Below are 55,952 nucleotides of genomic sequence, written 5' to 3'. Positions count from 1 at the left end.
CGGGCGCCCAGATGGTGCGCTCGAGGCCACCGCTCTCGGGGTCGGCGGCGGCCGCCTGGCTCGGGGTGGGGCCGAGGTCGCGCAGCAGCACGATGGCCGGCGCGCCCAGGAGGCCGACGGCACCGAGCAGCGAGTTGCGCACCAGGGGGCGTCGGGCGATGCCCGACTCCTCGAGGCCGTCGTTGAGGGCCTTGAGGGTGACCTCGCGGTCCTCGTCGGAGGAGCGGGCGGGGTGGCGCATCTCGACCATCTCGTGGTCGGCCATGAGCTTGCGGGCCCACTGGATGATGCCGATCCCGATCAGCAGGAGCGCGCCGCCCAGCGTGGTGCCGAGCACCACGGTCGAGGCGCCGTAGTTGAGCACCGTGTCGTGGTTGTCACCGATGCCGAGGGCGATGTAGCCGACGACGAAGAGCACGGTGCACACGGCCGACAGGCCGAACAGCACCGCGACCTGGCGCTCGGCGCGCTTCTCGGCCTTGGGGTCGACGTCGGTGGGGCGCCAGGTGTGCTCCGGCAGCCCGGGGTTGGCCAGCGGCTCCTCGGGCGGGAGCGCGGGGAGGTGGTGGCCGTCGGAGCTCTGCTCGAGTCCGGCGCCGCCTCCCTGGGAGTCGTGCGTCGTGGTCACGCGCTCACCTTCTTCTTGCTCGAGCGGGTCGTGTGGGCTGCGATCCAGATGGCGAAGCCGACCAGGGCGCCGATGCCGACGACCCAGGCGAAGAGGCCCTCGGCCACAGGGCCGAGGCCGCCGAGGCCGAAGCCGCCGTACTGCGGGGACTCCTCGAGCGAGCCGAGGTAGGCGATGACGTCGCGCTTCTCGTCAGGGGTGATGTTGCCGTTGGAGAAGCTGTCCATCGCCTGCGGGCCGGTCAGCATGGCCTCGTAGATGTACTTCGGCTCGACGCCCCGCAGGGTGGGGGCGTAGCCGCCGCGGGGCATGGCCCCGCCGGCGCCCTCGAAGTTGTGGCAGGCGGTGCAGTTGGTGAGGAAGATCTGGCCACCGCGGACGATGGCGGCCTCCTGCTCCTCGGCGGTGAGGCCCTCGAGGCTGTAGTCGCTCTCGTCGGGGATGCCCGGACCGGGCGCGAGCGAGGCGACGTAGGCCGCCAGCTGGGCGGTCTCCTCGTCGCTGTAGGACTCCGGCTTGCGGGGGGCCTGCTGGCCGGGCTGGGCCATCGGCATCCGGCCGGTGCCGACCTGGAAGTCGACCGCCGCGGCGCCGACGCCCACGAGGCTCGGGCCGATCTGGTCGCCGTTGACGGTGTACTGGCCCTCGCCGTTCTGCCCGTGGCAGAAGGCGCAGCCGATGAGGAACAGCTCGCGGCCGGCCTCGACGTCGGCGGCCTGCGTGTCGGTGCTCTCCGCCTGGGCCGGCGCGAAGGCGGCGTACATGCTGCCGGTGAGCAGCAGACCCACGACCAGCATCATCAGGCCCGCGAGGCGGCCACGACGGTGCCGGGAGAGTCGTCCGGCGGAGCGGTTCAGGAAGCGCACAGTAGATCCTCTGTCGTCTGTTGAGAAAACTCTACATCTGTTGTGTAGGAATCGGTCACTTCACCAGGTAGATCGTGGCGAACAGACCGATCCAGACCACGTCGACGAAGTGCCAGTAGTAGGAGACGACGATCGCGCTGACCGCCTGCTCGTGGGTGAACCGCCTGGCCAGGTAGGTGCGACCGAGGACGAGGAGGAACGCGATCAGGCCGCCGGTCACGTGGATCCCGTGGAAGCCGGTGGTGAGGTAGAACATCGAGCCGTACGCCGAGTCCTGGATGGTGATGCCCTCCTGGACCAGGTTGGCGTACTCCACCGCCTGCCCGCCGACGAAGATCGCGCCCATCACGTAGGTGAGGAAGAACCACTCGCGCAGACCCCACTTGCGGAACTGGAGCAGGGAGCCGGCACGGCCCACCTGGCCCCGCTCCGCGGCGAAGACGCCGAGCTGGCAGGTCAGCGAGGAGAGGACCAGGATCGTGGTGTTCACCGAGGCGAACGGCACGTCGAGGACCGCCGTGTTCTCGGCCCACAGTTCCGGGCTCACCGCGCGGATCGTGAAGTACGACGCGAACAGGGCCGCGAAGAACATCAGCTCGCTCGAAAGCCAGATGATTGTCCCGACGCTGACCATGCTCGGTCGGTCATGGTGCCCGTGCAGACGGGATGCAGGGATAGTTGCTGCTGTCGCCACCTGAGCATTATGTCCTGAGCCCGGGCTGAGGCCACCCCGACCCCCTCATGAGAGTCGTCCTATCGTGGAGCGCGTGGATCCTGCCGCGCTGTCGTCGCTCCTGCCCGCCTCCAGCGGAGGTCTTCCGGCGGTGTCCGCGGGCACGGCCTGGACCTCCGACCTGACCCTGCCGCCCTTCGACCTCGGCGCCTTCTTCAGCCAGTGGTCGCTGGCCCCGGTGCCCACGATCGGCACCGTATGGGTCGTCGGGCTCTACCTGCTCGGCGTGCGCGCGATGCACCGCCGGGGGGACCACTGGCCGGTCGGCCGGACCGTCTCCTTCGTGGTGCTCGGCATGGGCACCTTCTACGTCGCGACGGCCTCGGGGCTGGCGGCCTACGACACCACGCTGCTGAGCGTTCACATGGTGCAGCACATGGCGCTGTCGATGCTCGTGCCGCTGGCGCTCGCCCTGGGGGCGCCGGTCACGCTCGCGCTGCGCACGCTCCCCGCGACCCCCCGCCGCTGGCTCCTGGCCGTGCTCCACTCGCGGGTCGGGCGGGTGCTGTCCTTCCCCCCGCTCACCTTCACCCTCTACATCGTCTCGCCGTGGGCGCTCTACTTCTCCGGGTGGTACCGCGCCTCGCTGGAGTCGGTGTGGGTCCACGAGATGATGCACGTGCACCTGGTGATGGTCGGCGCCCTCTTCTTCTGGCCCCTCATGGGCATCGACCCGGTGCCGGGACGGGTGGGCTACCCCTTCCGGGTGCTGCTCACGGTGCTGACGCTGCCCTTCCACGCCTTCCTGGGGGTCACGATCATGGGCCAGGAGACCCTGCTCGGCGGCGACTGGTACCCCCGGCTCTCCGAGGGACCGATGGGCGCCTGGCTCCCCGACCCGATGGACGACCAGCACCTCGCGGGCGGGATCCTGTGGGGCACCGGCGACCTCATCGCCCTGGTCTTCTTCGGCGTGCTCTTCACCCAGTGGGTGCGCTCGTCGATGAAGGAGGCCACGCGCGAGGACCGTCGCCTCGACCTGATGGAGGCGCGCGAGGCCCGCTCGGCGGCCGTCGCCGGCGCGGGGAGCGCCGCGACCCCGCCGCCCGGCCGCGATCCCGAGAGGTAGCATCGCGCCCGTGACCAGCCCGAAGACCGCCCTGAAGGTGCTCGTCTACAGCGACGACGTGCACACGCGCCAGCAGGTGATCCTGGCCCTCGGCCGGCGCCCCCACCCCGACCTCCCCGAGCTGGAGTACGTCGAGGTCGCCACCGAGCCGGTCGTCGTGCAGCACATGGACTCCGGGCTGATCGACCTCGCGGTGCTCGACGGCGAGGCCGTGCCCGCCGGCGGCATGGGCATCGCCAAGCAGCTCAAGGACGAGATCTACCACTGCCCGCCCGTGATCGTGCTCACCGGCCGCCCGCAGGACGCGTGGCTGGCCACCTGGTCACGGGCCGAGGCGGCCGTGCCCCACCCCATCGACCCCCTCCAGCTCGCCGAGACCGTCGTCACGCTGCTGCGCGACCGCGCGCCCGCGGCGACCTGAGCGCCGTGGTCACCTGGCCCGACGTCCTCGGCGACCTCGTCGCGCGCCGCGACCTGAGCGCGGAGCAGACCGCCTGGGCGATGGCGGAGATCCTCGAGGGCAACGCCACACCGGTGCAGATCGCGGGCTTCGCCGTGGCGCTGCGCGCCAAGGGCGAGACGATCGAGGAGATGCTCGGCCTCGTCGAGGCGATGAGCGCGCGCGCCACCCCCATCTCGGTCGAGGGTCGCCTGCTCGACATCGTCGGCACCGGCGGCGACCGCTCGATGTCGGTCAACATCTCCACGATGTCGGCGATCGTCGCCGCGGGGGCCGGCGCCCGCGTGGTCAAGCACGGCAACCGCTCGGCCTCCTCCAAGTCCGGCTCCGCCGACGTGCTGGAGGCGCTCGGGGTGCGCCTCGACCTCTCCGCGGCTCGGGTGGCGGAGCTGGCCGGCAGCGTCGGCATCACCTTCTGCTTCTCGGCCGCCTTCCACCCGGCCATGCGTCACGCCGCCGTGGCCCGTCGCGAGCTGGGCGTCGGCACCACCTTCAACTTCCTCGGCCCCCTCACCAACCCCACGCGCCCCGCGGCCCAGGCCGTCGGGTGCGCCGACGCCGCCGTCGCGCCGGTCATGGCCGGTGTGTTCGCCGCCCGCGGGGTCGACGCCTGGGTGTTCCGCGGAGACGACGGCCTCGACGAGCTCACCACCACCACCACGTCCTCGCTGTGGGTCGTGCACGCCGGGGAGGTCACCCGCACCTCGGTCGACCCGCGGGCCCACGGCCTCGCGGCGGCGACGACCGCCGACCTCGCCGGGGGCGATCCCGCCTACAACGCCGAGGTGGTGCGGCGGCTGCTCGCCGGTGAGCGCGGGCCGGTGCGCGACGCCGTGCTGCTCAACGCCGGCGCCGCCCTCGCGGTGCACGCAGCGCCGGGGGAGCCCGTCGACGAGGCCCTGGCCGCCGGCATCGCGCGTGCCGCCGAGGCCGTCGACACCGGGGCCGCCCAGGACCTGCTCGCCCGCTGGGTGGCCGCCTCCGCCTGAGGGGTCCGCCGGCGGCTCAGTCGAGGCCGAGGGAGAACGCCGACTCCAGGTCGTGGCGGGAGTAGGCGCGGAAGGCGATGTGGGTCTCCGTGGACTGCACGCCCGGGACCTTGTTGAGCCGGTCGGCCACCACGGCGGCGACCTCGTCGTGGTGGCGCACCCGGATGAGCGCGATCAGGTCGATCTGACCGGTGACCGAGTAGACCTCCGAGACGCCCTCGAGGGCGGCGATGCCCTCGGCGACCTCGGGGATCCGGGCCACGTCGGCCTTGACGAAGACGATCGCAGTCAGCATGCGGGCCAGCCTAGACCCGGCGGGCCGCGAGCCCGCGCGACCGGACCCGGGCCGGGGTGGGGGCGCCGGGGTCGGGGCGCCGGGGTGGGCGGGGCCGGGGGCCGGTGATGGGCTCAGCGCGCTGGGCGGGGCCGTGGGCCGGGGGTGGGCTCAGCGCGCCGGGCGGTGCACGGGTGCGAGGTCGCGGCGGTCCTCGAAGGGCACGAGGGTGCGGCGCGACTCGGCGACCGCGTCGTGGACGGCCAGGTGGCGGGTGGCCCCGGCCACCGGACAGACCCACTCGCCCTCGACGTCGACCAGGCGCACGCCGGGGGACTCCAGCCACCGCAGGATCTTCTCGCTCTCCTCGGCGGCGGCCGCGGGCACCGGCCCCGGCGCGGGGGCCACGGTCTCGGCGCTCGCCCGCAGCTCCGCGACGTACTGGTGGGCGTCGGCGCCGGTGGGGATCACCCCGGCGGCGGCCAGGCGCCCGCGGCGCACGACGTGCACCGCCCAGCGGCCGTCGTCCTCGCGGCGGCAGGCCACCAGCTCGGGGCAGCCGCTGAGCGCGGAGAGGCGCTGGGTGCGTGACGCGGCGCGCACGAAGGCGGCCAGGCGGTCGCGGTGCACCCCTGCCTCCTCGAACCGGTCGTCGGAGGCCAGCGCCTCCATGCGGCGGTTGATCGACTCCACGACCTCGTCGGGGCGGCGCAGCAGGGTGTCGCTGAGCCGGCGCACCATCGCGGCGTAGGTCTGCTCGTCGACGCTGCCGTCGCAGGGGGAGAGGCAGCGCCCCATCTCGGCCAGCACGCAGGCGCTGCGGGAGGGGCGCCGTGGCAGGCGGCCCGAGCACTGGCGCACCGGGAAGGTGTCGTGCAGCGCGGCCAGGGCCTTGTCGGCGGCGCGGCGCGAGCCGAAGGGGCCGAGGTAGTCGGCGTCGTCGTCGAGCACCCGGGTCACCAGCGACAGCCGCGGCCAGGTCTCGCGGGTGAGCTTGACGAAGTGCACCTTGCGCGAGTTGCGCGAGCGGCGGTTGTAGCGCGGCTCGTGCTCGGCGATGAGCCGCAGCTCGCGCACCTGGGCCTCCAGCGGCGTCGCGCACTCGATGCCGGTGACCGTGGCGGCCAGCCCGACCATCTCGCCCATGCGGGAGCGGGTCTCGGAGGCCGTGAAGTAGGACCGGACGCGGGTGCGCAGGTCCTGCGAGGTGCCGACGTAGAGCACCCGCGAGCGGTCGTCGCGGAAGAGGTAGACCCCCGGGGCGTGGGGGAGGCCCTCGGCGAGGTGGCGCTTCTTGCGCTGGGCGGTGCTCACCCGGGCGGAGAAGGTCTGCAGCTCCTCCAGGGTGTGCACGCCGAGGCCCCCCAGCCGCTCCATGAGGCCGTGCAGCACGTCGACGGTGGCGCGGGCGTCGGACAGGGCGCGGTGGTTGGGGGTCGTGGTGGCGCCGAAGAGGGCCGCCAGCGAGGAGAGCTTGCAGTTGGGAGCGTCGTCGCGCGTGATGACGCGGCGGGCCAGCCGCGCGGTGTCGAGCACCTCGAAGCGCGGCCACGGCCGCTGCTGCTGCTCGGCGAAGTGCTTGAGGAAGCCGACATCGAAGGGGGCGTTGTGGGCGACGAGCACGCAGCCCGCGGCGAACTCCAGGAAGGCCGGGAGCGCCGACTCGATCGGCGGTGCGCCCGCGACCATGCCGTTGGTGATGCCGGTGAGCACGGCGATGAACGGCGGGATCTCGCCGCGGGGGTCGACCAGGGTCTGGAACTCGCCGAGGACCTCGCCGCCACGGACCTTGACCGCGCCGATCTCGGTGATCATCGAGCCCCCCGCGGCCGAGCCCCCGGTGGTCTCGAGGTCGACCACGCAGAAGGTCAGGTCGCGCAGGGGGCGCCCGAGCTCGTCGAAGCTGCGCTGGGCCTCCCAGGGCGAGGGCGCCTCTCGCGTGCTGCTGCTCATGGTGGGCGACGCTAGAGCGGCGCACCGACAGTCCGGTGGCGACGCGCGGCATAGGCTGGCGGTCCGCAGGGGCGCGGTCCGGGTCGTGCCCCGGGTCGTGCTCCGGGGGCCGTGGGCCCACCGCGCGGTGCCCGCCCCGAGCCGCCCGCCCCGCCCCGCCCGCCCGTCCCGACCCGCCCGACTCGCCCGTCCCGACCCGCCCGACTTCCCCGCGAGGTGCCCCTCCATGTCCGACCCGGCCGCCCCCTCCGACCTCGGGGACCTCCCCGAGCCGGTGCGCGCCCGGGTGGTGGCGCTGAGCGCCGAGGTGCTGCCCGACGTGGCCGCGCTGCCGCCGTCGCTGCGACGGGTCGCGGCCTTCACGCCGTCCCGGCGCGCGCGCCTCGGTGCGACCGCCCTCACCGCAGCGCTGGGCGACCAGCGCCTGCGCGAGCGGGTGGCGGTGCAGGTCGCCGCGCGCCGGTCGTCGGCCCTCGCCGACCTGGCGGGCCTCGACGACCCGGTCGAGGCGGCCGCGCTGGCCTGGCTGGTGCGCCCCGAGGGCTGGCAGGAGCCGGTCGCCGCCGCGGTCGACCTGACCGCGGCCCGGGCCGCACAGCAGGAGGCCGAGCAGGAGTCGCGGTGGCGCCGCCGCGCGGAGGCGGCCGAGCAGGCCCTGCGCGAGCAACGCGCCCTGCACCGCCAGCAGGTCGAGGACTACAAGGCCGAGGTGGCGGGCCTGCGGCGCCGGCTGGCCGAGGCGCGCCGCGGCGACCAGGCGGTCGACGACGCGGTCCTCGACGGGCTCCGAGGCGAGCTCGACGAGCAGACCCGGGCCCGCCGGGCCGCCGAGGACGCACTGGCGGCCGAGCGGAGCGGCGTACGACGGCTGCAGGCGCAGGTCGAGCGGCTCGAGACGACCGGCCGCACCGAGCGCCGCGCGGCCCGCAGCGAGCGCGACGAGGTCAGCCTGCGCGCCCGTCTGCTGCTCGACTCGGTCATCGACGCCGCCGCGGGGCTGCGCCGCGAGCTGGCCCTGCCGCCGGTGAGCGGCAGCCCGGCCGACCGGGTCGAGGCCGAGGTGGCGGCGGAGCGCGGACCCCGCGCCCCCGGAGGCGTCGCCGACACCGTGAGCCCGGCGGTGCTCGAGCAGCTGCTCGCCCTGCCCCACGGACGGCTGCTCGTCGACGGCTACAACGTCAGCAAGGGCGTGTGGGGCGGCTCGTCGCTCGAGGCCCAGCGGATCCGGCTGCTGGCCGCCCTGGCGCCGCTGGTCGCGCGCACGGGGGCCGAGACCACGGTGGTCTTCGACGCCGCCGACTCCGAGCACCGGCCCCCCGTCAGCCCGCCCCGCGGGGTCAAGGTGCTCTTCAGCCCGCCCGGGGTGATCGCCGACGACGTGCTGCGCGACCTCGTGGCGGCCGAGCCCGCCGGCCGCACGGTGCTCGTGGTCACCGACGACCGCAGCCTGCGCGCCGACGTCACCCGCTCCGGAGCGCGCGTCGTCGGCGTCCACGCCCTCGCGGGACTGCTGGGCCGGGTCTGACGCCGGGGCCGACGCCGGGGCCGTTCCACCGCCCACCGACCCGCCGGCCCACGGACCCGGCCCCGCGACACGCGCTCCCGCCCGGTGCGGCGCAGGACTGTCGGTGGCGCCTGCGAGCGTCTCGCCCATGACGACGAGAATCGACTGCGACAGCTGCGTGGTCCGGGGCCTGGCCTGCCACGACTGCGTGGTCACCGTGCTGCTCGGGCCGCCGCCCGAGCTGACCTTCGACGACGACGAGGCGGCCGCGCTGGAGGCGCTCGCCGCCGGCGGCCTGGTGCCGCCGCTGCGGCTGGTGCGGGCGGTCGACACCCCGGGCGCCGAGTCCGCGTGAGGCGGACCCCCGGCGCCGTGTGTGACTCCTGTGGTCACTGGGACCCGAGGGGCTGACGGGGGTAAAGATTGCGTGAAGGCGCCCGACGCGCCGGGGCGATCCGGCGGGCGGGTTTTGTCCGCCGGGGTGAGGCGACTAACCTCGCGTGCTCAGGTGCCCGTGGCAGTGGACCATCCGGTTCGCGCGGGCACCACGCTGAGTCCGACGCCGCCTGGCGGCGCCGGAGCCGGGGAACCAACTCTTCTGGGGTGAATCTCCCGCGAGGCGCACCCACCGGTGCGAGGAGCGGGCGTAGGGCGAGTCGTGCCCGAATCCGTCAGCTCACCCGGTAGGCGTACGACAGCAAGGGAGACCGTCCGCTCGTGCAGCACGGCCGGAAACGACTCAGCACCGCCCTCGTCGGACTCACCCTCGTGGGTGCGATCGGGCTCATCCCCACCTCGCCGGCCCAGGCCGAGCCCGACATCGACGACGTCGAGGCACGCGTCGACCGTCTCTACCACGAGGCCGAGCAGGCCTCGGAGCGCTTCAACGACGCCCGCATCGAGCTGGCCGACCTGCAGAAGGACCTGGCGGCGCTCAACGCCGACGAGGACCGCCAGGACGCCCGACTCGACGCCGTGCGCGAGCAGGTCCGCGACTCCGTCGTGCGCCAGTACGAGGGCGAGAGCATCTCCGCCGTCGGCCAGGTCGTCGTCTCCGACGACCCCAGCGCCTTCCTGGCCCAGATGACCACGATGTCGTCCTTCGACTCCGTGCAGGACGAGCTCTTCGACAGTTACACCCTCGAGACCAAGGCCCTCGACATCCGGGCGCAGGCCGTCGCGCAGCGCGCCGCCGACGTCGCGGAGACCAAGGAGCAGCTCGCCGAGGAGAAGGCGACCATCGACGACAAGCTCGCCGAGGCCGAGTCGCTGCTCGACCGCCTCGAGACCGAGGCCCGCGAGGCCGTCGTCTCGCGCGACAGCTCGGCCCGCACGGCCGCGCCCGCGCCGACCAGCGTGCCGGCCTCGGGCCGCGCCGCCGCCGCGGTGCAGTACGCCCTCGCCCAGGTCGGCGACGCCTACGTCTACGGCGCGGCCGGTCCGTCGGCCTTCGACTGCTCGGGCCTCACCATGATGGCCTGGGCCCAGGCGGGCGTCTCCCTGCCGCACAGCTCGAGCGCCCAGTTCTCCTCCGGCCCGCAGGTCAGCTCCAGCGACCTCCAGCCCGGCGACCTGGTCTTCTACTACAGCCCGATCAGCCACGTGGGCATGTACATCGGCAACGGCATGATCGTGCACGCCGCCAACCCCGGCAGCGGTGTCACCACCGCCCCGGTGATGTCGATGCCCTACGTCGGCGCCGTCCGCCCGGGCTGAGCCCTGACCGACGCCCCGACCTCGAAGGCCGGTCGCCCACGCACGTGGGTGGCCGGCCTTTCGCTGTGCGTGCTGGTGCTCGCCGGGCTCGCGGTGTGGCGGGTCGCCGACTCGCCCTACGTCGCACCGGCCGGTCCCGACCCGGCCGCGGCGGGGCAGGCCGAGCCCGGCCTGGCCACCGCGGCGCTGCAGCGGCTGCAGCAGGCGATCGCGAGCGGCGACGCCGCGGCGGCGGCCGCCCTCGCTCCCGAGGACGACCCGGCCGCGGCGGAGCGGCTGCGGGCCGCGGTCGACAACGCCGACGCCCTAGGACTCACCGGCGTGACGCTGCGCTACGTCGTGCAGGCGAGCGCCGTCGACGCGGCCGGCACCTGGTCGGCGGCGGTCGAGGTGACCTGGCGCCTGCGCGGCTTCGACCCGGCGCCCGCCCGCACCGAGGTGGCGTTCACGCTGCGGGCCGAGCCCGACCGCGTCGCCCTCGTCTCGGCCGGGGGAGGGGGCCTGCGCACGCCCCTGTGGCTCGCCGAGCCGCTGCGGGTGGCCCGCACCCCCGACACGCTGGTGATGGTCGCCGGCGGCGCCGCCGAGCTGCGCGAGTACGCCGCCCTGGCCCGCCGCGCCGTGCCGGTGGTCGCGCGCGTGGTGCCCGCCGACCGCACCCGCCTGGTGGTCGAGGTGCCCGCCGGCGCCGACCAGCTCGATGCGCTGCTCGACGTGCCGGCCGGCACCTACGCCGGTGTCGCCGCGGTGACCGCCCCCGTCGACGGCCGTGACGAGCCGGGCGGCCCGCTGCACGTCTTTGTCAACCCCGAGGAGATGTCGGGGCTGCGCCCGACCGGCGCCCAGGTGGTGATGAGCCACGAGGCCACCCACGCGGTCACCGACGCCCCCACCAGCCGGGCGCCGCTCTGGCTGGTCGAGGGCTTCGCCGACTACGTCGCCCTGCGCGACGTCGACCTGCCCCTCTCCACGACCGCGGCGCAGGCCATCGCCCGGGTGCGGCGCGAGGGCCTGCCCGCGGCCCTGCCCGGCACCTCCGACTTCGACGTCGCGCAGACCCATCTCGGGGCGACCTACGAGAGCGCCTGGCTGGCCTGCCGGGTCGTCGCCGAGCGCGCAGGCCAGCAGGCGCTCGTGCGGCTGTACGAGGCCACCAGCCGCGGCGAGGACCTCGGCGCGACCCTGCGGCGGGTGTCGGGCCTGGGGGTCGAGCAGCTGACGCGGGAGTGGCGAGGTGACCTGCGGGCCCTCGCCGACGCCCCCGGCTGAGACCGGGACGTCGTCGGACGCGGAGCAGCCCCCGTCGACCACCGCTGTGGTCGACGGGGGCTGCTCGTCCCTCCCCTCACGGGGTCGTGCTGTGCTGGGGTGCCGGTCTCAGCAGCCGTCGGTGGCGGTGCTGGCGCTGACGGTGTCGCAGGTGTCCCCGAAGAGTCCGTCGACACCGCCGCCGAAGGCGAAGACCGCGGCGGCCACGAGGGCGGCGATGCCGGAGATCAGCAGGCCGTACTCGACCGCTGAGGCACCGATCTCGTCGTGGTCCACCGGAGTGCGTCAGTCGGTGGTGCAGCCAGCGGCGGCGGTGCCGTTGACGCTGTCGCAGGTGCTGGTGAAGATGTCCTGGATGTTGTCGCCGAACGCGAAGACCACCACGACGATGAGGGCCGCGATACCGGCGATGAGCAGGCCGTACTCCACGGCGGAGGCGCCGCGCTCGTCGTCGCGGTCGGTGCGGAGGGCGTTGAGCAGGATGCTCAGGTAGGTGATCATGATTGGGGCTCCCATGTGGTCCGTGGATCTGCGGTCGAGGTCGGGGGACCTCACACCACTGATCCTGCTAGGGATCGCCCGCCGCCGGATCGGCCCACCGCTCCGACCCGGGTAGTCCCTTCGGACTACCCCTCGGCACCGCCCGCCGCGGGCCCATGGCCCGGTCGGCGGAGCCTCAGGACCGGCCGCCCGGGGCGATGCTCGACAGCAGGCCGATCCGCATGGCGGTGACGAGGGCCTGGGCGCGGTTGGCGGCGCCGAGCTTCTGGTAGATCCGTGCGATGTGGGACTTGGCGGTCGACTCGCTGAGGTAGAGCTTGTCGCCGATGGCGGCGGCTCCCAGGCCGTCGGCGAGCAGCAGCAGCACCTCGTGCTCCCGGTCGGTGAGCCGGGTCGACTCCGCGGCCGTGCGGCGCATCATGGCCCCGACCAGACCGGTGCAGACGAAGGACCGCGGGGAGACCTTGGCGTGCCGCGCGGCGCGGATGACCTCGGCCGACGGGGCGTCCTTGCCGACGAAGCCCGAGGCGCCGGCCTCCATGGCGGCGAAGATCTGGTCGTCGCCGGAGTGCATGGTCAGCACGACCAGCCCGACGGTGGTGCTCTGCTTGCGCACCGCGCGCACCACGTCGAGGCCGGTGCCGTCCTGCAGCTGCAGGTCGGTGACCACCACGTCGGGCGCCAGGGTGTCGAAGGAGGCGATGGCCTCGCTGACCGTGGCGGCCACCCCGGCGATGGTCATGTCGGCCTCGAGCTCGAAGACGCCGGAGAGTCCGGTGCGGATGAGCTCGTGGTCGTCCACCAGCAGGACACGGATCGGCTGGTCGGTCATGCCCTCACTGTAGTGGTGCTCACGGGCTCGCTGTCTGCCGCCGGGCCCGAGGGCTGGGACGAGTCCTGCGGCGCCGGCCGGTCGCCGAGGCTCACCCGCACGCTGACCCCGCCGCCGGGGAGGTCCTCGACGGTGAGGTCGGCCCCCACCAGACGGGCCCGCTCGCGCATGATGCCGAGGCCGAAGGAGTCGGTGCGGGGCTCGCCGAGGCCCCGGCCGTCGTCGACCACGCTGATCGACGCGCGCGGGGGGTGGACCTGGCAGTGCACCCGCACGGTGGTGCAGCGGGCGTGCTTGACCGCGTTGTTGACGGCCTCCTGGGTGATCCGGAAGAGCTCGGCCTCGACCTCCGGGCGCAGCCGGCCGGTGTGCTCGTCGAGGGTGACCTCGATGGCCAGGCCCGAGACCTCGCTGAGGTTGCGGGCGATCGCACCGATCGCCGCGCCGAGGCTCTCGCTCTCGCCGACCGTGGTGCGCAGGTTGATGACCGAGCGGCGCACGTCGGCGACGATCGCGCTGATCCGCTCGCGCAGCATCTCGATCCGCTCGGCCTGCTGGGGGTCGGCGGGCCGGGCGGCCAGGGCGTCGACGACGTAGCCCAGGGAGGCGATCTCCTGGGCCACCCCGTCGTGCATCTCACGGGAGAGCCGGCGGCGCTCGTCGGCGGTGGCGGCGTCGCGGAAGGAGGCGAAGAGCAGGGCGGTGTCGAGGTGCACCGCGCTGGGGCCGAGCCCGCGGGCCAGGCCCACCAGGCGGTCGCGCAGGTCGAGCGGCACCGGGTCGAGCCGCTCCGAGAGAGTGCCGGCCACGATGCCGGCGACGCCGGCGCCGGTGGAGAGCGGGAACGCGAAGGAGCGGCCCTCCACCAGGATCGCGGCGCCCGCCCACGAGCGCTCGGCGCGCAGCTCGCTGTCGCCGAGGTCCTCGCCCTCCAGCGAGCGGGTGAGCAGCGGCGTGAGGCCGTCGCCGCGGGGCACGTAGAGCACCAGGGTGGAGGTCGGGATCTCGTCGCGCACCCCGCTGAGGATGGCCCCGCCCAGGGCGTTGGGGTCGAGACCCGAGCTGAAGCCGCCGCTGAGGTCGATGAGCTGGCGCAGCAGCTCCTGGGCGAAGCGGTAGGGCTCGAGGGGGTCGTTGGTGCGCGCGATGGAGGAGCGCAGGAAGGTGGCGATCAGGCCCAGCCCGAGGCCGGTGATGGTCCAGGTGACGATGCTGAAGGCCTGCTCGCCGCTCGCGCCGTCGTGGACGAGCTCGACGGCGGCCAGGAGGGCCGCCAGCTCGACGCTCAGGGCCACCCCGGTGCCGGCGAATCCTCGGCTCAGCCCGGCGACGAAGGGCGGCACGGCGAGGGTGCCGAGGATCGCGATGGTGCCCGGCAGGCCGTAGCCCGCGGCCACGCCGACCACCAGCGCCTCGCCCACCAGCAGCGGCAGCGACGACCTGTCCCTGCGCCGCTCGGCCAAGCTGGCCAGGAGCCAGGCCAGCCCGGCCACGACCAGGGCGTAGGCGGCAGCCGACCCTCGCCCCTGGGAGACGGGGACCAGCAGGGCCACCAGCACGAAGGCTCGTGCGGCGGCACTGATGGAGAGCGGCTGGAGGTCCTTCACCGGGGGCGGCCCACTAGAAGTTGTCCATGATGCTGATGACGGCCGGGCCCATGACGGCGATGAAGAGGCAGGGCAGGATGCAAAAGATCAGCGGCACCGTGATCTTCACCGGCACCTGCTGGGCCTTCTCCTCCGCGCGCTGGCGGCGCTTCACGCGCATCTCGCTCGACTGCACGCGCAGCACCTGGGCGACGGGGATGCCGAACGAGTCGGCCTGGACCATGGCACTGACGAAGGATTGCAGATCGTCGACGTCGGTGCGCTCCGACAGGCCGCGCAGGGCCGCCGAGCGACCCTGGCCGATCTGCATCTCCTTGAGCACGCGGGCGAACTCGTCGGCCAGCGGACCCTCGGTGTTGCGGGCGACCTGCTGGAGCGCGGCGTCGAAGCCGAGGCCCGACTCGACGCTGATCGTCATCAGGTCGATGGCGTCGGGCAGCTCGCGCAGGATCTGCGCGGAGCGGTCGTAGGTCTTCTGGTAGAGGTACAGGTTCGGGCCGAGGAAGCCGAGCACCAGCGCGCCCAGACCCACGCCGAGGAGTACGCCGAGCGAGGCGCCGAGCAGCAGCGCGACCAGCACGCCCACCACGAGCCCGGCGACGGCGCCGAGCACCTTGGCCGACACGACCTTGTCGACGGTGAGACCGGCGGGGTTGCCGGCGAGGTCGAGCTTGCGCCGGATCCGCTCGGCGGCGTCGGCGCCGGTGATCCTGCGGCCGACCACGAGGGCGCGGGCCCGCAGCGGGTCGAGGACCCGCTCGGCGAAGGGCCGGTCGATCTCCTCGGTGAGGACCTTCGGAGCGTCGGTCATGGCTTCGAGCACGGCGAGGGAGCGGGTGACCCCGGCCGACTCCGCGTCGGTGCGCAACGCGGCACCGACGAGCACGAGGGAGACCGCGACGAGCACGACCCCGAGCAGGAAGACCATGGTCATCTCACACCTCCACCTTGATCAGCCGGCTCATCCAGAACACACCCAGGCCCAGGATGAGCCCGGCGCCGCCCAGCATCAACCACCCCAGGGGCTCGGTGAACATCGGAGCGACGTAGTCGCGGTTGGTGAGCACGAGGTAGACCATGAACAGCGGGGGGAGCAGCCCGAGCACCCACGCGGAGAGCTTTCCCTCGGCGGCGAGCGCGGCGACCTGGCGGCGCATGTACTCCCGCTCGCGCATCGTGCCGGCGACGGTGTCGAGCAGCTCGGCGAGGTTGCCGCCGACCTGGCGCTGGATGCGGATCGCCATGACGACCCACTCGAAGTCCTTGCTCTCGAAGCGCTCGGCGACGCTCTCGAGCGCCTCCTCCAGGCTCACCCCGAGGCGCACCTCGACCAGCACGCGGCGGAACTCCGAGGCGACCGGGTCGACGCCCTCGCGCACGATGGTGTCGACCGACTGCGCCAGCGAGAGCCCCGCCGACAGCGAGCCCGACATGAGCTGCAGCGTGTCGGGCAGCGCGCTGTTGAAGGCCTTGCGGCGCCGTGAGCGCCGGACGCCGAGGTAGATCCAGGGCCCGAGCACGCCCAGGGCGAGGAAGAGCAGGCCGACGACGAGGCTGCCCTGGCCGAGCAGCAGCCCCATCAGGCCGGCCGCGAGCACGACGCCGGTGTGCACGAGCAGCCACTCGGCGGCCTTGAGGTCGCTGCCGGCCCCGTCGAGGCGCACGGCGATGCGGGCCTCCAGCCCCTTGTTGCGGCGCAGCACCTTGCCGGCGGCGTCCTTGGCCTGCTGGAGGGCCTGGTCGGGGTCGACCTTGGGCACCGCCGGCAGCCGGGACCCGCCGGAGGTGCTCGCGGTGTAGGACTCGACCCGCTCGGCGGCGGTCATCGGCGCGGCCGGTCGCGGCACCAGCAGGACGACGAGCCCGACCAGGCCGACGCCGAGGGCGCCGACCCCGGCGTACATCGTCCAGGCCGGGGCGACCCAGCCGCTGTCCTCGACGACGGACGCGTCGAGTCCGGCGCTCCCGGGCGCGACCGCGCTGGCGGCGCTGACGGTGGTGAAGGCCTCGGCGACGACCTCGCCCTGCGGTGTCGGCAGGGCGATCCGCAGCTCGGCCTCGGTGGCGGCGAGGTCGGCCGGGGCGGTGAGGCTGACCAGCACCTGGCGGTCGAGGGCGTCGGCCTCCTCGGCGAAGGCGGCGCGCAGCGCGTCGCTGTCGGCGGCGACGACCTGGCCCTGGCCGGCCCGCGAGAGGGTCTGCAGCACCTTCTGCTGGGCCGAGTCCTGCTCGAGGGCGATGACGTCGACCAGCACGCCGGAGTCCTCGACGGCGGCGGCGACGTCGTCGATGTCGGTGTCGGAGGTGTCGGCGCCGTCGGAGAGCACGAGCAGCTTGCGCTGGCCCTCGTCGCCGGCCATGGCGACCCCGCCGAGGACGCCGTCGTAGAGCAGGGTGTCGCGCGAGAGGGACAGGCCCTCGACGACCTCGCGGGCGGCGTCGCGGTCGAGCGTCGGCTCGAGCGCCGCGGTGACCTCGCCGGAGAAGGCGACGACCCCCACCAGGACGTCGTCGGGTGCGCTGTCGAGGAAGGTGAGGGCGGCCTGCCGGGCCGCGGCGAACCGCTCGCCGGCCATCGAGTTGCTGGTGTCGACCACGAGCACCGCCGTGCGCCGCACCGCGCCGGAGCTGCCCGCGGGCTGGGCGGTGGCCTCGACCGCGGTGCCGTCGACGGTCACCGAGACGCCACCGAGGTCCACGTCGCTGTCGGGCGGCACCGAGACGAGCACCTCGGCGCCGTCGTCGCGGGGCTCGACGTGCGAGATCGTGGCCTCGGCCGCGCCAGGGGAACCGGCAGGGGAACCGGGGGCGGAGCCGGCGGCCAGCGACGGGCCGGCGGCCCCCAGGCCCAGGGTCGCCGCGACGGCGAGCAGGGCCGCGCCCCGCAGCAGGCGCCGTCTGCGTGACCGCGGCGTGGTCGCGCCGGACCCCGTCGGGGAGTGCGGGCGCATCAGATCCGGTCCGTCGCGAAGAGCACCGGGTCGACGGTGACGTTGGCGTAGGCCATCTTGTCGAGGAACTTGGGGCGCAGCCCGGTGGGACGCATCCGACCCAGGGTGCGGCCGTCGTGGTCGAAGCCCATGGCGTTGTCGAAGACGAAGATGTCCTGCAGCGTGATGACGTCGCCCTCCATGCGCTCCACCTCGGTGATGTGGGTGATGCGGCGGGTGCCGTCCTTGAAGCGGGTCTGGTGCACGATCAGGTCCACCGCCGAGGCGACCTGCTCGCGGATGGCGCGCACGGGCAGGTCCATGCCGGCCATCAGCACCATGGTCTCCATGCGGGCCAGCGTGTCGCGCGGTCCGTTGGAGTGCAGGGTGCAGATCGAGCCGTCGTGGCCGGTGTTCATGGCCTGGAGCATGTCGAGGGCGGAGGCGTCGCGGACCTCGCCGACGATGATGCGGTCGGGGCGCATGCGCAGGCTGTTCTTGACCAGGTCGCGGATCGTGACCGCGCCCTTGCCCTCGATGTTGGCCGGGCGCGACTCCAGCCGCACGACGTGGTCCTGCTTGAGCTGGAGCTCGGCGGCGTCCTCGATGGTGACGATGCGCTCGTCGTCGGGGATGAAGGACGACAGCACGTTGAGCGTGGTCGTCTTGCCGGCGCCGGTGCTGCCGGAGACGATGACGTTGAGCCGACCGCGCACGCAGGCGTCGAGGAAGTCGGCGGTGTGCGGGCTCAGTGAGCCGAAGCGGATGAGGTCGTCGACCGTGAGCGGGTCGGCGGCGAACTTGCGGATGGTCAGCGCCGAGCCGTCGACGGCCAGGGGCGGCACCACGGCGTTGACGCGGCTGCCGTCGGGCAGACGGGCGTCGACCATGGGGCTCGACTCGTCGACGCGCCGGCCGATGCGGGAGACGATCTTGTCGATGGTGCGGCGTAGGTGGTCCTCGTCGGCGAACTGGGCCGTGGCCGGCACCAGCCGCCCGCCCTTCTCCAGCCAGATCGAGTCGTGGCCGTTGACCATGACCTCGGAGACGTCGGGGTCGCGCAGGTAGGGCTCGATGGGTCCGTAGCCCAGGATGTCGTCGCTGATCTCCTGGGTGACGCGGGCGCGGTCGCTGCTGCTGAGCGGGCGGTCCTGGGCCCCCAGCACCTCGGCGAGCACCGCGCGCACGCGCTGGTCGAGCTCGTCCTGGTCCATGTCGGAGGCGTAGAGGTGGGGCCCCAGCTGCTTGAGCAGCTCGACGTGGACGTTGCTCTTGAGCTCCTCGATCCGGTCGCCCTGCTGCGAGGCGAGCGTACGCCGGGCAGCGGCGCCCACCGAGGGCTGCTCGGCGGGCGCGGGTCGCCGGGTGGTGAGGGCCGAGCCAACCGTGGCGGACGACGCCGCGGCCGCGGCGGCCGCCTGCACGCTGGCCTCGGGCGTCACCGCGCCGACCGGGCCGCGGTGGCGGGCCGGCTGCGGCGCGCCGGACTCCTCAGCGGGCCGCCCCGGTGCGGCCTCGGTGGTCGTGGTGGACGTCGTGGTGCTGGATCCGGCGGGGGACCCGGACGCGCGGCGGGCCGCGGCGAGACGGTCGGCGAGGGTGCTCATCGCGTCATCTCCTGATCCGGAAGCGGGCCTTCGCGGCGGTGGGCTCGGCGGGGGCACCTGTCGACGTGGTAGCCGGGGCGGCGGCCCGGTCGTCGGCGTCGCCGACGAGCTCCGCGGCGAGGGCGAGGATCGCGGTGCTGGACTGGTGGTCGGGGGAGCCGACCACGATCGGGGTGCCGGCGTTGGTGGCCGCCGCGATGTCCATCGAGGTGGCGATCTGCGCCGCGACCGGCATGCCGAGGATGGTCTCCACCTTCTCGGCGCTGATGCCGACGGCGTCGTCGGCGCGGTTGAGCAGCAGGTGGCGGTGGCCCGGAGCGATGTCGAGCATCTCAAGGGTCTCCAGGGCGACCTTGACGTTCTTCAGCGTCGGCACGTCGAGGGTGGCCACGACGACGCACTCGTCGGTCTCGTCGAGTGCGGTGAGGACCTGCTCGTCGAAGGACGGCGCGGTGTCGACGACGACGTAGTCGAAGCCCTCGCGCAGGGTGCGCAGGATGCGGGCCACCAGCAGCGGCGTGACCCGCTCGCGCACGTCGGGGTGGGCCGGTGCGGCGAGCACCATGAGCGAGTCGCGGTGGCGGGTGAGGAGCCCGTCGAGCAGCGTGAGGTCGAGGCTGTCCTCCGAGCCGATGGCGTGCTCGAGGGAGTGGTTGGGGAAGAGCTGCATGGTGATCGCCACGTCGCCGAAGGCGAGGTCGAGGTCGACGAGGCAGACGCGGCGGGCGCCGCCGTCGTTGAGCGCCAGGGCGAGGTTGACCGCCATGGTCGTCTTGCCGACGCCGCCCTTGGGGGAGAAGACGGTGACGACCTTGCCCACCTGCGTGGCCCCGGCGGGGCCGCGCAGGGCGACGAAGAGCTGGTGGGCGCGGGCGACGGCCGAGGTGAGCGACTCCAGGTCGCCCTCGGGCACCACGTCGCGCGCGCCGGCCTTCATGGCCTGGGTGAGCATCGTGGTGTCGAGCTCGCCGAGCACGAGCACCACGCTGACGGTGGGGCGGGAGGTGCGCAGCTGCTCGCACACGTCGAGGGCGTCGACCAGCTTGAGGCCGGGGCCGAGCACGACGACGTACTCGTCGTGGTGCTGGGCCAGCCAGGCCGCCATGCGGTCGGTGGTGTCGAGGGCCTGGCTGCCCGCGGGCAGTGCCGGGAGCAGGGCGGTCAGGACGGCGGGGTCGGGGTCGACGACTACGGGCACGTCGTCACCCGAAGAGGTTCTCGGCGGTGACGCCCGGGTCGGCCTTGAGGTCGGCCTCGGGGGTCAGCAGCGCGAAGGTCAGCTCCCCGGAGCCCTGGGCGAACAGGATGCGCTGGGCCTGCGCCTGGTCGACGGCGAGGGTGAGCAGCGTGTTGGGCACCTGCTCCGCCGGCGCGGGGGCCTCCTGCCCGTCGGCGGCGGCGGCCACGCTGACCGGGGTGGTGGAGCCGACGCCCAGGACGGTGGCACGCGTCATCAGCGTGCGGGTGAACTGCTGGCCGGCCGGGTCGGTGCCGTTGTAGATGATGGCCACCTCCGAGCCGGGGGTGATGAAGCCGGCGACCCGGGCGGGGTCGGTGAGGTTGACCGAGACCGCGATCTTGCCTGGCGGGATGGTGAGCGGCGACTCGCCGGCCGCGGTGGCCCCGAGCTTCTGCGGCACGATCTGCTCACCGGGGTAGATCGTGGTGAGGGCGACCAGGTCGGCGACGTCGGTGGCCTCGCTCAGCGCCCCGGGCAGGATCTGCCCCTCGGCGACGGCCTCGCGCGACAGCTTGCCGCTGTCGAGGGCCTGGCGCACGGTCTCCCCGCGCTCGATCTGGGTGTTGGCGACCAGCACCTCCTGGGTCGCGAACTGCGCCTCGGCCCGGTTGTCGGCTCCCTGCACGTAGAGGAACACCAGCACCGTGCCCAGGGCGGCCACCACGGCCGCGACCACCAGGAGCACCCTGCGTCGGTCCATCGTCGGTGACCTCTCCTCGGCTCAGACGGGACCGCCCTCGGGCCCCGTGCACCGGCGCCCGGGCCGATCCGGCCCTGGCGCCCCTCCGCGACTCATGCTAGGGACGCGCCGGCGGTGCATCTGGCTTTTCGGTCAATCGCCACCGCTGCTGAGCAAAAGGTCCCGCCGTCTCGTCGGGTGGGACTCCGGGTGCTCGTGGGGCGCCTGGGACGCCTCGGACACCCGTGGGTTCGGCTGACGGGTGCGTGGATCGCGCAATTGCGCGGGGTGGGGGGAGCGGTGGGGTGGTGGGGGCCGGGCTTTGCGTGGTTGGTGCGGGGTGGGGGCCGGCTTGGTGGTCGAAGTGGCGCAGAGCTCGCCGTGCGTCAGCCGTGCCGTCGTTGCGGCGGCGCAATTGCGTGATCCGGGTGCGTGGATCGCGCAATTGCGCAGAGGGCGAGGCCTGGGTCACCCGTCCTGCGACCGCTGGCCCGCTGCCGAGGGGGCGGGACCCGGGGAAGAAGGGAACCCCGGCCCTGAGCCGCGCCGGTCGGATGCGCCGGTCGTATGCGTCAGGAGTAGAGCGCGTCCACCTCGGCGCGCAGCTGGCGCATGACGACGTTGCGCTTGAGCTTGAGGCTCGGGGTGAGCTGGCCGCCCTCCTCGGTCCACTCCTCGGTGAGCACGCGGAACTTGCGGATCGACTCCGCCTTCGAGACCGCCTTGTTGGCCTCCTCGACGCCGGCCTCGATCTCCGCCTGGAGGTCGGGGTCGTCGACGAGCGCCTCGACGCCGCCGGTCTTGCCGTGGGTCTGGGCCCACGCGGCCAGCGACTCGGGGTCGAGGGTGACCAGGGCGCCGATGAAGGGCTGGCCGTCGCCGACCACGATGCACTGGTCGACCAGGGGGTGGGCGCGCAGCCGGTCCTCCAGCACCGCGGGAGCGACGTTCTTGCCGCCGGCGGTCACCAGGATCTCCTTCTTGCGCCCGGTGATCCGCACGAAGCCCTCGTCGTCGACCTCGCCGACGTCGCCGGTGTGGAACCAGCCGTCGCGCTCGAGCGACTCGGCGGTGGCGGCCTCGTTGCGCCAGTAGCCGGCGAACACCTGGCCGCCCCGGAAGAGCAGCTCGCCGTCGTCGGCCACGCGCACGGCCGTGCCGGGCAGCGGACGACCCACCGTGCCGATCTTGGCGGCGTCGGGCAGGTTGACGGTGAGCGCCGCGGTGGTCTCGGTGAGGCCGTAGCCCTCGAGCACGGTGAGGCCGATCCCGCGGTAGAAGTGGCCCAGCCGCTCGCCCAGCGGCGCCCCGCCCGACACGGCGTGGGTGCACTCCCCGCCGAGGGCGGCCCGCAGCTTGGCGTAGACGAGCCGGGAGAAGACGGCGTGGCGGGCCTTGACCGCCAGCGACGGGCGGCCCCTGTCGAGGCCGCGGGAGTAGGCGATGGCGGTCTCGGCGGCCTTGTCGAAGATCGCGCCGCGGCCGTCGGCGGCCGCCTTCTGCGAGGCGGTGTTGAAGACCTTCTCGAAGACGCGGGGCACCGCGAGGATGAAGGTGGGGCGGAAGACCTGGAGGTCGTCGAGCAGGTGCGTGATGTCGGCGCTGTGGCCCAGCCGGGTGCGCGACTTGACCGCGCCGACCTGGATGATCCGGGCGAAGACGTGGGCCAGCGGCAGGAAGAGCAGGGTCGAGGCGCCCTCGGCCTCGAAGAGCCGCTCCAGCTCGTCGACGGCCACGCCCAGCTCGAACATGAAGTTGCCGTGGGTGAGCATGCAGCCCTTGGGCCGCCCGGTGGTGCCGGAGGTGTAGATCAGGGTGGCCAGGTCCAGCGGCGTCGCCGTCGTACGTCGTGCCTCCAGCTCGGCGTCGGTGACGTCGCCGCCGAGGCGGGTGAGCACGTCGACGGCGTTGTCGGTGATCGACCAGACGTGGACGAGCTCCTCCAGGTCGCGCCGCACGGCGCTCACGCGGGCGACGTGGGCGCTGGTCTCCGCCACGACCGCGCGGGCCCCGGAGTCGTGCAGGATCCAGGCGACCTGCTCCTCGGAGGAGGTCTCGTAGACCGGCACGGTGACGGCGCCGGCGAACCAGATCGCGTAGTCGAGCAGCGTCCACTCGTAGCGGGTCTTGGAGATCAGCGCGACGCGGTCGCCGGCCTCGATCCCGGCGGCGACCAGGCCCTTGGCGACGCCGCGCACCTCGGCGAGGAACGTGGCCGCGGTGACGTCGGCCCACCCCGACCCGTCGGGGGCGGGCCGGCTGAAGACGACCGCGTCGGGGGCCTCGGCGGCGTTGCGCACGACGTCGTCGGTGAGGTTGCCGGTCGCGGGGACCTCGATGGTCAGGGGCGTGGAGAACTCACGCACGGTGCCTCCTGTGGGGTGCTGGCGGGGGTCCGGAGCGGATCCGGAGCGGGCGGTCGTCGGCCGTCCGGGCGCGACCGCGAGGAGGTCGGTCCCGGCGCAGGTTACCGCTGGGGGTCGTGGGCGCGGCATCCGGTACGCTCGCGAATCGACCTGCCCCCGTCATCGGCGTGCCCCGTGGTGGACCTGCCAGGTCGACGTGCGGCCGCCGGGTCGCCCGGATCCCACCCGGCCGAGGCGCCCGCCACCGGCCGAGCCCCAGACCAAGCCGCAAGAACGCCGTAGGAACAAGGAGGCTCGCGTGGCCGAGCAGACCACGTCGTCGATCGTGATCGACGCCGCGCCGGCCGACGTCATGGCGGTGATCGCCGACTTCCCGTCGTACCCCGCCTGGGCCAAGGGCGTGAAGACGGTCGAGGTCGTCGAGCCCGGCAGCGGCGACCGGGCCGCGCAGGTCTTCTTCGTCCTCGACGTCGCCCCGATCAAGGACGAGTACACCCTGGCCTACACCTGGTCGGGCGACCGCGAGGTCACCTGGACCCTGGTCGAGGGCAAGATGCTGCGCTCCCTCGACGGTGCCTACACCCTGCGTGCCCTGCCCGGCGGCTCCACCGAGGTCACCTACCGCCTCGCCCTCGACGTCACCATCCCGCTCATCGGCATGCTCAAGCGCCGCGGCGAGAAGATCCTCATCGACACGGCGCTGAAGGGCTTGAAGAAGCGCGTCGAGTCGATCGCCTGACCGGGACGCACCAGTGCGCATCCTGCTGTTCACCGGCAAGGGCGGCGTGGGCAAGTCGACCGTCGCCGCCGGCACGGCCGCCCGTGCCGCCGCCGAGGGTCATCGCACCCTGCTGCTCTCCACCGACGGCGCCCACTCGCTGGCCGACGCTTTCGGTGTGGCGGTGGGCAGCGAGCCGACCGAGGTCGCGCCGCACCTGAGCGTGCAGCAGGTCGACGCGCAGCTGCGCTTCCAGCAGTCCTGGGTGGAGGTGCAGGGCTACCTGCTCTCCGTGCTCGACCGCGCCGGCGTCGACGCGGTCACCGCCGAGGAGCTCACCGTGGTGCCCGGCGCCGAGGAGGTGCTGGCGCTGCTCGAGCTGCGCACCCAGGCCCTCACCGGCGAGTGGGACGTCGTGGTCGTCGACTGCGCGCCCACCGCCGAGACCCTGCGGCTGCTGGCCCTGCCGGAGGCGCTGGGGTGGTACGTCGAGCGCGCGCTGCCCCCCGACCGGCGCCTGGTGCGCGCGCTGCGCCCCGTGCTGACCCGCGCGGCGGGCGTGCCGCTGCCCGCCGACTCCGTCCTGGGCGCGCTGGAGCGGCTGCACGCCGACCTGATCGAGGTGCAGGCGCTGCTCTCGGGGCCCGAGGCCAACGTGCGCCTCGTGCTCACCCCCGAGCAGGTCGTCGTGGCCGAGGCCCGTCGCCTCCACACGACGCTGTCGCTCTTCGGCTACCGCGTCGACGGCGTCGTGGCCAACCGCGTCTTCCCGGCCGGCGGCTCCGACGACTGGCGCGCCGGCTGGGTGCTGGCCCAGGACGACGTGCTGGCCGGCGTCGAGGAGTCCTTCGCGGGCCTCCCGGTGTGGCGCGCGGCCTACCGCGCGCAGGAGCCGGTGGGCCTCGAGGCGCTGCGCGGCCTGGCCGAGGAGCTCTACGCCGGGGACGACCCGCTCGCCGCGCCCACGGGGCCCGGCCCCTTCCGCATCACCCGCAGCAGCGACGGCGCCGTCCTGCGCCTGGCCCTGCCCGGCGCCACCCGCTCGGAGGTCGACCTGGCCCGCACCGCCGACGACCTCGTCGTGACCGTGGGGTCCTACCGCCGCCTGCTCACGCTGCCCACCGCCCTCGCGCGCCTCGACCTCGTCGGCGCGGGCGTGGTCGACGGGGAGCTGCAGGTGCGCTTCGCCGGGGCTCCCGCCGCGGCCGTGGACGTGCCCCCGCGACGGGAGCGCACGTCGTGACCGGGCCGGAGGAGCAGCCGCCGGGCGCTGCGGGCGAGCCGGACGCGCCCAGCGGGTCCGGTGAGGACGTGGGCGACGTGGCCGAGGAGGCCGCGAAGCTCATGGGCGCCCTCGCCGACTGGGCCCGCGACCAGGGCCCCGGCCTCGGCGCAGGCCTGGGTGCGGAACTGGGGTCGGGCCTCGGCGCCGGCCTCTCGGGGCTGGCCGAGCAGGTGGCCGAGCAGGCCGCCCGCGTCGGCGAGCACGTGCACCGCGGTCTCCAGGACAACCTCGCCACAGGTGCCCCCGAGTGCGCCTGGTGCCCGGTCTGCCGTGCGGTCACCGCGGTGCGCCAGCTCAGCCCGGAGGTGCGGGCCCACCTCACCTCCGCGGCCTCCTCCCTCGTGCAGGCCGCCGCCGGGGTCCTGGCCACCCAGGTGCCCGACGACGCCGGCCCCCGCACCACGGGGTCGGACCGCTCGGAGGCCGACCCCACCGGGGCCGCGGCTGAGCGACGCCCGTCCCGGGTGCAGCACATCGACCTCGACGACGACCCGCCCGACCCGGCCCGGCCACCGCGGGCCGAGCAGCCCGACCAGACCCCGCACCACCAGACCCAGCACCAGACCCAGCACCAGACCCAGCACCTCCAGGAGGACCAGTGACGCTCACGTGCGGCATCGACGTCGGCGGCACCAAGATCGCGGGGGGCGTGGTCGACGAGGACGGCAGCATCCTCGAGGAGCTGCGCGTGGTTTCCCCGGCCTCCGACGAGGAGGCCATCGAGCTGGCCATCGCCGGGCTGGTGACCGAGCTGCGCAGCCGCCACGACATCACCCGCGTGGGCGTCGGCGCCGCGGGCTACGTCGACAAGTCGCGCGCCGTGGTGATGTTCGCGCCCAACATCGCCTGGCGCCACGTCGACCTCAAGGCCGAGCTGGAGGCGCGCGTCGACCTGCCGGTGGTGATCGAGAACGACGCCAACGCCGCCGCCTGGGGCGAGTTCCGCTTCGGTGCGGGCCACGACGTCGACGACCTGCTGCTCGTCACCGTCGGCACCGGCGTCGGCGGCGGGCTGGTGCTCGACGGCCACCTGCGGCGCGGCGCCTTCGGTGTCGGCGCCGAGATCGGCCACATGCGGGTCGTGCCGGGCGGGCACCTGTGCGGCTGCGGCAACTACGGCTGCTTCGAGCAGTACGCCAGCGGCTCGGCGCTGGTGCGCGAGACCCGCGGCGCCGCCGCGGGCGGCTCGCTGCTGGCGCGCACCCTGCTCGACCGCGCCGGCGGGGCGGCCGAGGCGATCACCGGCCCCCTCATCACCGAGGCCGCGCGCGAGGGCGACCCCTTCGCCGTGGAGCAGCTGGCCGACCTCGGTCGCTGGCTCGGGGAGGGCATCGCCTCGCTCACCGCCGTGCTCGACCCGGCCGTCGTGGTGATCGGCGGCGGGGTCAGCGAGGCCGGCGAGCTGTTGCTGGGCCCGATCCGCCAGGCCTTCGCGGCCAACCTCACCGGGCGGGGGCACCGCCCCAGCCTGGAGATCCGCAAGGCCCGTCTGGGCAACCGCGCGGGCCTCATCGGCGCCGCCGACCTCGCGCGCTACTGACGTGGCCCCGCCCCACGAGTCGGCGTCGCGCGACGGCGCCGGGCTGTTCATCGGCGTCGACGTCGGCGGCACCAAGGTGCTCGCCGCCGAGGTCGCCCCAGACGACTCCCTGCCGCGCATCGCCCGCCGCTCCACCCCGGGCCGCCGCGTCGAGGTGGGTCTGGTGGAGACCGCCCTCGACGAGGCCGTGCGCGAGGTGGCCGACGGACGACCGGTCGCGGGGGTGGGCCTGGCCGCGGCCGGCTTCGTCGACGCGGCGGGGGAGCGGGTGATGTTCGCCCCGCACCTGCCCTGGCGCGGTGAGGACGTGCGCGCCCGGCTGGCCGCGCGCTGGGAGACCGTGGTCGCCCTCGACAACGACGCCAACTGCGCCGCGCTGGCCGAGTGCGTGGCCGGTGCCGCCCAGGGCACCTCGGAGGCCCTGGTGGTCACGATGGGCACCGGGATCGGGGGTGCGGTCGTGCTGGGCGGGCGGGTGCACCGCGGCACCAACGGCATGGCCGGCGAGTTCGGTCACGCGCAGGTCGTGCCCGACGGCGCGCCGTGCGAGTGCGGGGGCCGGGGTTGCTGGGAGCAGTACTCCAGCGGCAACGCCCTGGTCCGCTTCGCCCGCGACCGCCTCGGCCACGAGCCCACGGTGCTCGAGGAGATGTGCGGTGGCGTGCCGGAGCGGCTGCTCGGCCCGATGGTCACCGAGGCCGCCGAGCACGGCGACCTGCTGGCCCGGCAGGCCTTCGCGTCGGTCGGCGACTGGCTCGGTGTCGGCCTGGCCAACCTCGTGGCCGCCTTCGACCCCGAGGTCGTCGTGGTCGGCGGCGGGGTCTCGGCCGCGGGCGACCGGCTGCTCGAGCCGGCCCGCTCGGCCCTGGCCAGGTCGCTGGTCGGCGCCGCCCACCGCCGCGTGCCCCCCGTGCTGCGGGCCCGCTTCGGCCCCGAGGCCGGTGTCGTCGGTGCGGCGTACCTGGCGCGCGGGGCCGCCGGAGGCTGAGGCCACCCGGGTGCCGACGCCCGCGGGTGGGGCTCAGACCTGGGCGCCGTCGTCCCAGGGGTCGCGGGGCTCGCGCGGCATGCGGGCCACGAGGTAGAGGAACCCGCCGATGAAGGCGGCCACCAGCAGCAGCAGCACCCAGCCGGGGAATCCGACGCCGAGCACGGTGGAGAGCAGGAGCAGGGCCACCACGACCACGGGGGCGCCGAGCACACCGACCCACGCCGCGAGGCGGTCGAGCGGCGGGCGGTCCACCGGCGGCGGCTCCGGCGGCACGAAGCGGTCCTCCGGGGTCAGCGCGAACGGGTCGCGGGGCCCCTCGACGGGGGTCCCGGGCTCCAGGCGCCACCTGCCCACGCGCTCGGCTGGCGGCTCCGGTGCGTCACCGGGGCCGGCCGCGGCGTCGTCGTGGCGCGGCCCCGCCCCCGGGAGGTCGTCGGGGTCGAGCTCGGGGCGGTCGCCGTAGTTGTCGACGATCGCGCGCCAGGCGGCGTCGTGGGGGTCGGTCGACCCGTCCTCGGCGTCGTGGGGTTCACGCTGCACCCGGCCCACGGTACGCGGTCAGCGGGCGGGCGCGGTCACCCGCTCGAGGAAGCGCAGCGTCTCCTCCACGATCCGCTGGGCGTCGTTGTCGAGCGTGGCGACGTGGTAGCTGTCCTCGAGCCGGACCAGCGTGCGGTCGGGCGAGGAGATCCGGTCCATCACGAGCGGCTCGGTGGAGTCGTCGACGACGTGGTCGACGGTGGAGCGCAGGTAGAGCAGCGGGACCGAGATGCGGGGCAGGTCGGCCACGACCCCCGGCCAGGCGCGCATCATCGAGTGGGCCGCCTTGAGCGGCGTGCGGTGGTAGCCGTGCTCGTCGGTGCCGGGTCGCTTGATGTCGTTGACGATGCCGGGGAAGGACGGCACGACGTGCTTGAGCACGGGCAGCAGCCTGACGTCGAGGCGCTTCGTCGCCAGCGCGGGGTTGACCACGACGACGCCGGCCACCCGGGGGTCGTCTGCGTGGTCGGCGGCCAGGCGCAGCACCAGCGCCCCGCCCATGGAGAGCCCGGCGAGCACGACGGCGTCGCAGCGCGCGGCCAGCTCCTCCAGGGTCTCGTCGAGCGCGTCGCGCCACTGCGACCAGCCCACGGTGTTGAGGTCCTGCCACGACGTGCCGTGCCCGGGCAGGCGCGGCACCTCGACGGCGTAGCCGCGGGCTGCGAGCCGCTCGCCCCACGGTCGCATCGAGGCGGGGGAGCCGGTGAACCCGTGGCTGAGCAGCACCCCCACCCGCCGCCCGCCGGTGAGCTCCGGTCGCGCGGGGATCGAGAGCGGCTGCGCCTGCGGGTGGACCTGCGGCTGGGTCTCCATGGCGGCGATCATGCCCTAGTCTTCGCCTGGCGACCCGGGCCGACGGCCCCTCCAGCTGATCGGCGCTGGCGGTCGTGGTGTGACAGGCGTGCGAGGTCGGGGAGGGTGTCTCGGTGTTCTACTGGTTCCTCAAGTGGGTCGCGATCGGCCCCCTGCTCCGGGTCGTCTTCCGCCCCCAGACCTTCGGCGGCGACAACGTGCCCCCCGAGGGCCCGGCGATCCTGGCGAGCAACCACCTCTCCTACGCCGACTGGCTCTTCATGCCGCTGACCCTGCCGCGGCGGGTGACCTTCGTGGCCAAGGCGGAGTACTTCACCGGCACCGGCCTCAAGGGCTGGCTGCAGAAGACGTTCTTCTCCGGCTCCGGCCAGGTCCCCATCGACCGCACCAGCGGCGACGCGGCCGCGGGCGCGCTGGCGTCGGCCAAGCGCGTGCTCGGCGAGGGCGGGCTCTTCGGCATCTACCCCGAGGGCACCCGCTCCCACGACGGTCGGCTCTACCGCGGCAAGACCGGCGTGGCCCGCCTCGCGCTGGAGACCGGGGTGCCGGTGATCCCGGTGGCCGTCGTCGGCACCGATGTCGTGGCGCCCCCGGGCAAGAAGTTCGGCTCGTTCACCCGGCCGATCGTGCGCTTCGGCCGCCCCCTGGACTTCTCGCGCTACGAGGGCCTCGAGAACGACCGCTACATCCTGCGCTCGGTCACCGACGAGATCATGTACGAGATCATGCGGCTCTCCGAGCAGGAGTACGTCGACATGTACGCCACCCGCGCCAAGGACCTGGCCAAGGAGCAGGCCAAGGAGCAAGGCAAGGAGCAGGCGAGGGCGCGCGCGGAGGAGAAGGCCGCCGAGGACTCCCGGCGCCAGGCCTCCTGAGACCGGCGGGCTGAGACCGGTGGGTCCCGCGAGCGCGGCCGCGCGGGCGGTCGAGGACCGGCTGTTCCGGGCGCTCGCCGTGCTGCGGGTGGTGGTGCTGGCCAACGCGGTCGGGCTCAACCTCTACCGCGCGGGGAACTTCCAGCACCCGCGGTGGGCCGCGGCGGCGGTCGTCGCCATGGTCGTGTGGACCGGCGTGGCGCTCGCGGCGTACGCCGTGGTCCGGCGGCGCACGGCGCTGCTGCTCGTGGCCGACCTCGGGCTCGCGGTGGGCTCGCTGGCGGTGACGCCGCTGCTCAAGGGCGACGGGTTCAGCGCGTCGCTGCCCGGCTTCTGGGTGATGGGTGCCCTGCTGGCCTGGGCGGTCCACTGGCGCTGGGCCGGCGGCCTGGTCGCCGGGCTGGTGCTGGGCGGCACCGACCTGCTGGTGCGCGAGGACCTCACGCAGAACAACTACGGCAACGTCTTCCTGCTCGTCATCGGCGGACCGATCGTGGGCTACATGTGCGGCTCGCTGCAGGAGATGGCCACCGAGCGCGACCTCGCGCAGCGCGCCGCCGCGGCGGCGGCCGAGCGCGTGCGCCTGGCGCGCGCCGTGCACGACGGCGTGCTCCAGGTGCTCGCGCTCGTGCAGCGCCGCGGTCGCGAGCTGGGCGGCGACGGCGCGCAGCTGGCCCGGCTCGCCGGGGAACAGGAGGCGGCGCTGCGCCGGCTCGTGCAGGAGGAGGCCTCCCTGGGGCGCGGCGGTGACGGGAGCGACGGGGCCGACGGGGCGGTGCCGGGCTCCGGTGGCCCTGCGACCGTCGACCTCGCGGTCGCCCTGGCCCGCTTCGAGCAGCGGGCCGGCGTGACCGTGGTGGTGCCGGCCGAGCCGGTGCTGCTGCCCGGTCACGTCGCGGGCGAGGTCGCCGCGGCGGTGGGAGCCTGCCTCGACAACGTGGCGCGCCACGTCGGCGAGGGGGCCCCGGCCTGGGTGCTGCTCGACGACCTCGGCGCCCGGGTGGAGGTCTCGGTGCGCGACGAGGGCCCGGGCATCGCCCCCGGCCGGCTGGCGAGCGCCGAGGCCGAGGGCAGGATGGGGGTGAGCGGCTCCGTCGTCGGCCGGCTGGTCGACCTGGGCGGCACCGCCACGCTCAGCACCGGCGCGCACGGCACCGAGTGGGAGCTCGTCGTACGCCGTGACGCGGCGCAGGAGGACGCATGACCATCCATGACACCCATCCCTTCGCCGACCCCGATCCCGACCCCGTACGCCGCCTCCGCGGCCGCACCGGCGGCGCGGTCTCGCTGTGGACCACGGGCGCCGGGCCCGCGCGCGCCGGGCTCACCGTCAGCTCGTTCCTGGTGGCCGGGGGCGAGCCCGCCCGCGTGCTCGGGCTGGTCGACCCCGACTCCGACCTCGCCGACTCCGTCGACGTGGGCGACGCCCTCGTGGTGCAGCTGCTGGCCTGGGGGCACCGCGACCTGGCCGACCAGTTCGCCGGCACGGCGCCCGCGCCCGGAGGGCCCTTCCGGCAGGCGGCGTTCACCGAGACCGCCTGGGGGCCGCGGCTGGCCGACGCCACCACGTGGGCCGGGGTGCGGCTGGTCGCGGCGGAGCCGGCCGGCTGGTCGCGGCTGCTGACCTGCCTGGTCGAGCACGTCGAGGTGGGCGACGACGTCGAGCCGCTCGGCCACCGCCGGGGGCGCTACTCGCGGCTGGGCTGACCCTCACGGTCCGGGGGACCCGCGGCCGACCACGCGTCAGGGCCCGCCGACCTGGGTAGGGTCCGGGCCATGGCGGAGCGAGCGGTGCGGGTGATGGTGGTCGACGACCACCCGATGTGGCGCGACGCGGTCGAGCGCGACCTGCAGGCGGCGGGCTTCGACGTGGTCGCGGTCGCCGGCACCGGGGCGGAGGCGATCGCCCGCTTCCCGGCCGCGCGCCCGCAGGTCGTGGTGCTCGACCTGCGCATCCCGGAGCCCGACGGGGTGGAGGTCACCGCCCGGGTGCTGCGCCACGACCCGTCGGCGCGCGTGCTGATCCTCTCGGCCTCCGGCGAGCAGGCCGACGTGCTCGAGGCGGTGAAGGCGGGGGCCACCGGCTACCTCGTGAAGTCGGCGTCGCGCGAGGAGCTGCTCGAGGCCGTGCGTCGGGTGGCGCGCGGCGACTCGGTCTTCACCCCCGGCCTGGCCGGGCTGGTGCTGGGGGAGTTCCGGCGGATGGCCGAGGGGCCCACCGCGCCCGACCCCTCCCGCGACGCGCTGACCGACCGCGAGACCGAGGTGCTGCGCATGGTCGCCAAGGGGCTGTCCTACAAGCAGATCGCCGAGCGCCTCGTGCTCAGCCACCGCACGGTGCAGAACCACGTGCAGAACACCCTGCGCAAGCTGCAGATGCACAACCGGGTCGAGCTGACCCGCTACGCCATCGAGCAGGGCCTCGACGACGGCTGAGCGACCCGTCCGCCGCGGGTCCGCGCCCCGGGCCGCACGTCGGCGACGTCGCGGCCCCGGTGCCCGTGGGAGCCCCCGCGGGCCCCGCCCTATGCTCGCCGGATGGCAGACCCGGTGCTCGAGCTCGCCGACGAGCTCTACGCGCTGCCGCCCGGTGACTTCACCGCCGCGCGGGACGCCCGGGCCAGGGCCCACAAGGGCACCGACCTGGCCGTCGCGCTCAAGGCGCTGCGCAAGCCGTCGACGGCGGCCTGGGTGGTCAACCTCCTGGTGCGTCGCGAGGCCGCCCAGGTCGACCAGGTGCTCAGCGTGGGCTCGGCCCTGCGCGAGGCCCAGGCCGGCATGTCGGCCGACCAGCTGCGGGCCCTCACGCGTCAGCGCCGCCAGCTCACGGCGGCGGTGACCCAGCAGGCGCGGTCCCTGGCCGCCGAGGCGGGGGTGCGGGTGACGCAGGCCGTGGCCGACCAGGTGGAGGCCACGCTCACGGCCGCCGTGCTCGACGAGCGCTGCGGGGCCGCCGTGCGCAGCGGCCTGCTCGTGGGTCCGCTCGCCAGCACCGGCGTCGACGAGGTCGACGTGGCCGCGGCCGTCGCGCTGCCGGCGGCGCTCGGCCACGCGGCCGCGCCGCGCGAGGCCGCGCCGACGCCGCGACCCGAGCTGCGCGTCGTGCCCGACCCGGAGGCCGACGCGAAGGCCCTGGCCTCGGCCCAGGAGAGGCTCGAGTCGGCGGAGGAGGCGCTGGCGGCGGCTACCGGCGAGCACGAGCAGGCGCAGGCCCACGTGCAGGAGCTCGAGGCGCGCTCGATGCAGCTGCAGGCCGACCTCGACGAGCTGCGTCGCCGCGTGGCCGAGACCGAGGCGCGCGCCGAGCAGGTCGACGACGAGCTCGACGACGCCGAGGACGCCCGTGGCGAGGCGGCCGGCGCCCTCGAGGCCGCGCGTGCCGAGCGCGACGCGGCCGCGGCCGCCCGCGACCGGCTCAGGCCGGCGCGAGCGCGCTGACCGGCACGGCCAGCCCGGCGAACGTGCGGGGGTCGGTGCGACCCCAGGCTCCGACGCGCAGGTCGGGTCGTGGATCGGGCCGGGCGGCGGCCCGGTGGTCGGGCCGGGGAGTCGGCTCGTGCGCCGGCGACGTGGCCTCGACCAGCTCGGGCAGCGCGTCGAGCGGCACGCCGAAGAGGGCGCACAGCTCCTCCGACCAGCCCTCGGCACCCAGCAGCAGCGTCGGCCGGGCGTGGGCGGCGTCGGTGACGTGCTCGAGCCCGCGGGTCATCCGGGCGACGAGGTAGGACTCCACCCCGCCGACGGCGTAGCGGCCGTCCTCCACCAGCGCCCACGTGTGCGGCTCGTGCTCGGCCAGCCAGCGCAGCCGCGGGCCGGCGACCCGGTGGTCCAGCGGCTGGTCGGCGAGGAGCTCGACGTGCGCCGCGGCCCCCTCCGCGCGCAGCTGCTCGCACAGCCCCGTCGTACGACGGTCGCCTGCGGTGATCGCGGGTCGGGGCGCGCCGAGGGTCTCGCGGTCCCAGACCAGCAGCGTGTGGGGGTCGCCGCCGACGGCGACCTCGCCGACCGTCCAGCCCTCGGGCAGCGCCGCGCCCACCTCGGCGACGGCGCTCAGCGTGCCCTGCCAGACCTCCTCGGGGGAGGTCTCGACCTGGTCGGGCGCCGGCCGGTGGTGGCGCAGGGTGAGCGCGGAGGTGGTGATCGTGGCGCCGTTGGGCGCAAGGCCGGCCACGTGGACGGCGGTGGAGGTCACCCGCACGGCCAGCCGCACGCCCGCGCCCTCCGCGCTGGTCGGGCCGCTCATGCCCGGGTCACGGCCGCGGCGCCCACGCGCCCGGGCCGCCGGCGGCGCTCACGCGCCGGTCGAGCGCACGATGTCGAGCACCCGCCGGTCGATCCAGGCCAGCCCGGGGTCGACCCGCATCTCGTAGTTCTCGGTGCCGACCCAGGCGTGGAAGTCGCGCTGGCCCTGGGCCGCGGCGAAGGCGGCGAGCTCGGCCTCGACCTCGGGCGTGACCGGCACCTTCTCCTCCTCGGTCGAGGCGGTGAGGTAGAGGTCGTTGAGGTCGAGCAGCCGGGCCAGCTCGGCCAGCGGGTCGACGTGGTCGTCGACGCGCAGGTCCACGGCGATGTCGTCGAGCCCGCCGTAGCCGGCGCCGTCGCTCACCACGAGCAGCGCGGCCGACTGCCGGCCGCGCTTGTCGCCGCCCGCGTCGTCGCCGGCCGCGAGGGCGGCGAGCAGGCGCCGCGCCAGGGGAGCGTCGGCGGGGGAGCCCTCCCAGGCCGTGCGCATGGCCTCGACCACGTGCTCCCCGGCGAGCACGTTGCCCTGGATCGCGAAGCCCTCACCCGTCGCACCGCCGGCCCAGTCGAGGCAGGCGGGGCCGGTGTGGCTGGCCGCGCCGCCGTCGACGTCGACGATGCCGACCTGGCGGTGGTCGCGGCCCGGGTCCTCCTCGAGCAGCCGCTGCAGGGCGACCTCCGCGGTGGCGCCGTCGTCGAGGTGGGAGAGGGCCATGCCCTTGTAGGCGACGTTGGCGTCGGCCTGGGTCGCGAGTGCGCCGACCTGGGCCACGGCGGCCGGCACGGCCGCACCGACCGCGAGGAACTTGGAGGCCACCGCCACGCCCCAGGACTCACCGTCGGCGGAGCGGGCCACGATCGAGAAGGTCATGGCGCGACCCTAGGACACGCCCGCCCCGCCCCGGCCCACCCCGGCGGCCCGCGCTGCCGGCCACCGCGGACCGCGCTCCCGCCGACCCGCCGGCGGTGGACAGCACCTGGCCCGGAGGTGTGACCGCCACTACAGTCGGGCCCGCCCGCTTCGAACGATCCAAGTCGTCGGCCGGGCCGACCACCGACCACGGCCCGACCGGGTCACCAGGACAGGAGCGCAGATGCGCGTCGGAGTACTCACCGGAGGCGGGGACTGCCCCGGTCTCAACGCCGTCATCCGCGCGGTCGTGCGGCGCGGCACGCGCGACCACGGCTTCGAGTTCGTCGGCTACCGCGACGGGTGGAAGGGCCCGCTCGAGGGGCTGACCATGCCGCTGGGCGTCGAGCAGTGCCGCGGCATCCTGCCCCGCGGCGGCACCATCCTGGGCTCCAGCCGCACCAACCCGTTCTCGATCGAGGGCGGCGTGGAGCGGATCAAGGACAACCTCGCCGCCGACGGCGTCGACGCCCTCGTCGCGATCGGCGGCGAGGACACCCTCGGGGTCGCCACCAAGCTGGCCGACCTGGGCGTCAAGGTCGTCGGGGTGCCCAAGACGATCGACAACGACCTCTCGGGCACCGACTTCACCTTCGGGTTCGACACCGCGGTCAACATCGCCACCGAGGCCATCGACCGCCTCCACACCACCGCGGAGTCCCACCACCGCGTGCTCGTCGTGGAGGTCATGGGCCGCCACGCCGGCTGGATCGCGCTGCACGCCGGCATCGCCGGCGGTGCCAGCGCCGTGCTCATCCCCGAGCAGCCCTTCGACATCGCCGCGGTCTGCGCCCACGTCGAGACCCGCTTCGAGAGCGAGTACGCCCCCATCGTGGTCGTCTCCGAGGGAGCGGTGCCCGCCGACGGCTCGGGCATGACCCTGGCCTCGGGGGAGAAGGACGCCTTCGGCCACGTGCGCCTCGGCGGCATCGGCGACCGGCTGGCCTCCGAGATCGAGCACCGCACCGGCAAGGAGGCCCGCGCGGTGGTGCTCGGCCACGTGCAGCGCGGCGGCACGCCCACGGCGTTCGATCGCTGGCTGGCCACCCGCTTCGGCCTCCAGGCCGTCGACGCGGTCGCCGACGGCGACTTCGGCACGATGATGGCCCTGCGCGGCACCCGCATCGACCGGGTGCCGCTGGCCGAGGGCACCGCCGAGCTGAAGCTGGTCTCTGCGGAGGAGTACGCCGAGGCCGAGGTGTTCTTCGGCTGAGCCCCGGGCACGCCGGGAAGGCCTCCTGCCGCGGGGCGAGTAGCCAACGACCCCCCGCCTGGGGTTGGGTAGGCCCACTCGCACGCATCCACCAGGAGGCACCCTGATGAGCACCCACGAGACCGCCGCGGTGGAGACACCCGGGTCCGAGCCCACCCTGAAGCGGGTGATGGGCCCCAAGCTGCTGCTGCTGTTCATCGTCGGCGACATCCTCGGCGCCGGCGTCTACGCCGTGACCGGCCAGATGGCCGGCATCGTCGGCGGCGTCGTCTGGCTGCCGTTCCTGGTCGCGTTCGTCGTCGCGACGCTGACGGCGCTGTCCTACCTCGAGCTGGTCACGAAGTACCCCCAGGCCGCCGGTGCCGCGCTCTACACGCACAAGGCCTTCGGCATCCACTTCGTCACCTTCCTCGTGGCCTTCGCCGTGATCTGCTCGGGCATCACCAGCGCCTCCACCTCGGCCAACGTCCTGGCCCAGAACCTCCTGGCCGGGCTCGACGGCATCGGGCTGGAGACCGGGCTCTCGACCACCGGCACCACGATCATCGCCATGCTCTTCATGGGCCTGCTGGCCGCGATCAACCTGCGCGGGGTCGGCGAGAGCGTGAAGTTCAACGTCGTGCTCACGCTGGTGGAGATGACCGCGCTGGCCATCGTCATCGGCGTCGGCTTCTACGCCATGGCCCAGGGCGAGGGCGACATCAGCCAGATCACGACCTTCGAGTCGCCCGAGGACAAGGGCCTCTTCCTCGCCGTCACCGCGGCCACCTCGGTGGCCTTCTTCGCCATGGTCGGCTTCGAGGACTCCGTGAACATGGTCGAGGAGACCAAGGAGCCCGAGCGGATCTTCCCGAAGATGATGCTCACCGGCCTCGGCATCGCGGTGATCTTCTACATGCTGGTGGCCATCGCGGTCGTCACGGTGCTCACCCCCGACGAGCTCGCGGTCATCAACGAGTCCGAGGGCCGCGCGCTGCTCGAGGTGGTCGGCAAGGGTGCCCCCGACTTCCCGATCGACAAGGTCTTCCCCTTCCTGGCCGTCTTCGCCGTCGCCAACACCGCGCTGATCAACATGCTCATGGCCAGCCGCCTGGTCTACGGCATGGCCCGTCAGGACGTCCTGCCCCGCAGCCTCGGCAAGGTCTCCCCGAACCGCCGCTCGCCCTACGTCGGCATCATCTTCACCACGCTCATCGCCGTGGCCCTGATCTGGTACGTCGCGACGCAGTCGGACTCGAGCATCGTCGGCGCGCTGTCCGGCACGACCTCGCTGCTGCTGCTCGGCGTCTTCACGATCGTCAACGTGGCCTGCCTGATCCTGCGCCGCGACGACAAGCAGGGCACGGGCTTCTTCCGCTCGCCGGGCGTCACCCCGGCCGTGGCCGCGGTGCTCTGCGCCTTCCTCATCGGCCCGTGGGTCGACCGCGACGTCCTGCAGTACCAGATCGCGCTCGTGCTGCTGCTCATCGGCGTGGCGCTGTGGCTGCTCACCTGGTTCGTCAACCGCGGCGTGCGCGCCAAGCGCACCGGCTTCCGCGACATCGAGCACCTCGAGGACTGAGGCCACGCCGCGTCGCGCGCACCGTCCGGCCCGACCCCGTCCGCATCGCGGGCGGGGTCGCGCTGTTTCGGGGCGCGAGCGGACCCGGCCGTACCCTTGGCCGGTGAGCACCATCCCCGACCTCGCCACCCTGCACGCCCTCGGCCCGGCCCAGCAGCCGACCTACCCCGACCAGGCGGCCGTCGACTCCGCCGTCGCGCAGCTGCGCACGATGCCGCCGCTGGTCTTCGCCGGCGAGTGCGACGAGCTGAAGGGCAAGCTGGCCGCGGTCGCGCGCGGCGAGGCCTTCCTGCTCCAGGGCGGCGACTGCGCCGAGACCCTCGCCGGGGTCACCGCCGACAACGTGCGCAACAAGCTGCGGGTGCTGCTGCAGATGGCGGTCGTGCTCACCTACGCCGCCTCGGTGCCGGTCGTGAAGGTCGGCCGCCTGGCCGGGCAGTACGCCAAGCCGCGCTCCTCCGACCTCGAGACCCGCGAGGGCGTGACCCTGCCGGCCTACCGCGGCGACGCGGTCAACGGCTTCGAGTTCACTCCCGAGGCCCGTGTGCCCGACCCGCAGCGCCTGGTCGACGTCTACAACGCCTCCGCCGCGACCCTCAACCTCGTGCGCGCCTTCACCACCGGCGGCTACGCCGACCTGCGCCAGGTCCACACCTGGAACACCGACTTCGTGCGCGAGTCGCCGGTCGGCCAGCGCTACGAGGAGATGGCCGGCGAGATCGAGCGCGCGCTCACGTTCATGCAGGCCATCGGGGCCGACCCCGACGAGTTCCACCGCGTCGACTTCCACTCCAGCCACGAGGCTCTGGTGCTGGAGTACGAGCACGCGATGACGCGCATCGACTCGCGCACCGACGCGCCGTACGACGTCTCGGGCCACTTCGTCTGGATCGGCGAGCGCACCCGCCAGCCCGACAACGCCCACGTGGAGCTGCTCAGCCGCATCCGCAACCCCATCGGCGTCAAGCTCGGCCCCACCACCACCCCCGACGACGCGATCGCCCTGGCCGCCAAGCTCAACCCCCACAACGAGGCCGGCCGGCTCACCTTCATCACCCGCTTCGGCGCGGGCAAGATCCGCGACGGCCTGCCGCCGCTGGTGGAGAAGGTCAAGGCCGCGGGCCTCGAGGTCGCCTGGGTCTGCGACCCGATGCACGGCAACACCTTCGAGGCCTCCTCGGGCTACAAGACCCGCCGCTTCGACGACGTCATCGACGAGGTCCAGGGCTTCTTCGACGTGCACCGCTCGCTCGGCACCTGGCCCGGCGGCGTCCACGTCGAGCTCACCGGCGACGACGTCACCGAGTGCGTCGGCGGCGGCGAGGAGCTCACCGACATGGACCTCTCCTCGCGCTACGAGTCGGTCTGCGACCCGCGCCTCAACCGCGTGCAGTCCCTCGAGCTGGCCTTCCTGGTCGCCGAGATGCTGCGCAAGGCCTGAGCGAGCCGCGAGGGCGGCCGGGCACGTCGCCGGGCCGCCGTCGTTGCTCGCCCCGCGACCGGGCGACGGGAGCCGGTGCGGGAGGATGACGGTGTGATCGACCTGCGCAGTGACACCGTGACCCGCCCGACCGACGCGATGCGCCAGGCCATGGCCCGGGCCGAGGTCGGCGACGACGTCTACGGCGAGGACCCCACCGTCCTGGCGCTCGAGGAGCGGGTGGCCGACCTGCTGGGCCACGAGGCCGCGCTCTTCTGCCCCACGGGGTCGATGGCCAACGTGCTGGCCGTGCGCGCGGTCGTGAAGCCGGGCGAGGAGGTGCTCTGCGAGGCCTCCGCCCACATCGTGCGCGCCGAGCTGGGGGCCCACGGCGCCTACTCCGGCATCACCTCCCGCACCTGGATCCACCCGCGCGGCCAGGTGGACCTGCCGACCGTGCGCTCGATCCTGGCCCCCGACATGGGTCCGTTCTTCGTGCGCACCGCGGCGATCTCGGTGGAGAACACCCACAACTTCGCCGGCGGCACCGTGCTGCCCCTGGCCGACCTGCGCGACCTGCGCGAGCTGGCCACCGGCGCCGGCGTGGCGGTGCACATGGACGGCGCGCGGCTGTGGAACGCCCACGTGGCCACCGGCACCCCGCTGAGCGAGTACGGCGCGATCGCCGACGTCATGGCGGTCTGCCTGTCCAAGGGGCTGGGCGCGCCCGTCGGCTCCCTGGTGGTCGGCTCGGCCGACGTCATCGCCGAGGCCCGCGTGTGGCGCAAGCGCATGGGCGGCGGCATGCGGCAGGTCGGCATCCTCGCCGCGGCCGGCCTGCACGCCCTCGAGCACCACGTGGAGCGGCTGGCCGAGGACCACGAGCACGCCCGGCTGCTGGCCGAGGCCTGCGGCGTCGACCCCGCCGGCGTCGACACCAACATCGTCGCCGTGCCGCGCGGCGACGCCGCCGAGGTCGTCGCGCGCGCCCGGGAGGCCGGTGTGCTCGTCTCGGCGGTCGGCCCCGCCGTCGTGCGGCTGGTGACCCACCTCGGCGTCGCTCGCGCCGACGTCGAGCGGGCCGCCGGGGTGCTCGCGGGTCTCTGACACGACGGCTCCGAGACCACGACTCCGAGACCACGACTCCGGGACCACGCCACGCCGCGACCCCCGCGCGCGGGGAGGTGGCGGGCCCGCGGGTCAGCCGGCGGTCACGGGCGCGCCGAGGAGGGAGACCTCGCTCAGCGCGGTGTAGTCCTTCGCGTCGGGGCCGTCACCGGGCGCCGAGACCGCCACGATGCGCAGCCGCACGCTGCGCGTGACGGCGCCGCCGGCGTCGAGGGTCTGCAGCTCGCGGCTCTCGTCCAGGTCCTGGCGCAGGGTCGTGCCGTCGTCGAGCACCCACTCCACGGCGAGGACGCGGCGGTTGAGGGAGTACCAGTCGTAGGTCGTGCCGCGCGGGTCGGTCGCGGTCTTGGCGTAGCCGTTGACCAGGCCGACCCGGGACAGCGCCACGGGCTCGGCGAGGTCGAGGACGATCTCGGAGCCGCCGGCGTCGCCGCTCGTGCGCCAGCAGGTGGTGGGGTCGCCGTCGACGAGCCGGGTGTCGTCGTAGGAGGTCGTGCTGCCGTCGGCGACGTCGACGCTGCTGGGGGCGGTGTCGGGCACGGTGATCGACGCGGCGACGGCGACCTCGACCGGGTCGCCGGTCGGGGTGGGGGCGGTCTCCTCGCCGGGGGACCCGGAGAGCGGCGGCGCGGAGGTGGGGGCCCGGTCGGAGGCGCGACCTGCGCCGCCGCGCGTCACGTCGACCGCCGCGGGCTCCGCGGGGCCCTCGCGCAGCACCAGCAGCGCGCCGCCACCGGCCAGCAGCACCACGAAGAGCGCACCCACGACCCAGGGCAGCACCTGGGCGGTGCGGCCGGTGCCGGGCGGCCTCGCGGATCCGGGACCGGCGGCGGGTGAGGCGGCGACCGGGGCACCGCACTCGGCGCAGAAGCGCCCGGTGGGGGTCGCGGCTCCGCAGCGGTGGCAGCTGCTCACGGGTCCCTCCGGGTCGGGGTCGCGGGCACGCGGCCGACCAGGGGCGGGAAGCGGCGCACGGCCTGGGCCAGCTCGCGCAGCTCGGTGTCGACCAAGGCCTGCGGGCCGTCGCACAGGGCGGTCTCGGGGTCGGGGTGGACATCGACGACGAGCCCGTCGGCGCCGACCGCGACCGCCGCGCGCGACAGCGGCACCACCAGCTCCTTGCGGCCCACGGCGTGGGAGGGGTCGACGACCACGGGGAGGTGGCTGCACGCCTGCACGACCGGCACGGCGGAGAGGTCGAGGGTGCGGCGGGTGGCGCTCTCGAAGGTGCGGATGCCGCCCTCGCACAGCACGATGTCGAGGTTGCCGCGCTGGGCGACGTGCTCGGCGGCCATCAGCCACTCCTCGACCGTGGCGGTGGCGCCGCGCTCCAGGAGCACCGGGAGCCCGGCGTCGCCCACGGCCTGCAGCAGGCCGACGTCGCTCATGTGGCGGGTGCCGACCTGGAGCATGTCGGCGTGCTCGGCGACCACGTCGACGTCTCGGACGTCGACCACCTCGGTGACCACCGGCAGGCCGGTGGCCTCGCCGACGTCGGCGAGGATCCGCAGGGCGGGCACGCCGAGGCCCGCGAAGGCGTAGGGCGAGGTGCGCGGCTTGAAGGCCCCGCCGCGCAGCAGCGTGGCGCCCGCCGAGCGGGCCATCCGCGCCGCCTCCAGGGTCTGGGCGGCGGTCTCGACCGCGCACGGCCCGGCGACCAGGGTGAAGGTGCCCGGCCCCACCGGCACCTGCCGGCCGGGACGACCGACCCAGACCGTGGAGCGCTCGGGGTGGTGCTGGCGGTTGACCAGCTTGAAGGGGTCGGAGATGCGGTGCACGTCGGCGACGCCGCGCAGCGTGCGCAGGTTGAGGTGGTGGAAGGACGTGATGTCGCCGACCAGGCCGATGACGGTGCGCTCGAGGCCCTTGCTCACGTTGGCGCGACCGCCCACGCCCTCGACGCGGGCGACGACGGCGGCGACGTCCTCGTCGGTCGCCTCGGGTGACATGACGACGACCATGACGTGCTCCCTCCTCGCCGGGCGCGGGACGGTGCCGGTGGTGTGTCGCGGCACCGTGGTGACCCGCCTCGTGCTGACCCGGGCCCGGGCCCGACCCTAGGGCGGTGACGGCGCGCGTCGGGGGCGTTCCCGGCCCCCGAGACACCGGCGGGTCACACCACGAGGTGCTGGACCTCGCCCTCGACCGTGCGCCGTGGCACCAGCTCCACGACGAGCATCGCGGCCAGCACCATCGCGCCGCCGCCGAGCATGCGCAGCGTCAGGCCCTCGCCGCCGAGGAGCACTGCGAAGAAGGCGGCGAAGACCGGCTCCATGCTCATGATGATCGCGCTGCGCGTGGGCGCGAGGTGGGCCTGGGCCCAGGTCTGGCCGAGCAGGGCGAGGGCGCCGGCGAAGAGCGCCATGTAGACCACCGAGACCCAGTCGCCCGTGGTCGCGGGCAGCACGACGCCGTCGGGCGCGGTGGCGACCAGGCAGACCGCCGCGATGACGAGCAGCTGCACGATCGACATGCCGAGCGCCTGGCGGGCGTCGGACCAGGCGCCCAGGCCCACGATGTGCAGGGCGTAGAGCACCGCGCTCACCAGGGTGATCGACTCGCCGTAGCCGATGGACAGCCCGTCGAGGGTCAGCACGCCGAGGCCGGCGGTGGCGAGGGCGACCGCGGCCCAGGTGACCGGGGAGGTGCGGGTGCGCAGCAGCAGGGCGGCCAGCACGGGGGTGAGCACGACGTACATGCCGGTGATGAAGCCCGAGACGCTCGCCGGGGTGTGGGCCAGGCCGGCGGTCTGGAGGATCTGGGCCGCGCCGTAGACCAGGCCGAGCACGGCGGCGTGGCGACGCGACTCCGCGCTGAGGCGTGCCACGGCGCGCGGTGCGACCAGCAGCATCACCAGCCCGGCGATCGTGAACCGCACGGCGAGGAAGTCGAGGGTCGGCACCCGCTCGAGCAGGTCCTTGATGAGGAAGAACGTGCTGCCCCAGCAGGCCGTCATGGCCAGCAGCGCGGCCGTCGCGAGCAGGGTCGTACGCCGGTCGGCGCCGCTCGCGTCGTGGCCGGGCGTCGACGGGGCCGGGGCGCTCACCGGGCCTGCTCGGACCCGACGCGGGCCCGCAGCCGCTTGAGCAGCGCCAGGTCGGGGTCGCCCTCCTCGCGCGAGCCCGGGGTCTCGAGCACGAAGGGGACCCCGGCGGTGGCGGGGTGGGCCAGCAGCTCGGTGAAGGCGGCCTCGCCGATGTGGCCCTGGCCGATCTTCTGGTGGCGGTCCTTCAAGGCGCCCCGCACGTCCATGGAGTCGTTGGCGTGCACCAGCCGCAGCCGGCCCGGCCCGCCGATCTCGACGACCCGGTCGAGGGTGGCCGCGGCGCCGCCGGGCTCGTCGAGCGGGGCGCCGGCGGCGAAGACGTGGCAGGTGTCGAGGCAGAGGCCGGCCTTGGGGTGGTGGTCGAGGGCGTCGAGGTAGCCGGTGAGGTCCTCCACGCCGGCGCAGAGCGAGCGGCCCTGGCCGGCGGTGGGCTCGAGCAGCAGCCACGGCGCGGCGTCGTCCTCGAGGGTCTCCAGCAACGGCAGCAGACCCTCGCGGACCTGCCGCAGGGCGGCGGCGTGCCGCGCGGACCGGGCGGCCTCGGCCTCGGGGCCGTCGACCCCGGCGGGCGCGCCGGTCTCGACGTAGGAGCCGGTGTGCACGACGACGCCCTCGGCGCCGATCTCGACCGCGCGGCGCAGGTTGTGGGCGACCACGGCGACGCTGTTGTCGTAGGTGCTCGCCGTCGGGGAGCCGAGGTTCACCAGGTAGGGGGTGTGGATGAAGGTGCGGATGCCGCGCTCGGCGGTGGCGGTGCGGAAGGCTGCGTCGTCGGCGGGCCTGCCCGGCGAGAGCCGCCAGCCGCGGGGGTTGCCCACGAACACCTGGAGGGCCTCGCAGCCGAGCCGCTCGGCGTCGGCCAGGGCACCGGCCGCGAGGCCCTTGCCGACGAGGACGTGGGTGCCGACGGGGTTGCGCATGGCGCGAGGCTAGGTCGGCGCCCGTCCGCCCGTGAAATCAGACGAGGAAGAGGGTCACCGTGCTGCCCTTGGGCACCATGTCGCCGGGATCGGGATCGGTGGACAGCACGTAGCCCAGCCCGATGTAGGTGGAGGAGTTCTCGACCCTCACCTCGAAGCCGAGGTCCTCGAGCCGCTCGCGGGCCGCGTCGACGCCGCTGGCGGTCAGACGCGGCATCTCGACCAGCTCGGGGCCCTTCGAGACCACGAAGGTGACGGTCTCGCCGGCGAAGAGCGTGCCGCCGTCGGGGCTCTGGCTGACCACGTCGCCCGCGGCGACCTCGTCGTCGAAGACCTCCTGGTCGCGCACGACGACCAGGCCGCGCTCGGTGAGGGTCTGCTCGGCCTGGTCGGCCGACCGCCCGACCCAGTCGCCCACCTGGAGGGGGCGTCGGCCCTTGCTGACCACGAGGTCGACGGTGGCGCCGGGACGGCGCACGGCGCCGGTGCCGGGGGTGCTGCGGATCACGACGCCCTCGGGCACGCGCTCGGAGAAGCGCTCCCGCACGCGTCCGGGCACGAGCGTGAGGTCGCGCAGCGCGTCCTCGGCCTCGGCGCGGGTGCGACCGGCCAGGCGCGGCACCTCGTACTCCTCGACGCCGAGGGACGTGACGAGGATGACCTCGCGGCCGGTGACCAGCCGCGAGCCGGGATCGGGGTCGGTGGAGACCACGCGGCCCTCGGCCACGTCGTCGCTGTAGACCGGGTCGCCCACGACGACCTCGAAGCCGGCCGCCTCGAGCTCGGTGACCGCGCTGGCGCCGGTCTGGTCGAGCACGGCCGGCACGGTGGAGTAGCGGGCCCAGCCGAACCAGTAGGCGCCGCCGCCGACGCCCACGGCGAGCACGAGCGCCACCACCAGGAGCAGCAGGCCACGGCGCGAGCGGCGCGGGCGGGCGCCCGGGGGCGCGATGCGTCCGCCGGGGTGCGCGGGGTTGCCGCCGGAGCCATCCGTGCTGCCCGCCGGTGCGTCGCGGTCGAGCACCGGCACGGCCACCGTGTCGGGGGAGGTGGTGGGAGCGGCGCCCGGGTCATGGGCGGCCAGGGCCAGGGCGGTCGGGCCGGTGAGACGCACCGGACCGGCCGGTCGCGGGGCCCCCGCGTCGTCGCCCTCGCCCTGCCGGGGCAGCCAGGAGGTGGGCTCGGGCACAGGGCGCGAGCGGTCGGGCCCGAGCAGGGCCTCGATCTCCTCGGGGTCCCACACCTCGGGAGCCGTGTCGCCGGGTGCGGCGATGGCGGCCGACGCGACGCCGGGGGCGGGCCGCACGGGGGAGAGGTCCTCGGTCAGGTCGGCGTCGTCGGCGACACCGGCGGCCAGCGCGTGCTGCACGCGGTGCAGCTGGTGCAGCAGGACGCCCGCGTCGGCCGGTCGCTGGCTGCGGTCGCGCGCCGTGGCGCGGGCGACGAGCGCGTCGACGTACGGCGGGATGCCCGGCACCTGGCGCGAGGGGGCGGGCACGTCGGCGTGGACGTGCTTGTAGGCCACCTGGATCGGGGTCTCGCCCTCGTGGGGCTTGCGACCGGTGAGCAGCTCGTGGAGCACGACGCCCACGGCGTAGACGTCGGCGCGGGTGTCGGAGCGGCCGTCGACGACCAGCTCGGGGGCGAGGTAGGACACCGTGCCGATGAGCACCCCGCCGGTGGCGGTGTGCTGGGTGTCGGCGCTGACCGCGCGGGCCAGGCCGAAGTCGGCGACCTTCACCACCTCGGCGCCGGTGTGGGGGTCCTCGGCGATGAGGACGTTCTCCGGCTTGACGTCGCGGTGGATGATCCCGGCACGGTGGGCCGCGGCGAGGGCCGAGACCACCGGCTCCAGCAGCGCGAGCGCGCGCCCCGGCGGCATCGGGCTCTCCTTGGCGACGGTGTCGCGCAGGGTGTGGCCGGCCACCAGCTCCATGGCCAGGAAGACCACGCCGTCGTCGTCGCCCTGGTCGTGCACGGCCACCACGTGGGGGTGCGAGAGCCGGGCCGCGGCCCGGGCCTCGCGCACGAAGCGGGCGGCGAACTCCTCGTCGTCGCCCAGCCCGGCGTGCATGATCTTGATGGCCACCGTGCGGTCCAGGCGCAGGTCGAGCGCCTCGTAGACGCTGGCCATGCCGCCCCGCGCGATCCGGGCGCCGATGCGGTAGCGACCGTCGAGGACTCGGCCGCCCATGGGGTCGCCCGTCGACGCTGAGGACGCCGTCGAGCCCGTGGGCACGGGCGCGGCGTCGTGCTGCGGCTGCCGTCGTGTCGGCACAGGCGACCCTCCTGCGGTCCGGACGGGGAAGGATCCGGGCTCCTCATCGTACGGTCTGCCCCGCCGGGGGCCCGGGTGCGCGCCCGGTGCGGCGTGGCGCGGGCCCCGGTGCCGGCCCGGACGCGGCGCGGCGGCGTACGGCGTTTCGCCTCCCCAGGACCCAGGTGGAACCATGGTGGCCATGAGCGAGAGTGCGGGCCCGACCCCGGGCGAGCTGAGGCTGGCCGACCACGACCTGTCGGTGCTGGTGCCGACGTGGTGGGACTGGGCGACCGCCGCCCGCGAGCTGGGCGTCACGGTGGCCAAGGTGCGCACCATGATCCGCGACCACGAGCTGGCCGCCGCGGTGCCCTACCCCGGCGCGGGCCAGCAGGTGCCGGCCGACCTCGTGCAGGACGGCTTCCCCGTCAAGGGCGTGCCCGGCCTGCTCACCGTGCTCCACGACGGGGGCTACGACGACCGCGAGATCATCGCCTGGCTCTTCCTCGACGCCGACCTGCCCGGCCGCCCGATCGACGCGCTGCGCGAGAACCGCGGCTCCGAGGTCAAGCGGCGCGCGCAGGCGATGGCCTTCTAGGGCCGGTCGACCGCCGCCGTGGTCTACCGCATCCCGAAGGTCGAGGAGCACCGCCGGCCCCACCCCACGGGCCTGGCGGCGATGGTGGCCGTCGTGGCGCTCGCCGTCGGCATCTGGCTGCTGGCCGGCCGCGACCCCGGCACCTCCACCGGCGCGGGTCCCGAGACCACCGACCCCGCCAGCGGTCTGCCCTACGTCGACCTCGACCGGCTCCCCGACGAGGCCATCGACACCCTGCGCCTCATCGACGCCGGTGGGCCCTACCCCACGCCCGGCGACGGTCGCACCTACCGCAACCTCGAGGGGCTGCTGCCGCTCGAGGTGGAGGGCTACTACTCCGAGTACGCCGTGCCGCTGCCCGCCGACTCCCCTGACGGGACGGCCGCCGCCGACGGGACGGCCGACGGGGCCAGCCCGCGCCGCATCGTCGTCGGCGAGGGCGGCGAGGAGTACTGGACCCCCGACGGCTTCGAGTCGCTGGCCCGCATCCGCACCTGAGCCGCGGCCGGGACCCGGCGGCGGCCGCGGCGGCGTCCTACTGACCGTTGGACCCACTACCCGACCGTCACGACGGTCAGGCAGTGGTCCCAACGGTCAGTAGGACGCGCGGCCGGGCCGCGCAGCAGGTGCGGTTGGCCTCAGGTGCGCCGCTGGGTCGCGGCCACCGCGAGGTCGCGCAGGACCTCCTGGGCGCGCGGGTCGAGCCCGGAGGCCGCCAACGCGCCGGTCGCACGCTCGGTCAGGTGGCCGATGACCTCCTCGACCTGGTCGTGCGCGCCCGAGGCGGTGATGACCTCGCGCAGCCGCTCGACGGCCGCCGCGTCGAGCGGGCGGCCCAGCGAGCGGTCGAGCAGCGCGGCCTCCTCGGGCGCGGCGGCGTCGAGGGCCAGGGCCACGAGCACCGTGCGCTTGCCCTCCACGAGGTCGTCGCCGGCGGGCTTGCCGGTGGTGGCGGGGTCGCCGAAGACCCCGAGCAGGTCGTCGCGCAGCTGGAAGGCCTCGCCCAGCGGCAGCCCGTACGCCGTGAGCGCCGCCAGCTCCGCGGGGCCGGCGCCGGCCAGCGCGGCGCCGACGTGCAGCGGCCGCTCGATGGAGTACTTGGCCGACTTGTAGCGCAGCACGGTCATGGCCGCGTCGACGTCGGCGCGGCCGCGGGCCTGCACCGAGATGTCGAGGAACTGCCCCGCGATCACCTCGGAGCGGCACAGGTCGAAGACCTCGAGGGCCGGCACGACGCGCTCCAGCGGCAGGCCGCAGCGGCGCAGCAGCTCGTCGGCCCAGGTGAGCAGCAGGTCGCCGAGCAGGATCGCCGCGGCGGCGCCGTACTGCTCGGGGTCGCCGGTCCAGCCGTCGCGGCGGTGCTCGGCCTCGAAGCCGCGGTGCGTGGCCGGGCGCCCGCGGCGCGTGTCGGAGGCGTCCATGAGGTCGTCGTGGACCAGGGCGCTGGCGTGCAGCAGCTCCAGCGCGGCGCAGGCGCGCAGCACGGCCTGCTCGGTCTCCGGCGAGGGGTCGGGGTCCAGGGCCCGGAAGCCCCACCAGCAGAAGGCCGCGCGCAGCCGCTTGCCGCCGGCGACGAGGGCGCGGGCCTCGTCGAGCAGTCGGGTGGCGTCGGGTCCGACGGGTGCGAGGCGGGTCACCTGCTCCTCGACGTGGGCGTCGAGCGCGGCCTGCACACGGGCGCGGAAGCCGCTGCCGTCCCACGGCGCGCTCTCCAGCGCCGCCTCGGCGCCGTCCGTGGACCCGTCGGGGGCCTGGTCGGGTCGCTGGTGGGGTCGGTCGTCGGTCGGGCTGGCCTCGCGCGCGCTCACGCCCTGACCCTAGGCGGTGGGTCCAGGTCGCGCGCGACGGCCCGGCGCGGGGGCCGCAGCGTGTCCGACGGGGCCCTCCGGCTCCCGTCCGGCTCCTGCCCGGCGCCCGCCCTGCGGCCGTCCTGCGGCCGTCCTGGTCCCGTCAGGCCCCCGTGGGGGTGGACAGCGCCGGGTCCGCAGACGGGGCGAACCTAGACTGGGGGGCATGACCGACGGCCGTGGACGCTCCCTCGCAGACCTCATCCAGCGGGGCGAGCGGTCGTTCTCCTTCGAGTTCTTCCCGCCCAAGGACGCCGCCGGCGAGGAGCAGCTGTGGCAGGCGGTGGCCACCCTCGAGGCCTACCGGCCCACCTTCGTCTCGGTGACCTACGGCGCCGGCGGCGGCACCCGCGACTCCACGGTGCGCATCACCGGCCGTATCGCGCGCGAGACCTCCCTGCTGCCCATGGCCCACCTCACCTGCGTCGGGCACACCCGCGGCGAGCTCGAGTCGATCCTCGACGAGTACGCCGCGGCCGGCGTGCACCACGTCATGGCCCTGCGCGGCGACCCCAGCGACGGGCCCCGGGCGCCGTGGACCCCGACCGAGGGCGGCCTGACCTACGCCACGGAGCTGGTGGAGCTGGCCCGCGCGCGCGGCGACTTCCGTGTCGGCGTGGCGGCCTTCCCCGAGGGCCACCCCTCGGCGGAGTCGCTCGACCACGACGCCGACGTGCTCGTCGCGAAGGCCCGGGCGGGCGCGGAGTTCGCGGTCACGCAGATGTTCTTCCGTGCCGCCGACTACTTCGCGCTGGTGCAGCGGGTGCGCGACCGCGGCGTCGACCTGCCGATCCTGCCCGGCATCATGCCGATCCTGAACCTCAAGGCCATCCGTCGCCAGGGCGAGCTCATCGGCACCGAGGTGCCCGAGGAGGTCGTGGCCCGCATCGCCGCCCACGACGGTGACGCGGTCTCGATGCGCGCCGAGGGCATCGCCGCCGCGGCCGAGCTGTGCGAGGAGCTGCTCGAGGGCGGCGCGCCGGGGCTGCACTTCTACACGCTGAACCGCTCGCGGGCCACGCTGGAGATCTTCGAGAAGCTCGACGTCAGCGTCTGACGCGGACCCCGTCGGCGGGCCCGACCACCTGGGCCACCAGCGCCGCCGAGAGTCCCACGAAGGGCAGCCCCGCGCCCGGGGTGGCGTGGGCGCCGGCGGTGACGAGCCCGGCGACGGGGGTGTCGGGGCCCAGACGGCGGCGTACGGTCGAGCGGCCCTGCCAGAGCACGCCGAGCGGCGAGCCGCCCCACTCCTGCACCAGCTCGCGGGGTGTGAGGTCGATCCGCGTGACGACGTGGGGCCGGACGTCGACGCCTGCCCGCGCCAGTGCGACGAGCACGTCCTCGGCGAGCCGGCCGCGACCGTGGATCGTCCAGGCGGCGCCGCCGTCCGGGGCCGTGCCGCCTGGCCTGACCACGATCACGGGGTCGCCGTGGAGCACGACCTCGTGCGGGAGGTCGGGCAGGTCCGCCGCGGTCCGCAGGCCGACGTGGCACACGGTCGGGGGGATGGCCGGCATGGTGCGCTCCACCAGCCGGGCGAGGGCGGGCATGCGCCGTGGGTCGACGGCGAGCACGACGACGTCGGCGTCGACCTCGCCCTGGTCGGTGCGGACCGCGACGGCGCGGCCCCCGCGCACCACCACGTCGCGCACCTCGCAGCCCAGGTCGACCTCGACCCGACGGGTGGCCAGCCGCGCGGTCAGCGCCGTCGTGACCTGGTGCAGGCCGCCGGGCACGGTCCAGGCGCCGAAGCGCTGCTCGAGGTAGGACACCAGCCCGGCCCAGGCCGGCACGTTGCGCAGGTCGTGCCCGTCGGCCGTGAAAGGGTGGCCCGCGACCAGGCGCAGCCGCTCGTCGCGGAAGGTGCGGCGCAGGCGCTTGTGCAGGGTCTCGCGGGAGTCGAGCCGTGCGGCGACCTCGCGGGGCAGGGCCTCGCGCTGCCAGGGCACCTCGAGGTAGCCGCGGCGCAGCACCTCCCAGTCGTCGGTGAACGACGCCGTCCAGTCGGCCCACTGCCGACCCAGCCCGGGGGAGAGCGCGTCGAAGGCCGCGACCTGGGGCGCGCGGGTGGCGGGGAGCCGCAGCACGGTGCGGTCCTCGAAGCGGTGCTCGCGCACGAGGTCGAGCGGCTCCAGGTCGAGCTCGCGCTCCAGCGGACGGCCCGACTTGCGGAAGAGGTCGCGCAGCACCGCCGGCACGAGGGTGGAGGAGGGCCCGGCGTCCCAGGTGAAGCCGTCCTGCTCGCGTGCTGCGAGGGCGCCGCCGAGGGCGGTCGAGCGCTCGAGGAGCCGCACCTCGTGGCCCAGCTTGGCCAGCCGGACGGCGGCGGCCATCCCGCCGAAGCCCCCACCGACCACCACCACCCGCGACATGCCCGGAGCCTAGGGCGTCGAGGGGTCGGGCCGGCGCGCAGGACCCGCGCCGCGGGAGGGCGTCGGTGCCGTGAGGAGACCCTCCACCGGGTCGCCGACCGCGATGGGACCCGAGGACAGCGCCCGCAGCACCGACCCGCCCCGGCGACGCAGCGCCGCGGCACCGCCCGGGCCCATGCTGCGCTCCATCAGGGCGCACGGGGCCGCCACCCGCACCACCTCCAGCTCGACCCCGCCCACCCGGAGGCGCGCACCCGGGTCGGTCGGCACCACGCCGTGGCTCACGGTGACGGTGCGCCGCGTCGCCGAGGCCGGCACCGGGGCGCCCAGGGCCTCGGCGGCCTCGAGCAGGGCGTCGGCGGACTGGAGGGTGACGTGGCGGTGACGGGTGCCGTGCCAGCGGTCGCCGACCACGCCTGCGCCCGCCTCGACCTCGACGCGCCGGCGGGGCTCCATCGGCGCGTGCCGCTCCGGCGCGACCCAGAGCTCGGTCACACGGGGCACGGTGGTCGCGTCGGCGTCGGCGTCGGTGGCGGCGGCGTCGGAGGTCGTGGATCCCGGGGCGGTCGGGGCTGTGCTCGACGACCCCGGGGACGGGTCGGGAGAGGTCACGGCGCCGGCTCGACCTCGACCGGGGTGCCGCCGGTGAGGCGCAGCAGCTCGTCGTGGGTGGTCTTGAAGACCGCCGCGGGATGGCCGGCGGCCGCCCACACCACCGGGTGGCGGCGCAGCCAGGAGTCGACGTACGTCGGCACCGGCGCGGGGTGCCCGACCGGGGAGACCCCGCCGATCACCTGGCCGGTGTGGGCCCGCACGAACTCCGGGGTGGCCCGGCGCAGGGCGGCGACGCCCACGACGGTGGCGACGTGGGCGGTGTCGACGCGGTGCGCCCCCGAGGTGAGCACGAGCACGGGGGAGCCGTCGGCGTCGAAGAGCAGGCTGTTGGCGATGGCGCCCACCTCGCAGCCCAGCGCCTCGGCGGCCAGGGCCGCGGTGTGGACGGCGTCGGGCAGCACGACGATCTCGCCCGTGCCGCCCCGCTCGCGGTGGGCCGCCCGGAAGCGGGCGATGCCGGGGTGCTCCTCGCTCATGGTGCGACCCTAGGCGGTGACGCCGACAGCCGTGGTGCGGTCGCCCGGCCGGGGCGGGTCGTGCCGGCGGCGCGCCGCGCGCGCAGGGAGCGGTGTGGTGCGCGTCGCCCCCGCGGCGCCCGCCCCGCGTGGTGGTGCGGGCCGTCCTCCACCTCGTCTGGGACCATGGCCCGGACAGGACGGCTCGAGACGGAGGAACACAGCATGATGCGGCAGCAGCCCAGGTCGTTGACGGTGGCGATGGCGCTGCTCGGGCTGCTGGTGGCCGTAGGTGCCGTCACCGTCGCGCTCACCGCCCTCCTGCGCGACACGCTGATCCTGAACTGGGCCGAGGGACACCGCTCGGCGCGGGAGATCCTGGAGACCCGGGGCCTGGACTACCTCAAGTCCAACGAGCCGATCGTGATCCCGCAGTTCTTTCCCGTGGCCGCCGTGCTCTTCGTCGTGCTCGCCATGCTTATCGCCGTGCTCGTCGTCTTCCTGCGCGACTCCCACAACTGGGCGCGGGTCAGCCTGACCGTGCTGGTCGTGATGATCGCGGTGGCCACCATCGGTGGCATCCGGATCGACCCGCCCGCCGTCTTCGTGGCCATCTCCTACCTCGCCCTGGCCCTCGACATCGGTCTGCTCGTGGCCCTGTGGCACCGCGACACCAACACCTACATGCGCGGCGTCGAGGAGGCCCCGGCGGCCCTCTGAGCCGCCCGGCCCCACCCCGCCTCGCCTCGCCCCGCCCGGCCTCGCCAGACCCGCCGCGGCCAGGCCCACTCCGCCCGGCCTCACCCCGCCCGGCCTCGCCCCGCCCGGCCTCGCCAGACCCGCCGCGGCCAGGCCCACTCCGCCCAGCCCCGCCCGGCCTCGGCACAGACCGGCTCGGCCCCGCAGGCCTCGTCGGCCCCATGGGCCCCAGCTGTCGGCCCGGACCCGCACCTGTCGGCCTGCGCGCGGGCCGACAGGTGCGGGTGTCACCAGCCGACCGGTGACTCCCGCCAGGGCGGGCCGCAGCCCCTCCGCGACCAGGCGGCCCGGGGGCCGCTCGGACGACCCTTGACGCACTGTCCGTGGCGGGCGGTATGGTTCAGCCGTGTTCGAATACATGTTCGAACGCTGCCGACGGGGGCGACCTCGACCCCCGTCCCCGTCGGCGTTCGATCCCGGGTGGCTCCGCCGGAGCAGGGCCTCGTCGGGAGCAGGTCAGGGGGTCGCACGTGGGGTCGACGACCAGGTGAGGTGGAGCATGACAGACGACATCCAGCAGCACGCCCCGCACGGGGCCGAGGTGGAGGCGTGAGCGCGCCGCGGGCGTCGGTGGCCCCGCCCAACCCCTACGCCCTCCCGGCGACCACCCACTCCTACCTCCTGCGGGCCGCGGAGTCGCTCCAGGAGGCCGTCGTGGCCACCGAGGTGCCGGCGCGCTACGCGCTGGCCCACGTCGCCGCGCTCCGCTCGGCGGCCGCGTTGCTGTCGGCGCGGGCCCAGCCGGCGCCGGCGCGGCGTCGACCGCAGAAGAACGCCTGGGTGCTGCTGGCCGAGGTGGCGCCGGAGCTGGCGGAGTGGGCGACCTTCTTCGCAGCGGGGGCCTCGAAGCGCGCCGCCGCGGAGGCGGGGTCGCGGCGCGCGGTCAGCGAGCGCGAGGCCGACGACCTCGTCCGCGACGCCGACCGGTTCCTGGGCGTGGTGGAGCAGGCCCTGGGCCTGGTCCCGCACGCGCCCTCGGCCGAGCGCATCAGCCGCGCCGGCTGAGCCCTCCGCCCCCCTCGGCCGGCCGACCGGCCGCGCGGCGAGAGCGGTGACACGGCTCGGGGCGGGGCCTCGTCGGTCCGGGTGGCTGGATGGTCCGGCCTGAGTCCATGACGAGGGGTTCCCCGGTCGCGCCGGGCGGTGAGGATCGCCCAGGCTCGACCGGGGGCCGCTGTGGCCCCGCCCGCCCCGACGCCCGCACGGGTGTCCCAGTGATCGGAGTCCCGCGCATGCGGCTTCTCGGGCCGCGCCGCACGGCGCAGCTGGTGTCCCTGCTCCTCGTCCCGGCCACCCTCACGGTGGCCCCCGCCCTCGCGCCCGCCGCTCTCCTCGGCGCGCCCGAGGGTTCGATGGCCGGCTCGACGGCCGGCTCGATGGTCGGGTCGGTCCTGCCGAGGGCGGCCAGCGCGGCCGCGCCGGTGAGCGTCGCCACCGCGCGCACCGTGCAGGACGGCTCCACGGCCACGGTGCGCGGCTACGTCGTGGGTCAGCCCACCGCCACGAGCACCGTGGTGACCTCGGGGTTCCCCGACGACTACGCCCTCGCCCTGGCCGATGCGCCGGGGGAGACCGCCACGTCGCGGATGGTCTACGTGCAGGTGCCGAGCGCCTTCCGTGCGTCCTGGGGGTTGCGGTCCAACCCCGCGCTGATGGGGCGCCGCATCGACGTGACCGGCACGCTCGGCGCCTACTTCTCGGCCCCCGGGGTGCGCAACGCCACCGCCTTCGCCCTCGCCGACGGCGGCGGGGGCACGACCCCGCCACCGAGCGGGGGCACCGACGACTACGACAGCACCTACTACGCCGGTGCCGTCGGCAAGACGGGCTCGGCGCTGGAGACGTCGCTGCACACGATCGTCTCGCGCGGTGTCGCGCGGCTCACCTACGACGAGGTCTGGGCCGCCCTGCGCGAGACCGACCAGGATCCCGCCGACGCGAGCCGGGTGATCGAGCTCTACACCGGCGAGAGCCGCCCCGAGACCGACAACGGCGGCGGCGTCGAGCAGTGGAACCGCGAGCACGTCTGGGCCAAGAGCCACGGTGACTTCGGCACGGCCACGGGCCCCGGCACCGACCTGCACCACCTGCGTCCGGCCGACGTGACCGTCAACTCCGCTCGCGGCAACCTCGACTTCGACGAGGGTGGCTCGCAGAACGCCGAGGCGCCGGGCAACTACGCCGACGGCGACTCCTGGGAGCCGCGCGACGCCGACAAGGGCGACGTGGCGCGGATGATCTTCTTCATGTCCGTGCGCTACGAGGGCGGCGACGGCTTCCCCGACCTCGAGGTCAACGACAGGGTCGCCAACGGCACCGCCCCGCTCCACGGCAAGCTCTCGACGCTGCTGCGGTGGAACGCCGAGGACCCGCCGTCGGCGTTCGAGATGCGCCGCAACGACGTCATCTACGAGCGCTTCCAGTTCAACCGCAACCCCTTCATCGACCACCCGGAGTGGGCCGACGCCATCTGGTGACCCACGCCGGCGGCCGCGGTCGGTGGCGGTGACGAGCGGCCACGGGGCGCATCGGTGGCGGTGATGAGCGGCCACGGGGCGCATCGGTGGCGGTGATGAGCGGCCACGGGGCGCATCGGTGGCGGTGATGAGCGGCCACGGGGCGCA

Annotated in this window: 55 protein-coding genes and 1 riboswitch (1 of these 56 running past the window's edge); of the genes, 27 read left to right on the top strand and 28 right to left on the bottom strand. The window is 74.9% G+C overall.

Going from position 1 to position 55,952, the window contains the following annotated elements:
• The 3 genes in view from qcrA to ctaE are tightly spaced (at most 55 nt apart) and all read right to left on the bottom strand, a layout consistent with a single transcriptional unit that may run on beyond the window.
• Nucleotides 1-628 carry the 5' portion of a cytochrome bc1 complex Rieske iron-sulfur subunit gene (gene qcrA, locus IR170_RS13505; RefSeq protein ID WP_056862451.1) on the bottom strand. The gene continues 521 nt to the left of window position 1, outside the view, so the window shows 628 of its 1,149 coding nt (coding positions 1-628); the start codon lies at nt 626-628; its stop codon lies off the left edge, out of view.
• Nucleotides 625-1,494 (bottom strand): cytochrome bc1 complex diheme cytochrome c subunit, encoded by an 870-nt coding sequence (gene qcrC / locus IR170_RS13500; RefSeq protein WP_156697695.1) that lies wholly within the window; start codon nt 1,492-1,494, stop codon nt 625-627. The genes qcrA and qcrC overlap by 4 nt, the downstream gene beginning before the upstream one ends.
• A 55-nt stretch (nt 1,495-1,549) precedes the next feature.
• Nucleotides 1,550-2,188, bottom strand: a complete 639-nt coding sequence (gene ctaE / locus IR170_RS13495; RefSeq protein WP_193664870.1) for an aa3-type cytochrome oxidase subunit III — start codon at nt 2,186-2,188, stop codon at nt 1,550-1,552.
• Between the two features lie 73 nt (nt 2,189-2,261).
• On the opposite strand from ctaE, the gene IR170_RS13490 reads away from it, so the two are divergent.
• The 3 genes from IR170_RS13490 to trpD are packed head-to-tail and all read left to right on the top strand — an operon-like array spanning nt 2,262 to nt 4,745.
• The gene (locus IR170_RS13490) at nt 2,262-3,296 is read left to right on the top strand and encodes a cytochrome c oxidase assembly protein (protein ID WP_319805075.1); all 1,035 of its coding nucleotides are present in this window, start codon (nt 2,262-2,264) and stop codon (nt 3,294-3,296) included.
• A 10-nt stretch (nt 3,297-3,306) separates the two neighbouring features.
• The gene (locus tag IR170_RS13485; protein WP_056862454.1) at nt 3,307-3,717 is read left to right on the top strand and encodes an Rv3143 family two-component system response regulator; all 411 of its coding nucleotides are present in this window, start codon (nt 3,307-3,309) and stop codon (nt 3,715-3,717) included.
• A 5-nt stretch (nt 3,718-3,722) separates the two neighbouring features.
• The gene (gene trpD / locus IR170_RS13480; RefSeq protein WP_056904557.1) at nt 3,723-4,745 is read left to right on the top strand and encodes an anthranilate phosphoribosyltransferase; all 1,023 of its coding nucleotides are present in this window, start codon (nt 3,723-3,725) and stop codon (nt 4,743-4,745) included.
• A 16-nt stretch (nt 4,746-4,761) separates the two neighbouring features.
• Here the strand turns inward: trpD and IR170_RS13475 are convergent, their stop codons facing one another.
• The gene (locus IR170_RS13475; RefSeq protein WP_056862456.1) at nt 4,762-5,040 is read right to left on the bottom strand and encodes an Lrp/AsnC family transcriptional regulator; all 279 of its coding nucleotides are present in this window, start codon (nt 5,038-5,040) and stop codon (nt 4,762-4,764) included.
• 150 nt (nt 5,041-5,190) lie between these two features.
• Nucleotides 5,191-6,972 carry a DEDD exonuclease domain-containing protein gene (locus IR170_RS13470; protein WP_193664868.1) on the bottom strand — a complete coding sequence of 594 codons (1,782 nt, stop codon included), beginning with the start codon at nt 6,970-6,972 and terminating at the stop codon, nt 5,191-5,193.
• 226 nt (nt 6,973-7,198) lie between these two features.
• On the opposite strand from IR170_RS13470, the gene IR170_RS13465 reads away from it, so the two are divergent.
• The 4 genes from IR170_RS13465 (at nt 7,199) to IR170_RS13450 (ending at nt 11,461) form a co-directional block, all read left to right on the top strand.
• Nucleotides 7,199-8,497 carry an NYN domain-containing protein gene (locus IR170_RS13465; protein ID WP_193664866.1) on the top strand — a complete coding sequence of 433 codons (1,299 nt, stop codon included), beginning with the start codon at nt 7,199-7,201 and terminating at the stop codon, nt 8,495-8,497.
• A gap of 127 nt (nt 8,498-8,624) precedes the next feature.
• Nucleotides 8,625-8,831, top strand: a complete 207-nt coding sequence (locus IR170_RS13460) for a hypothetical protein (protein ID WP_193664864.1) — start codon at nt 8,625-8,627, stop codon at nt 8,829-8,831.
• A 195-nt stretch (nt 8,832-9,026) separates the two neighbouring features.
• Nucleotides 9,027-9,181, top strand: a riboswitch (cyclic di-AMP (ydaO/yuaA leader).
• Nucleotides 9,182-9,193: 12 nt separating this feature from the next.
• Nucleotides 9,194-10,192: a C40 family peptidase gene (locus IR170_RS20390; RefSeq protein WP_056904554.1), complete on the top strand. Its 999-nt coding sequence runs from the start codon at nt 9,194-9,196 to the stop codon at nt 10,190-10,192.
• Between the two features lie 48 nt (nt 10,193-10,240).
• On the top strand, nt 10,241-11,461 hold the full coding sequence (locus IR170_RS13450) for a hypothetical protein (protein ID WP_193664861.1): 1,221 nt from the start codon (nt 10,241-10,243) through the stop codon (nt 11,459-11,461).
• A gap of 108 nt (nt 11,462-11,569) precedes the next feature.
• On the opposite strand, the gene IR170_RS13445 is transcribed toward IR170_RS13450, so the two are convergent.
• The 10 genes from IR170_RS13445 to IR170_RS13400 form a co-directional block, all read right to left on the bottom strand.
• Nucleotides 11,570-11,737: a Flp family type IVb pilin gene (locus tag IR170_RS13445; protein ID WP_193664858.1), complete on the bottom strand. Its 168-nt coding sequence runs from the start codon at nt 11,735-11,737 to the stop codon at nt 11,570-11,572.
• 9 nt (nt 11,738-11,746) lie between these two features.
• Nucleotides 11,747-11,962: a Flp family type IVb pilin gene (locus tag IR170_RS13440; RefSeq protein WP_193664855.1), complete on the bottom strand. Its 216-nt coding sequence runs from the start codon at nt 11,960-11,962 to the stop codon at nt 11,747-11,749.
• 175 nt (nt 11,963-12,137) lie between these two features.
• The gene (locus IR170_RS13435) at nt 12,138-12,794 is read right to left on the bottom strand and encodes a response regulator transcription factor (RefSeq protein WP_056862464.1); all 657 of its coding nucleotides are present in this window, start codon (nt 12,792-12,794) and stop codon (nt 12,138-12,140) included.
• Nucleotides 12,791-14,401 carry a sensor histidine kinase gene (locus tag IR170_RS13430; RefSeq protein WP_193664853.1) on the bottom strand — a complete coding sequence of 537 codons (1,611 nt, stop codon included), beginning with the start codon at nt 14,399-14,401 and terminating at the stop codon, nt 12,791-12,793. The genes IR170_RS13435 and IR170_RS13430 overlap by 4 nt, the downstream gene beginning before the upstream one ends.
• 13 nt (nt 14,402-14,414) lie before the next feature.
• Nucleotides 14,415-15,335: a type II secretion system F family protein gene (locus IR170_RS13425; protein WP_056904549.1), complete on the bottom strand. Its 921-nt coding sequence runs from the start codon at nt 15,333-15,335 to the stop codon at nt 14,415-14,417.
• A 1-nt stretch (nt 15,336) separates the two neighbouring features.
• Nucleotides 15,337-17,352 (bottom strand): type II secretion system F family protein, encoded by a 2,016-nt coding sequence (locus tag IR170_RS13420; RefSeq protein ID WP_193664851.1) that lies wholly within the window; start codon nt 17,350-17,352, stop codon nt 15,337-15,339.
• Nucleotides 17,352-18,938, bottom strand: a complete 1,587-nt coding sequence (locus IR170_RS13415) for a CpaF family protein (protein WP_193664842.1) — start codon at nt 18,936-18,938, stop codon at nt 17,352-17,354. The genes IR170_RS13420 and IR170_RS13415 overlap by 1 nt, the downstream gene beginning before the upstream one ends.
• Before the next feature lie 4 nt (nt 18,939-18,942).
• A complete protein-coding gene (locus tag IR170_RS13410) occupies nt 18,943-20,136 on the bottom strand; it encodes an AAA family ATPase (RefSeq protein WP_193664840.1) in 1,194 nt (397 codons plus the stop codon).
• Between the two features lie 4 nt (nt 20,137-20,140).
• On the bottom strand, nt 20,141-20,878 hold the full coding sequence (gene cpaB / locus IR170_RS13405; protein WP_193664838.1) for a Flp pilus assembly protein CpaB: 738 nt from the start codon (nt 20,876-20,878) through the stop codon (nt 20,141-20,143).
• 551 nt (nt 20,879-21,429) lie between these two features.
• Complete coding sequence (locus IR170_RS13400; RefSeq protein WP_193664836.1) at nt 21,430-23,223, bottom strand: AMP-dependent synthetase/ligase; 1,794 nt, start codon at nt 23,221-23,223, stop codon at nt 21,430-21,432.
• Between the two features lie 298 nt (nt 23,224-23,521).
• On the opposite strand from IR170_RS13400, the gene IR170_RS20385 reads away from it, so the two are divergent.
• Genes IR170_RS20385 through IR170_RS13375 form a run of 5 tightly spaced genes read left to right on the top strand, consistent with a single transcriptional unit; the run spans nt 23,522 to nt 27,754 of the window.
• Nucleotides 23,522-23,962, top strand: coding sequence for an SRPBCC family protein (locus IR170_RS20385; RefSeq protein ID WP_056862471.1), 441 nt, complete (start codon nt 23,522-23,524; stop codon nt 23,960-23,962).
• Nucleotides 23,963-23,975: 13 nt separating this feature from the next.
• Nucleotides 23,976-25,184 (top strand): ArsA family ATPase, encoded by a 1,209-nt coding sequence (locus IR170_RS13390; RefSeq protein ID WP_193664834.1) that lies wholly within the window; start codon nt 23,976-23,978, stop codon nt 25,182-25,184.
• Nucleotides 25,181-25,828, top strand: coding sequence for a hypothetical protein (locus IR170_RS13385; protein ID WP_193664832.1), 648 nt, complete (start codon nt 25,181-25,183; stop codon nt 25,826-25,828). Before IR170_RS13390 ends, IR170_RS13385 begins: the two co-directional genes overlap by 4 nt.
• Nucleotides 25,825-26,766 carry an ROK family glucokinase gene (locus tag IR170_RS13380; protein ID WP_056862474.1) on the top strand — a complete coding sequence of 314 codons (942 nt, stop codon included), beginning with the start codon at nt 25,825-25,827 and terminating at the stop codon, nt 26,764-26,766. The genes IR170_RS13385 and IR170_RS13380 overlap by 4 nt, the downstream gene beginning before the upstream one ends.
• Nucleotide 26,767: 1 nt before the next feature.
• The gene (locus IR170_RS13375) at nt 26,768-27,754 is read left to right on the top strand and encodes an ROK family protein (protein WP_193664830.1); all 987 of its coding nucleotides are present in this window, start codon (nt 26,768-26,770) and stop codon (nt 27,752-27,754) included.
• Nucleotides 27,755-27,787: 33 nt separating this feature from the next.
• Here the strand turns inward: IR170_RS13375 and IR170_RS13370 are convergent, their stop codons facing one another.
• Together IR170_RS13370 and IR170_RS13365 are read right to left on the bottom strand one after the other, a co-directional pair.
• Complete coding sequence (locus IR170_RS13370; RefSeq protein ID WP_193664828.1) at nt 27,788-28,297, bottom strand: hypothetical protein; 510 nt, start codon at nt 28,295-28,297, stop codon at nt 27,788-27,790.
• Nucleotides 28,298-28,315: 18 nt separating this feature from the next.
• Nucleotides 28,316-29,122 (bottom strand): alpha/beta hydrolase, encoded by an 807-nt coding sequence (locus IR170_RS13365; RefSeq protein WP_227489286.1) that lies wholly within the window; start codon nt 29,120-29,122, stop codon nt 28,316-28,318.
• Nucleotides 29,123-29,223: 101 nt separating this feature from the next.
• On the opposite strand from IR170_RS13365, the gene IR170_RS13360 reads away from it, so the two are divergent.
• From IR170_RS13360 to IR170_RS13340, 5 genes are all read left to right on the top strand, one after another.
• The gene (locus IR170_RS13360) at nt 29,224-29,985 is read left to right on the top strand and encodes a lysophospholipid acyltransferase family protein (RefSeq protein ID WP_193664826.1); all 762 of its coding nucleotides are present in this window, start codon (nt 29,224-29,226) and stop codon (nt 29,983-29,985) included.
• A gap of 19 nt (nt 29,986-30,004) precedes the next feature.
• Nucleotides 30,005-31,189: a MacS family sensor histidine kinase gene (gene macS / locus IR170_RS13355; protein WP_193664824.1), complete on the top strand. Its 1,185-nt coding sequence runs from the start codon at nt 30,005-30,007 to the stop codon at nt 31,187-31,189.
• The gene (locus IR170_RS13350; protein WP_193664822.1) at nt 31,186-31,692 is read left to right on the top strand and encodes a flavin reductase family protein; all 507 of its coding nucleotides are present in this window, start codon (nt 31,186-31,188) and stop codon (nt 31,690-31,692) included. The genes macS and IR170_RS13350 overlap by 4 nt, the downstream gene beginning before the upstream one ends.
• Before the next feature lie 69 nt (nt 31,693-31,761).
• Nucleotides 31,762-32,421 (top strand): response regulator, encoded by a 660-nt coding sequence (locus tag IR170_RS13345; protein WP_193664820.1) that lies wholly within the window; start codon nt 31,762-31,764, stop codon nt 32,419-32,421.
• A 102-nt stretch (nt 32,422-32,523) separates the two neighbouring features.
• Nucleotides 32,524-33,423 (top strand): hypothetical protein, encoded by a 900-nt coding sequence (locus IR170_RS13340; RefSeq protein WP_193664818.1) that lies wholly within the window; start codon nt 32,524-32,526, stop codon nt 33,421-33,423.
• Here IR170_RS13340 and IR170_RS13335 read toward each other — a convergent pair.
• Both IR170_RS13335 and IR170_RS13330 read right to left on the bottom strand, forming a co-directional pair.
• On the bottom strand, nt 33,401-34,228 hold the full coding sequence (locus IR170_RS13335; protein WP_193664816.1) for an FGGY family carbohydrate kinase: 828 nt from the start codon (nt 34,226-34,228) through the stop codon (nt 33,401-33,403). The two genes, IR170_RS13340 and IR170_RS13335, sit on opposite strands and share 23 nt — an antisense overlap.
• A gap of 48 nt (nt 34,229-34,276) precedes the next feature.
• Nucleotides 34,277-35,098, bottom strand: a complete 822-nt coding sequence (locus IR170_RS13330) for a DUF1028 domain-containing protein (RefSeq protein WP_193664814.1) — start codon at nt 35,096-35,098, stop codon at nt 34,277-34,279.
• Between the two features lie 223 nt (nt 35,099-35,321).
• Here IR170_RS13330 and IR170_RS13325 point away from each other — a divergent pair, with 223 nt between their 5' ends.
• From IR170_RS13325 to IR170_RS13310, 4 genes are all read left to right on the top strand, one after another.
• Complete coding sequence (locus IR170_RS13325) at nt 35,322-36,350, top strand: 6-phosphofructokinase (RefSeq protein WP_056904535.1); 1,029 nt, start codon at nt 35,322-35,324, stop codon at nt 36,348-36,350.
• A 106-nt stretch (nt 36,351-36,456) separates the two neighbouring features.
• Entirely contained in the window at nt 36,457-37,911 is a 1,455-nt protein-coding gene (locus IR170_RS13320) for an APC family permease (protein ID WP_193664812.1), read from the top strand.
• A gap of 103 nt (nt 37,912-38,014) precedes the next feature.
• On the top strand, nt 38,015-39,352 hold the full coding sequence (locus IR170_RS13315; RefSeq protein WP_193664810.1) for a class II 3-deoxy-7-phosphoheptulonate synthase: 1,338 nt from the start codon (nt 38,015-38,017) through the stop codon (nt 39,350-39,352).
• Between the two features lie 93 nt (nt 39,353-39,445).
• Nucleotides 39,446-40,438: a threonine aldolase family protein gene (locus IR170_RS13310; protein ID WP_193664808.1), complete on the top strand. Its 993-nt coding sequence runs from the start codon at nt 39,446-39,448 to the stop codon at nt 40,436-40,438.
• A gap of 93 nt (nt 40,439-40,531) precedes the next feature.
• Here the strand turns inward: IR170_RS13310 and IR170_RS13305 are convergent, their stop codons facing one another.
• The 5 genes from IR170_RS13305 to IR170_RS13285 all read right to left on the bottom strand — a co-directional run bounded on the left by IR170_RS13305 (nt 40,532) and on the right by IR170_RS13285 (nt 46,619).
• Entirely contained in the window at nt 40,532-41,374 is an 843-nt protein-coding gene (locus IR170_RS13305; protein WP_193664806.1) for a discoidin domain-containing protein, read from the bottom strand.
• Nucleotides 41,371-42,408 (bottom strand): 3-deoxy-7-phosphoheptulonate synthase, encoded by a 1,038-nt coding sequence (gene aroF, locus IR170_RS13300; RefSeq protein ID WP_227489285.1) that lies wholly within the window; start codon nt 42,406-42,408, stop codon nt 41,371-41,373. Before aroF ends, IR170_RS13305 begins: the two co-directional genes overlap by 4 nt.
• A 164-nt stretch (nt 42,409-42,572) precedes the next feature.
• Nucleotides 42,573-43,505 carry a DMT family transporter gene (locus IR170_RS13295; protein WP_251531210.1) on the bottom strand — a complete coding sequence of 311 codons (933 nt, stop codon included), beginning with the start codon at nt 43,503-43,505 and terminating at the stop codon, nt 42,573-42,575.
• A complete protein-coding gene (locus IR170_RS13290; RefSeq protein ID WP_193664804.1) occupies nt 43,502-44,425 on the bottom strand; it encodes a deoxyribonuclease IV in 924 nt (307 codons plus the stop codon). Before IR170_RS13290 ends, IR170_RS13295 begins: the two co-directional genes overlap by 4 nt.
• Before the next feature lie 37 nt (nt 44,426-44,462).
• The gene (locus tag IR170_RS13285; RefSeq protein WP_193664802.1) at nt 44,463-46,619 is read right to left on the bottom strand and encodes a PASTA domain-containing protein; all 2,157 of its coding nucleotides are present in this window, start codon (nt 46,617-46,619) and stop codon (nt 44,463-44,465) included.
• Nucleotides 46,620-46,884: 265 nt separating this feature from the next.
• Here IR170_RS13285 and IR170_RS13280 point away from each other — a divergent pair, with 265 nt between their 5' ends.
• Both IR170_RS13280 and IR170_RS13275 read left to right on the top strand, forming a co-directional pair.
• Nucleotides 46,885-47,280, top strand: a complete 396-nt coding sequence (locus IR170_RS13280) for an Rv2175c family DNA-binding protein (protein ID WP_162242256.1) — start codon at nt 46,885-46,887, stop codon at nt 47,278-47,280.
• A gap of 18 nt (nt 47,281-47,298) precedes the next feature.
• Nucleotides 47,299-47,778, top strand: a complete 480-nt coding sequence (locus tag IR170_RS13275) for a ribonuclease domain-containing protein (protein ID WP_319805074.1) — start codon at nt 47,299-47,301, stop codon at nt 47,776-47,778.
• 140 nt (nt 47,779-47,918) lie between these two features.
• On the opposite strand, the gene IR170_RS13270 is transcribed toward IR170_RS13275, so the two are convergent.
• Entirely contained in the window at nt 47,919-49,088 is a 1,170-nt protein-coding gene (locus IR170_RS13270; RefSeq protein WP_251531202.1) for a polyprenyl synthetase family protein, read from the bottom strand.
• A gap of 205 nt (nt 49,089-49,293) precedes the next feature.
• Here IR170_RS13270 and metF point away from each other — a divergent pair, with 205 nt between their 5' ends.
• The gene (gene metF, locus IR170_RS13265; RefSeq protein WP_056862490.1) at nt 49,294-50,184 is read left to right on the top strand and encodes a methylenetetrahydrofolate reductase [NAD(P)H]; all 891 of its coding nucleotides are present in this window, start codon (nt 49,294-49,296) and stop codon (nt 50,182-50,184) included.
• On the opposite strand, the gene IR170_RS13260 is transcribed toward metF, so the two are convergent.
• From IR170_RS13260 to IR170_RS13250, 3 genes are read right to left on the bottom strand one after another with little or no spacing between them, the layout of a single operon-like run.
• On the bottom strand, nt 50,174-51,499 hold the full coding sequence (locus IR170_RS13260) for a phytoene desaturase family protein (RefSeq protein WP_193664800.1): 1,326 nt from the start codon (nt 51,497-51,499) through the stop codon (nt 50,174-50,176). The genes metF and IR170_RS13260 overlap by 11 nt on opposite strands.
• 9 nt (nt 51,500-51,508) lie before the next feature.
• Nucleotides 51,509-52,111, bottom strand: a complete 603-nt coding sequence (locus tag IR170_RS13255) for an MOSC domain-containing protein (RefSeq protein WP_193664798.1) — start codon at nt 52,109-52,111, stop codon at nt 51,509-51,511.
• On the bottom strand, nt 52,108-52,590 hold the full coding sequence (locus IR170_RS13250) for a YbaK/EbsC family protein (protein WP_193664796.1): 483 nt from the start codon (nt 52,588-52,590) through the stop codon (nt 52,108-52,110). The genes IR170_RS13255 and IR170_RS13250 overlap by 4 nt, the downstream gene beginning before the upstream one ends.
• Before the next feature lie 204 nt (nt 52,591-52,794).
• Between IR170_RS13250 and IR170_RS13245 the strand changes: the two genes are divergently transcribed.
• The 3 genes from IR170_RS13245 to IR170_RS13235 all read left to right on the top strand — a co-directional run bounded on the left by IR170_RS13245 (nt 52,795) and on the right by IR170_RS13235 (nt 55,805).
• Nucleotides 52,795-53,289, top strand: coding sequence for a hypothetical protein (locus IR170_RS13245; protein ID WP_193664794.1), 495 nt, complete (start codon nt 52,795-52,797; stop codon nt 53,287-53,289).
• 588 nt (nt 53,290-53,877) lie between these two features.
• Nucleotides 53,878-54,333: an SAV_6107 family HEPN domain-containing protein gene (locus IR170_RS13240; RefSeq protein ID WP_056862494.1), complete on the top strand. Its 456-nt coding sequence runs from the start codon at nt 53,878-53,880 to the stop codon at nt 54,331-54,333.
• 227 nt (nt 54,334-54,560) lie between these two features.
• The gene (locus IR170_RS13235; RefSeq protein WP_193664792.1) at nt 54,561-55,805 is read left to right on the top strand and encodes an endonuclease; all 1,245 of its coding nucleotides are present in this window, start codon (nt 54,561-54,563) and stop codon (nt 55,803-55,805) included.
• The last annotated feature ends 147 nt before the right edge of the window (nt 55,806-55,952 follow it).

Origin of the sequence: Nocardioides kribbensis (genome assembly GCF_015070375.1) — a bacterium.
Taxonomy (GTDB): domain Bacteria; phylum Actinomycetota; class Actinomycetes; order Propionibacteriales; family Nocardioidaceae; genus Nocardioides; species Nocardioides kribbensis.
Note: the sequence above shows the minus strand (reverse complement) of the source record. Positions and strands in the feature narration are given on the sequence as shown.

What these genes read in the sequence shown, in the direction of transcription:
- IR170_RS13475 (WP_056862456.1), bottom strand. Translation starts at nt 5,040, where the DNA reads ATGCTGACTGCGATCGTCTTCGTCAAGGCCGACGTGGCCCGGATCCCC.
- IR170_RS13470 (WP_193664868.1), bottom strand. Translation starts at nt 6,972, where the DNA reads ATGAGCAGCAGCACGCGAGAGGCGCCCTCGCCCTGGGAGGCCCAGCGC.
- IR170_RS13465 (WP_193664866.1), top strand. Translation starts at nt 7,199, where the DNA reads ATGTCCGACCCGGCCGCCCCCTCCGACCTCGGGGACCTCCCCGAGCCG.
- IR170_RS13460 (WP_193664864.1), top strand. Translation starts at nt 8,625, where the DNA reads ATGACGACGAGAATCGACTGCGACAGCTGCGTGGTCCGGGGCCTGGCC.
- IR170_RS13440 (WP_193664855.1), bottom strand. Translation starts at nt 11,962, where the DNA reads ATGATCACCTACCTGAGCATCCTGCTCAACGCCCTCCGCACCGACCGC.
- IR170_RS13435 (WP_056862464.1), bottom strand. Translation starts at nt 12,794, where the DNA reads ATGACCGACCAGCCGATCCGTGTCCTGCTGGTGGACGACCACGAGCTC.
- IR170_RS13425 (WP_056904549.1), bottom strand. Translation starts at nt 15,335, where the DNA reads ATGACCATGGTCTTCCTGCTCGGGGTCGTGCTCGTCGCGGTCTCCCTC.
- IR170_RS13420 (WP_193664851.1), bottom strand. Translation starts at nt 17,352, where the DNA reads ATGCGCCCGCACTCCCCGACGGGGTCCGGCGCGACCACGCCGCGGTCA.
- IR170_RS13415 (WP_193664842.1), bottom strand. Translation starts at nt 18,938, where the DNA reads ATGAGCACCCTCGCCGACCGTCTCGCCGCGGCCCGCCGCGCGTCCGGG.
- cpaB (WP_193664838.1), bottom strand. Translation starts at nt 20,878, where the DNA reads ATGGACCGACGCAGGGTGCTCCTGGTGGTCGCGGCCGTGGTGGCCGCC.
- IR170_RS13365 (WP_227489286.1), bottom strand. Translation starts at nt 29,122, where the DNA reads ATGATCGCCGCCATGGAGACCCAGCCGCAGGTCCACCCGCAGGCGCAG.
- IR170_RS13350 (WP_193664822.1), top strand. Translation starts at nt 31,186, where the DNA reads ATGACCATCCATGACACCCATCCCTTCGCCGACCCCGATCCCGACCCC.
- IR170_RS13345 (WP_193664820.1), top strand. Translation starts at nt 31,762, where the DNA reads ATGGCGGAGCGAGCGGTGCGGGTGATGGTGGTCGACGACCACCCGATG.
- IR170_RS13340 (WP_193664818.1), top strand. Translation starts at nt 32,524, where the DNA reads ATGGCAGACCCGGTGCTCGAGCTCGCCGACGAGCTCTACGCGCTGCCG.
- IR170_RS13335 (WP_193664816.1), bottom strand. Translation starts at nt 34,228, where the DNA reads ATGAGCGGCCCGACCAGCGCGGAGGGCGCGGGCGTGCGGCTGGCCGTG.
- IR170_RS13330 (WP_193664814.1), bottom strand. Translation starts at nt 35,098, where the DNA reads ATGACCTTCTCGATCGTGGCCCGCTCCGCCGACGGTGAGTCCTGGGGC.
- IR170_RS13325 (WP_056904535.1), top strand. Translation starts at nt 35,322, where the DNA reads ATGCGCGTCGGAGTACTCACCGGAGGCGGGGACTGCCCCGGTCTCAAC.
- IR170_RS13320 (WP_193664812.1), top strand. Translation starts at nt 36,457, where the DNA reads ATGAGCACCCACGAGACCGCCGCGGTGGAGACACCCGGGTCCGAGCCC.
- aroF (WP_227489285.1), bottom strand. Translation starts at nt 42,408, where the DNA reads ATGTCACCCGAGGCGACCGACGAGGACGTCGCCGCCGTCGTCGCCCGC.
- IR170_RS13290 (WP_193664804.1), bottom strand. Translation starts at nt 44,425, where the DNA reads ATGCGCAACCCCGTCGGCACCCACGTCCTCGTCGGCAAGGGCCTCGCG.
- IR170_RS13285 (WP_193664802.1), bottom strand. Translation starts at nt 46,619, where the DNA reads ATGGGCGGCCGAGTCCTCGACGGTCGCTACCGCATCGGCGCCCGGATC.
- IR170_RS13280 (WP_162242256.1), top strand. Translation starts at nt 46,885, where the DNA reads ATGAGCGAGAGTGCGGGCCCGACCCCGGGCGAGCTGAGGCTGGCCGAC.
- metF (WP_056862490.1), top strand. Translation starts at nt 49,294, where the DNA reads ATGACCGACGGCCGTGGACGCTCCCTCGCAGACCTCATCCAGCGGGGC.
- IR170_RS13260 (WP_193664800.1), bottom strand. Translation starts at nt 51,499, where the DNA reads ATGTCGCGGGTGGTGGTGGTCGGTGGGGGCTTCGGCGGGATGGCCGCC.
- IR170_RS13250 (WP_193664796.1), bottom strand. Translation starts at nt 52,590, where the DNA reads ATGAGCGAGGAGCACCCCGGCATCGCCCGCTTCCGGGCGGCCCACCGC.
- IR170_RS13245 (WP_193664794.1), top strand. Translation starts at nt 52,795, where the DNA reads ATGATGCGGCAGCAGCCCAGGTCGTTGACGGTGGCGATGGCGCTGCTC.
- IR170_RS13235 (WP_193664792.1), top strand. Translation starts at nt 54,561, where the DNA reads ATGCGGCTTCTCGGGCCGCGCCGCACGGCGCAGCTGGTGTCCCTGCTC.